The following is a 57199-nucleotide window of genomic DNA, read 5'->3' as shown; positions in this document are numbered from 1 at the left end:
TGCTGGTCGCGCTTGTGCACGTAACGCCCCGACGCATTCGCCTGCCAGATCTCGACGAGCTGGTTCCGCACCGGGCGACCGTCTCCGTCCATCACACGGCCGGTCACAATGATGCGTTCGCCGAGCGGTTCGCCCGGGTGCTGGATCGTGAGGTCGTTCTCCTCCGCGGCCACATCCGTGTGGCCGAAGGCGGGTGACACCAGTTCGATTTCCTCCGGGTCCGCTCGCACGAGTTCGTGGGTCGGATGCCGAAGAACGGTGCTGCGATACGGTGCGAAGTTGCGCGGCGGGTGCGGCGCGAGCGGACGTCCGGCGCTGTGCGCCCGTGCAGCGTGCTCAGCATGCAGCGCCGCGATCTCGTCCGAAATCGTCGTCTGGGTTTCTGGCGTCTGATTCGTCATGACGTCCTTTCTCGTCGGAGGCGGACGGCTGTTGGAACCCGGCAGCGCCAATCTGACCAGTGACGCTCCTCGCGCATGGTGGAACCTCCCCCGGAATGGAAGGTTGCTGATAACCCTGCCCCGTCGGGCAGGGCAGGGCGGCGGACGTTTCATTCAGTGGGACAGGCCACCTCCCGCGCACCATCGGTTGGCTGTAGACCGTATTGCAATCGCAGAACGCGGTAGCACGGTCACGGGTGACCTCTAGCGTGCGTTAACGGTGAGATTTTGATGCGCGAGCCGACGGATCGCCGCCAAAATGGGCTCGTACAGAGCCGTGCCCAGTACCGCATACTGCAGAGCCGCCTCCGGGTCGCCGGTCGGCATCCCATCGATTTCCGCCCGCGCCATTGCCATGATGTGGTCGCCGTAGAGCCGCAATCGGGCCGGAGTAACCGGAATCCCGGCCTCTTCGGCGGCGAGCAGTGCCTCATCCAGTTGAGCGAACGCGGCCATGCGCTCGTTCGACGCGTTGTAGGTCGGCGGCAGAGCAGCCAGCGCCGCAGCGGCGCGCGGGTAGCGATCCGTCTCATCGCCAGCTGACTCGTCGCTCGGATTGCTACTCGCGAGAGCCTCGACCGCCCGCCCGAGCATGTCGTAGATGGTTCCTTCAGGGTGATCGATCACGGCGAGAATCTTCTTCGCCCGGTTCAGGGGAAGCCCAGCAACGATCGTGAGCGACCGGATCAGTCGCAACCTGTCGAGGTGCTTTTCGTCGTACTCCGCGCGGGTTGCGCTGGTGCTGCGACCGGGAGGCAGCATGCCCTCCCGGATGTAGAACTTGACCGTCGCCAGCGGCACATCGGCCCGGCGAACGAGTTCTGAAATTTGCATCTTGCCCCCATTGGATATTAGGAGTATCTTATCATTAGATAGTCAAGTATCCAATCGAGTTCCACCAAACGAAGGAAGTCGCACAATGTCCAATTCCACTGATCTCTACCAGGCCGCCCGTCAACGCGTGATCGCGAAGACGACATACAAATGGGTGTTCGCAGCGCTGGCGGCCATCGCCGCCGTCCAGGTGATCATCTGGTACCTCACGACTCCCGAAGGCTACTTCTGGCCCGTCTGGCCCATCATCGGAATGCTGATCGCCGCGCTCGCCTGGGGCATTCCCCTCTTTGGACGGCACGGTGGCGTCTCGGAGGAACGGGTCCAGGCAGAGGTTGCCCGGATGCGTGCACATCACTAGCCAGAGGCGGGAACGACCCTTGTCTGGCCTGTTCCATGAGGCCGAACCAACGGCCCATGCATACCAACGAAACAGCCCCGGAGAGACGGCCGTGATCGGCGTCGCCCGGGGCTGCATCACGGATGCCGCCTGTCCCCTTCGCCTGCCTAGACTCGACGCTCGTGACGCCGCGGCTTCAACCGATCGGGGGCGTCAGAGGCTGGAACATAGTCGCAGGTGAACTCACCGTCGTAGCCGAAGAGGAATCCAAAGACACGATTCCTCACCTCGAGGCGGATCCGGTAGACGTTCGCCTCATCATCGAATGACTCATGCAATTCGGCTCTCCCACTGAACAGCATGGGAAATCGGAACGCGACAGGTCCCTCGTAAAAGCGTTGGGCATCAGAACGCAGACGCAAGGATCCGTCTGGTCCGACGGACAGGTCCAGGTCAACCGCGAGGTGTTGATGCGTCCCCAGGTAGTCGACCACCTTCCCGTCGCTCAGGATCATCGTCGCGTCGAATCTGCTGGGTGTGCGGCGCACGCGGTACTCGCGCACGAAGGTGACGGTCTCGCGCCCATACGGATCGCGGTAGGGGTAATTTTCGATGGTGAACGGCACGTTGGCCCCGAGGTCGGGAATCAGAATGTTGCGAAACTTACCCAAACGAAGGAACGGGACTGTCCACCACGGCCCTCGCTTGATGTGGGCCATCGTGCCGCGGCCGACACATCCGTAGCCCGCATCAAGTCCGACCCCAAACCGCCGTTGCAGCATCGGGTGCAGCCGCTGAAAGTCGGGGCCGAGGGCCTGTTCGAAGATCGATGTCACGGGTTCTCCAGAGCGCCCCTGGTGGCCGGAGCCTGAGTCATTCCGCTTCCGCGTCGCGGAGCTCCCACACATCCCGTCGGCTTCAGGTTGTGTTCACCATCACATCAGCTTGCAGCACCATCGGGCGCCACGGCCGCAACCCGAAGCGTGTCTCGGGCCGAACGTCGCACGCAGGCCTCGCCCGAGTATTTGGCTTGATCGTTTCCTCAAACCAATTTCCTACGAGCCGATCTGAGGCGCGTCATCAAGAGAATTTTCGTCTCAGGCCCCGTCGCCATACCGAACGCTTGTGAGCTCAGCCCGATACGGTGGATTCGAACCCGTCCGGGACGTTGTGATGCCCGCTACAGTGGCGGCCCAAGCTCCTAGACGGCCAAGCGCAGACGGTGTGAGGTCTTCGAGCCCGTATCGTCGAACGTCGTCGATGATTGCCCCCATTGCGGAGTCCCCTGACCCGATGGTGTCAGCGACGGTGATCCGAGCCGCCGGGACGAGGACGCTCGCGTGTCGTGAAGCGAGAACCATTCCGTCGCTTCCCTGCGTGATGACGGCCAGTCGGACGCCGAGATCGAGCAGTCGTTCGATCACATTCTCCGGAGGTAGGTCGGAGTAGAGCCATTGTGCGTCTTCGTCACTCATCTTTACGACATCGGCGAGGGAAGCCAGCGTTTCAAACCGTTCGAGAGCGTCATCTTTTGCTCCGATAATCGAGGGTCGTATGTTCGGGTCGAGACTGCTTGTGACCCCGGCCGGAAGCGATCGCAGAAGTTCACGGACTTGATCAGCGCCCGGGAGGAGAAATGCGGCGATGGAACCGATGTGGACGTGACCCGCTTGTCCGAGTTCTGGCACGACCGGTTCCCAGATGATGTCGAATGTGTACTGCGCGGAGCCGTCTGCTTGTATACGCGCAAGCGCCGTCGGTGTTCGCTTGGCGTCACTCGAAATCACATCCACGTGTGACTCGCTGAGGTGTGCCCTGGCCTGCCGCCCGCGCTCGTCGTCGGCGATGTAGGTCACGAGTCGCACCTCGTGGCCGAGTCGGCCAAGGCTGAGGGCGACGTTCGCCGGTGACCCGCCGACGTGCTCGGTACGAGTTCCGTCGCGTTCGACGATGTCTATGATCGTCTCCCCCACCACGAGCACCTCGCGTTCCGCTGATGAGTAGTTTCTGTTGGCCACTTTTCCTCCGACGCTCTGCTCGTTGTCGCTAGGGCGTGAGCTGTTCAACGTGGAGCTCGGTTAACGGCGCTGACGGGTAGACCTGCTCGGTGAAAGCGACGAGACCTCCGGCGGCGTAGACCTCGACGATCGAGGAATCAACGATGACGAGTAGGTCAATCTCGCTCATGTACCCAGCAGGGATCGGCGCCCAGTCCACAGATGGGAACTCAGGGTGGAACGTCACGTTTCCGCTCTGGGTGCGGTCGAATGTGATGCTCTTGTCATCTCCGTCGATCGTGATGACGACGCGATCGGTGCCGGTCTCCCCGGTAAGGACCACGGCCGTTCTGTCATCCGCCCCGCACGGGACGGACAGGTCGAAGACGGTGACGCCAGAAGTGCCGGCGGGTAGCACGGGCTGTTGTCGGACTCGGTACCGGCCGCTGTGGTCGCGGACGAGTGTGACTTCGCGCACCAAGGACATGGCGGAACGCCACGGGTGCGTTGGCGTTTGACCAGCGTATTGCCAGTTGCTGGCCCAACCGATCATCAGGCGACGTCCGTCCGGAGCGTCGTTGAATGAGACCGGCGCGTAGTAGTCACGGCCGTAGTCCAGCCAGTCGTAGTCGGCCAGATCGACAGAATTGGAGAGCCGTTCCGGGGTGAAGGTCGTCCCATCGAAGTCGCCGACAAAGTACTGAGAACCGGACCCACCGGCGATGCCGCCGGGGTTAAGGCTGACGACGAGCACCCAACGGGTCTCGTCCGTGCCGTCCACGCGGAGGGGGAACAGGTCCGGGCACTCCCAGACGCCCTCTACGGCGTGAGCGGGGCCGAAGCGTGATCGCAGGGTCCAGTTTCGGAGGTTGGCGGAGGTATAGATAACGACCTGGCGGGCGACTGCTTCTACCGCGACCATGACCCAGTGTCCGTAGATGCCGCCGTGCCAAAACACCTTGGGGTCGCGGAACTCGTCAGATCCGATGTCCAACACCGGGTTACCGGAGTAGCGGGTCCACGTTGCTCCGCTGTCAACGCTGTATGCGAGTGACTGGGCCTGGTTTCCGGGAAGGTCGTCGCGGGGTGGACGAGCGCTGGTGTAGATCGCGACGAGCGCGGTCTCGCCCTCCTTCGCGAAACCAGCAGTGTTGTGAACATCGGCCACGGCGCTACCGGAGAACACCATTTCGTCTGCCGTGTACGAAATCGCAATGTCCTGCTCGACCCAGGTGACGAGATCAGTGGACGTTGCATGCCCCCACGACAGGTTCCCCCACACATTCGCGTGTGGGTTGGTCTGGAAGAACAGGTGATAGATACCGGCGTAATAGAGGAGTCCGTTGGGATCATTGAGCCACGACGTGGCAGCGGTGAAATGTGCGGCCGGGCGCGCCGGGGCGCCGTTGGTTTGGTCGGCGACTGTCGCTACTTCGGGGCGGGGGGCGGTCACAAAGAACTCCTGATGGATCGGTGGGGTCAATACTCGGGCGAAACGGTTGTGACGCCGGTGCGGGAGAGTGTCTCCCGCACCGGCGAACGGTTACTTCCCGCCTTGCTGGAAACGGTCATAGGCGCTCTGATAGGTCGCGATGACGTCGTCGACGCCCATGGACTCGAGCTGGGAGACGTATCCCTTCCATTCGTCATCGACGGTGCCGTTGACGATCCAGGATGCGAACTTCTCTTTGACGAAAGTGTTGATATCGGTGGCAGCGAAGGACACCTGCTTCAGCTCGTCGTTCGACAACATCACGGGCGGGTAAGCATCGTTCGCCTTGTATGGCGAGTAGTACTCTGCGACGAGGTCCTGTCGTTCCTTGGCGCGGGGCTCGGGCGCGACGACGCTTTCGAAGTCCTCTTTGGTTGTGACCTTAGGTCCACCGGGGGCGACCTTTTGGCGGCGTTCACCTTCGGATTCTCCTGCTGCTGCGGGGATCTGCTGAAGGACGCCGTTCTCGTCTTCTTCAAGAGTGACGCCGATCGGCCCCCAGTTGGCCTGCGCAGACATCACCGGGTCGAACAGCCGGTCAGCCCAACGCATCGTGGCCGCGGGGTATTCGTTCGCACGGGTGATCACCATTGCGCCGCGGCCAATTTCTTGGTTGTTGGCAACGCTTGCCAGCTTCTCGCCGTTGACGCCTTCGAGAATGCCGACCATTTCGTAGTCGCCCACCCGGTCGTCGCCGACCATCTCTTTCAGCTCCCACCAGAAGAAGGAACCGAGCACCGGGGTCGCTGACTTGCCTTTGGACAGGTATGCGACATCGTCCTGGGAGAAGGACTCGGGGTCGATCAGGCCGTCGGCGTACCAGTCGGCCAGCGCTTCGACGCCGGCTTTGTAACCATCGGTGTTCGCGGTGAATTCGACTTTGTCGTCCCGGACGATCCGGTGGTCGTTGTTCTCCGGCTGCCCGCCGAGGGCAGCGATCAGGTCATTAGGGTTTGCACAGAAAGAATCTGTTCGGAATGACAGCGGGATCTCATCTGCTTTCCCGTTACCGTTTGGGTCCTGGGTCTTGAAAGCTTCAAGGGCCACCCGGTAGTCCTCAATGGTGGAGGGCATGGGTAATCCGAGCGCGTCGAGCCAGGACTTGTTGATGTAGAGGAAGTTCGGGTACTGCAGAACGCCAAGCTCTTCCACCGACGGGAGGGTGTAGATGTGGCCGTCGGAAGCTGTGATGGCAGCTCGAATGTCGGGCCGATCCTTGAGTATCCCGGAAAGCGTTGGTGCATGTTCCTTGATGAGGTCCTCGAGCGGCAACAGAGTCCCGTTGTCGCCATTCTCAACGATCTCTGCGTCCGTGAGCCCTGAGTTGTAGAGGACATCGGGCAGCTCATCGCTGGCTAACATGAGGTTCTTCTTCTCGGCATACACCTGCTCGGGGAGGTTCTTCCACGTGATTGCGATGTTGGTGTCTTTCTCCCACTGTTTGACGAGTTCCATCTCGGAGTAGTCGGGAGCGAGAGCTGATTTGGTGCCGCCGAAGGTGAGAGCGAGAGTTTTGTCGACAATCGGGAGACCTTCTTCGTTGAAGCCGAAGTCAGCTGACTTGTCTTCGATTTTCTTGGCGTCCCCTCCGCCTGCGCAGCCGGCGAGGAGGACGCTGCCCGCGATAGCGATCGCGGTAGCAGTGTAGAAACGGCGATGTCTCATGTTCTTTCCTTTTGTTCGAGGTGTGGTGGAGGGAGGAAGGTGGTTAGCTCTTGACGGCGCCAAGCAGTGCGCCCTTGGTGAAGTGCTTCTGCATGAAAGGAAGGACGATCAGCAGCGGGATCGTGGAGATGACGATCATTCCGTACTTGATCAGTTCTCCCAGGCGTTGTGCGGCAGCGTAGGAATCCAGTGCCCCGGTGCCTCCTGCGGAAGTCACTTCGGACTGTATGAGCACGTTGCGGAGCACTAGCTGAAGGGGGTATTTGCTGTCGTCGTCGAGGAAGATCAAGGCGTCGAAGAACGCGTTCCAGTTGGCCACGAGGTGGATCATGATCATAAGGAAAATCAGTGGTTTGGACAGCGGCAGCACGATGCTGAAGAAGAATCGAAAGTCGTTGGCTCCGTCCATCTGCGCGGCGTCGCGGAGCTCCCCAGGAACGTTGTTCTCGAAGAAGGCCCTGGCGATGATGAGGTTCCACACTCCGACCGCTCCCGGCAGCACAACAGCCCAGATGGTGTCCAGCATGCCGAGGTCGCGAACGACCAGGTAGCGGGCGATGAGACCACCGTCGATGAACATCGTGATGATGAACAGCAGCATGAAGAACGTGCGCCCGTAGAGATCTTTCCGGGACAACGCATATGCGGCACAGAGAATCGTCGTGACGCTGATGATCGTTCCCAGCACGGTATACAGGACGGAGTTGCCGAACCCGCGGAGAATGGTTGGGTCGGAGAAGATCCGCGTATAGCCCTCGATCGTGAACCCTTGTGGCCATAACCACACGTTTCCGTTGAGGATCTCGGTCGGCTCGCTAACGGAGGCGATGACGATGAAGTACATCGGGTAGATGATGGCGACCATGGCCAGAACGAGAGTGCCAATCGCGATCGTGTTGAAAACCGGGTCTGCAAAACGATTGCCGACGCTGCCCCGTTTTTTCGGCCGCGGGTACTCCAGGCCGTCAGCGGAGGGCGACGACTTCACAAGTCGTTCAGGTGCACTGGGAAGTGTGTGGGTCATGGCGTCATCACCAAAGGCTCGATTGGCCCGAACGGCGGGCGACCCAGTTGAAGGTCAGCAGCAGAACGAGGTTGATTAGGGAGTTGAACAGCCCAATTGCGGCTGAGTAGCTGAACTGTGCTTGTTGCAAGCCCGCTTTGTAGACATAGGTTTGGATGACTTCGGACGTGGGCAGGTTGAGATCGGTTTGCATCAGCAGGACCTTCTCGAAGCCGAGGTTGAACAGGTTGCCGATCGCGAGGATAAATAGGATCGTGATTACCGGCATGATGCCGGGGATGTCGATGTGCCGGATCCGCTGCCACTTATTCGCTCCGTCGACTCGAGCGGCTTCGTGCAGCGCAGGGTCGATCGCAGTGAGCGCCGCGAGGTAAACGATCATCGAGAAACCGGCGTTCTGCCAGATGTCCGACCCGATGTACAACGGCCGGAACCAGTCCGGAGACCCCATAAAGAAAATCGGGTCGCCCCCAAAGGTCACGATCGCGTTGTTGACGATTCCTGATCGCGGAGAGAACAGCAGGTGGATCATCCCGACCACAACGACGACCGAAATGAAGGACGGCGAGTACAGCACAGTCTGAGTGAGCTTCTTGAATCGGTCGCTCTGCAGCTGGTTCACGATGAGCGCGAGGATTATCGGCACCGGGAACGCGAGCAGCAAACCCAGCGCGTTCACGGTCAGAGTGTTCACCAGAAGTCGCTCGAATTGGAACGACTCGACAAATCGGATGAAGTGCTCCAACCCGACCCACGGACTGCCGGCGAACCCGTCAGCGGGGTTGTAGTCGCGGAAGGCGATCTGGGCTCCATACATCGGCCAGTACTTAAACAGCACAATGTAGACAACTGCCGGGGTTAGTAATACGTATAACTGCCATGACTGAAGTGCGCGCCGTAGGCGCGAACGCGCTCGACTGCGTTTGAGTTCTGGCCTTGCTCGGGAGATTATCTGCGGCGATGTTTCTGTGGTCATGCGGGCACCTTTGCACTCGCCACTGATCCACGACGGACCAATGAACATTCGATGGGATTTTGGGTCGGCTCCTCAGCGGCGAGAAGCAGTTCGACGGCCCGGCGGGCCATCTCCTCATAGGGCAGCGCAACGGTGGTCAGCCCAGGGTCAAGGTAGGGCGCGAGGGTGTCTTGATTATCAAAGCCGACGATCGAGCAGTCGTCCGGCACGCGAAGGTCAAGCGACTCCAGGGCGCGGTATGCGCCCCACGCGGTCCGGTCGTTGCCACAAAAGATCGCAGTCGGTCGCTCAGTCTCCTTCATGAGAGCTCGCGTCAGGTCGAAGCCGTCTTCAACGATTCCGGAACCATACCGGACGAAACGCGGGTCCTCCCCGATGCCAGCTTCATTAAGGGCTCGGCGGTAACCCGCGAGTCGACCGATCCCTGCGGGCAAATCGCTATCAGATGACTGAATGTTGATCATCCCGATCCGCGTATGGCCCGCTTCGATTAGATGCTTCGCGGCAGTGTATCCGCCCAGCTCCTCATCGGGGAAGACGCTGGGCACCAGGCGAGCGCGATCCTGCGCATTGACGACCACGGTAGGTATTCCCGCCAAGGCTGCTGGCACATCGAGAACGCGGTGGTACATCGAGGCGTAAACGACGCCTTGAACGCGGTAGGACAGCATCATTTCGATCGCGGCCGCTTCGAGCTCGGGTTCGTTGAACGTATCGACGCTGAGGATAACGTTTCCCGATTCCCAGGCGCAGAGCTGGCTTCCTTTGAGGAGTTTGCCGGCGAAGGGGGCGCTTGCGACTTCGTCTGAGATGAAACCGATCATTCCCGACTTGCCGCTTCGAAGGGACCTGGCGAAAGCGTTTGTGCGGAAACCAAGTTCCTCGACCGCGTCGAGGACACGGGCCTTGGTCGCGTCAGCTACTCGACTTCCGCCAACGTTATTGAGCACGAGGGAGACCGTCGCCTGAGACACTCCGGCGCGCTCGGCCACTTCCCACATTGTCGGGCTATTGCGTTTGGGTACCATGTCTCACCTCCTCGTAAGCCAGTTATTCGTATAACTCACACAGAGTAACCCGCTCGCACCCCCGGCGTCAACAAAGACATTTGCGTTCAGCTGAAGTAAGCAATTGCTGCCACTCCAACCTGCGCGCCCCGTGAACGGCCATCCCAAATCGCCTGCGCCTTGAGCATCCGTAATCTCGGAGTTCAATCAACTCAGGCTGGCGACGACCATGGCAGTGCAGCGACACAGCGCTGAGTCGAGATCCCGCTGCCAGGCCAGCGGCGAGCCAGACCGGCGCAGGGCGCCAACAAAAAAGCCCGGAGAGACAGCCGTAATCGACGTCTTTCCGGGGCATACCGTGCGCCCGAAGGGATTCGAACCCCCAGCCCTTTTGATCCGTAGAGAGAGCGGACGAACGTGACGAAGCAAGCGGGACCATCTCGAACCGTCCCACAGCCGACCGGGCCGCCCAGCACTTGGGCAGTTGCTGGGTTCGGATCACGGTCGGCGCCGAAGCGGTTCGGCGACGTGAGTAATGACTCAGCGAGGCACGGCCGGAGGGGTTCCGGCGGGCATTGCAGATGCGATCAGTACCGGTTTGAGCGCATCAAAGCTCAGCGGCATCGTCGGTGTCCTTGCCCTTGTACGTGAGGAGCGGCACGCACACCATCGTCGAGCAGATCCAGCATTTCGGTACCGGCCCTCGAGCTGGTCAACGACCTGCACACGGTGAAACACATCTGGGTGCTTCTCGACGTATGCGGCAAGGCCCCTGAGCTTGCCGACGGCTTCGTAATGAACGCACCGTGCAGGTCAACAATCGAAGGCCTTAGCACTCCCGCGGATGCGTGGACGAAGAGGAAGTCGATGTACAGACTGTGCCAGCCGTCCCGCTTCTGCCAGGGAATGACGAGAGCGATCTTGGCCCGATTCGATGGGTTGCGGTACCAAACGACAGCTGCATGGCAGAGCTCCGTCTCGAGCACGTACTGCTCGAGTGACTGCAGGTCAGCTCGGTAGTTGCCGAACTCATCGGAGAGGACATGCCACTTATGGGTCGCCCCTCGCCGGTCACCGTTCGCGCCCGGCGGGATTGTGAAATTAGTTCGTTCGGGCGAGCTGGACTGACGTCGGACGCGGTCGAACTCCTCCCGGGCCGCCTCTGAGAGCCGGGTGGTGGCGGAGTGGTAGCGCTGCAGCCAGGACGGCACCAGCTCAGCTGCGCGCGCCTCAACCCGCTGCGGAGCTCGGGATCTTGAGCGAGAGCGATCGCCAGGATCCTTGTGTCGGTGACATCATCGCCGTCCGGCGCGTGAAGCGAGACTACCTCCGCGGCTGGTTTGACTAACTGGTTGGTTGACTTTCGGACGGGCAGGCCTTACGTTATTGACAAATCAGTAACCGACTAGTTTGTTAGTAGAACTGACCATGTTCCTCTCTCTTCGCCTCGACCCTGGGACGCGTCCGGGACCGGTCTTCATCGCCGGTGTCGCGAACCAGCTCTTCGTCAGTGGCTTCTGGGTGCCCGCCGCGTCCGGGGGCGCGCTCCACACGATCGACCCCAACCCCAAGACGCACGAGAAGAACACCGTCGTCATCGGACTCCGACCAGCAGGGTGCGGCGCAGAGGCGTCACCGTCACAGCTCCGCACCGGCCTCCCCGAAACGCATCCGTCCGCTCCTCATCACCAACCGCACTCCACTACGAAAGAAGAGATCCCATGCGAGAAACCACTGCACTCGTCGCTGTCACGGACGGCCAGCCCCTCACTGCTCAGACCATTCAGAGGCGCGATCTGCGTGGAGACGATGTCGCCATCGACGTGACTTTCTGTGGAGTCTGCCACTCCGACCTCAACGAGATCCACCGCCACGGGAACAAGCCCCTCGTCCCAGGGCACGAATTCGTCGGCCTCGTCACGGCGATAGGAACCGATGTCACTCGATTCCGGCTGGGAGACCCCGTCGCGGTCGGAACCCTCGCCGATTCGTGCGGCGCCTGCTACATGTGTCTTGCCAACCAAGAGAATTACTGCTTGGAATACCCCACCCTCACCTACGGCAGCACCGACCGCATCGACGGAACCGTGACTCAAGGCGGGTACTCGACTGAATACGTAGCGAAGGAGAAGTTCGTCTACGCCCTCCCCGACAAGCTCGACCCCGCCGGCGTCGCTCCCCTCATGTGCGCGGGAGTCACGGTCTGGGAGCCCCTCATCGCCTGGGGCGCCGGACCGGGCAAGACCGTCGGAATCGTGGGACTCGGCGGCCTCGGACACCTCGCCGTGAAGTTCGCCCATGCACTCGGCGCCCACGTCGTCCTGTTCACCACATCCGCGCAGAAGGCCGCCGGTGCGGAACTCTTGGGAGCGGACGAAGTGATCATGTCAAGAGATGAGGCGGCCATGCAGGAGCAAGCGAACCGGTTCGACCTCATCGTCGACACCGCCTCGGCGCCACACGACCTCACCCCGTACCTTCACACCCTCGCGCTCGACGGGACACTGTGCGCTCTCGGCGCGCTCGGTTCCCTGCAATTCGACCCCTTCGCGTTGCTCTTCGGGAGAAGGAGCATCGCCTCAGCAGGCGGCGGAGGAACCACGGGAACACAGGCGATGTTGGACTTCTGCAATGAGCACGGCATCACCGCCGACGTCGAGGTCCTGCCCGCGCGCGACGTCAACACAGCACTCGAGCGACTCGAACGCAACGACGTCCGGTTCCGATTCGTCCTCGACATGAAGGAGCTGTGAAACGCCTCTGGCTCGCGTCGGTTGCCGTGCCGCTCCGTGTGTCCCTGCTCGTCGTTTTCACGCTCAACGTCTCTTCATGCGAGCTTTCGGCGCGCCCACCCGCTGCTTCTCACCGGGATGCTCGGGGCGATCGCACTGTCGATCGTCGTCGTCGAGGCCGGCGGGAGCATAGGGTCGGGCCTGCTCGTTCGTCCGTCTGGCAGTTCGTAACCCCGGCACATGACGCGTGCCGCCACCAACGATGCCGGCCAGCTCTGCCACAGGGTATGCACCGAGTGGATTGATGGACTCGCTCACGAGACCCTCGGTAGTCAGTTGCTCAGATCTGCTGAGTCGACGGCGCGAATCCTCGCGCGACGATTGTTCGCAAGGCATCCCGGCGGCGCTCGTGCTCAGCGGCAGGATCCGTCGGACTAGCGGCGAATACAGTGCTCGTTGGCGACCAGGCCATCGAGATGGCGACAACGCTCGCGATGATGTCGAAGGGATCGAACTTTTCGTCGACGAGACCGGCATCCTGCGCCGCCGCGATAGCGATTTCCTTGTTGCCATATTCGGTCGATAGCTCACTACTGAGATGCCCCGTGGGCCGCCGCTCGAGCCGAGACCACGTCGCCAGCCGCACCAACTCCGGGTGCTCGAGGTGGTCGTCGTAGAGCGCGACCGCGTACCCGGGCAGGTCCTCCGGAGTGAAGGGGACGGCGTCCATGATCGAGTTGATTGCCTCAGCGAAGACAGCGTCAAACAGCAATTCCTTGCTGACGAAGTAGGCATACAACTGTGCTTTGTTGACCCCTGCGTTGTCCGCGATTCGAGCCACGCGAGCTCCGGCAATACCGTACTGCGCGAACTCGGTCTTCGCCGCCTCAAGGATCTTGGCTCGGCTCGCTTCCCCACTTTTTCTCATGGTGACCATGATAGAACCAACTAGTTGGTGCCTGCTTGGTGTCGCGCACTGACGCGCCCGTCCGAGATGCCGGAGTGGGCGAGGCGGGGCCTTCGATGGCTTCAATCCCGAACTGCGCGAACTCAGCGGTCACTGCATCGAGTATCCGTTCGCGCGTGGCGTTTCCAAGTTTCATGAATCCGCCATGGGCGTGTGCGGCCTGCCCCTTACCCCTGATCTCCAACCCGTTCGTGTTCGTGCTCGGCCTGCCCGCTTTGGCAAGTCCGCACCGGTTCGTCGCAAGGCGGCGGAAGTTTTGGCCTCGTTAGCCTCCAGCTCATGCTGGGCGACCTCGGCTGTGGCGCTCGATCCTCGTCGTCGGTTCACCCCTTCGGCGCCGTCATGCGCATCAATAACTAACTAGCTAGTTGACATTCACACACGGCGCCCTTACCTTAAATACCAACCAGTTAGTTACCAACGAAAGAAGGCCGACATGAATACCGTTCTTATTACCGGCGCAGGTACTGGCTTCGGCCGACTCGCCGCCTTCGATTTGGCCCGTCTCGGGTATCGGGTTATCGCGGGGGTGCAGATCTGGCCGCAGGCGACGCAGTTGCGCCAAGAGATCGCGGCCGCCGGCTTGGAGAACATCGAGGTCATCAAGCTCGACCTTTTCGACGAGGTCGACGTTGCGCACGCGCTCCGCTATGACGTCGACGTGCTGTTCAATAACGCGGCCGTGGCTTACATCGGAAATCTGACCGACATGCCGATGTCGCTCATTCGGGCGAACTTCGAGTCGGACGTGTTTGCTCCCCTGGAGTTGACGAAGAGCTTCATCCGTCAGATGGCCGCTCGCGGCAGCGGCAAGATCGTGTTCAACTCTTCCATTGCCGGCCTGCTGGCTCAGCCCTTCGGCGGCGCATACACCGCGGTGAAGTACGCGATCGAGGCGATCGCCGCCACGTTGCGGGAGGAGCTGAAGCCCCTCGGCGTCACCGTGGCGACTGTGGAGCCCGGGCCCTTCCAAACCGGCTTCAACGACACCGCGATCGAAGCGTCGTCCTATTGGTACGACCCGGAGACGGCGGTCCTGCCGGGTTGGCAGCTACCAACGTTTACCTACCCGGGGCAGGGCGACCCGCAGGAAATGGTGGACGTGATCGTCAAGGTCATCACCGGTGAGATTTCCAGCTACCGCAACGTTTTCCCGCCGTCGACGGAACGCGAGGCCCGAGAAGCGCAAGCCGCCGAGTGGGAGATCACCGTCTAGGTGGCACGCACCCGTGCTCTTGTAACGGACCGACAGACCCGAACCCGCGGTATACCGCGCTCCCAGAACAAGCCCAGGGAACGCGGGCACAGAACCCGGTCAGCAATTCAAAGTGTGGGGATAGTGTGGGGCACCAACGAAAAAGCCCCGGAGAGACAGCCGTAATCGGCGTCTTTCCGGGGCATACCGTGCGCCCGAAGGGATTCGAACCCCCAACCTTCTGATCCGTAGTCAGATGCTCTATCCGTTGAGCTACGGGCGCATGGGCTTGGCCGGGAGACAATCTCTCGCTCCGCAGGCCGTATTAGAGACTACATGACCCGGCGGCTCCGCGCCAATCGAGGCAGCGACGGTCACGTGACAGAACCCTTAGCGTGGGTTATAATTGATGTTTGTCAATGTTATAGTTGACATTTGTCAATAAAGCTTCCCCGCGTCATCAGGAGTCACATGCCTCGAGCTTCACGGTCATCCGCACCGATAAAACCACAACGGACCGCTTCCGCCGACGGCACCATGACCCACCGTCAGGTGCTCGAAGCCCTCTCGGGTCTGCTTCTCGGCATGTTCGTGTCGATCCTCGCCGGAACCGTCGTCGCGACATCCCTCCCCCTCATCATCTCCGAGCTCGAGGGCGACCAGTCCGCATACACCTGGGTCGTGACCTCGACCCTCCTGGCAACAACCGTCTCCACCCCGCTGTGGGGAAAGTTCGCTGACCTCTTCAACCGCAAGCTGCTCATCCAGCTTGCGCTCGGCCTCTTCGTCATCGGCTCGGCTGCCGCCGGTTTCTCGCAGAACACCGACACCCTGATCCTCTTCCGCGTGCTTCAGGGCCTCGGTGGCGGCGGGCTCGCCGCGCTCAGCCAGATCATCATGGCGGACATCATCAGCCCCCGCGACCGTGGCAAGTACGCCGGCCTCTTCGGCGGCGTCATGGCCGTCGGGACCGTGGGTGGACCGCTCCTCGGTGGCCTGGTGACGGATTCCCTCGGCTGGCGCTGGAACTTCTTCATCGCGTTGCCGATTGCGATCATCGCGATCGTCCTGCTGCAGCGCACGCTCCACCTGCCCAAACAGCCGAAGCGCAAGGTTCACATCGATTACCTCGGCGCGATCCTCATCGCCGCCGGTGTTTCGCTCCTCCTGATCTGGGTGTCGCTCGCCGGCACGCAGTTCGACTGGATTTCACTACCGAGCCTCCTGATGGTGCTCGGGTCTGTCATCCTTCTGGTCGGCGCTGTCGTCGTTGAACTCAAGTCGCCTGAACCGATCATCCCTCTCGGCATGTTCAAGAACCGCACGTTCACGCTCTCCGTGATCGCCAGCATCTCAGTCGGTGTCTCCATGTTCGGCACGTCAGTCTTCCTCGCGCAGTACATGCAGCTCGCCCGCGGAGCCACGCCGACAGAGTCCGGGCTGCTCACCATTCCGATGATGGCCGGTCTGCTCATCTCCTCGACGATCTTCGGTGGCATGATCAGCCGTCGCGGCAAGTGGAAGGCAATCATGGTGACCGGCGCAGTCCTCACGGTCATCGGCTCTGTCCTCCTCGGCACTCTCCACTACGACACCAACCTCGTCCTCGTGGGCATCTACATGGCCGTCCTGGGTGCGGGTCTCGGCATGCTGATGCAGAACCTCGTGCTGGTGGTTCAGAACACGATCGAGGTGCGCAACCTCGGCGTCGCCACCAGCGCCGTCACCTTCTTCCGGAGCCTCGGCGGCACCATCGGCGTCTCCGTACTCGGATCGGTGCTCGGCACCGTCGTCGCGCAGAGCATCAAGGAGAACGTCGGTGCCCTCGCGCCGACGGACCAGGCCCTCGCTGGGAAGTACCTCGGCAGCGGAACGATCCCGCAGATCCACGAGCTGCCCGAGGTGTTGCAGAGCGTCGTCGAGAGTGCGTACGGCAGTGGGGTTGGCTTCGTCTTCCTTTGCGCCGTTCCGCTCACCCTCGTCACTCTCATCGCGACGATCTTCATTCCGAACGCACCGCTCGGTAAGCTCAACGCCGTGCAGTTGAAGAAGCAGCCCGTCGACACGTCGCACGACCGCGACGCCAGCGACATCCTCATCGATGTCTCGACGGCGAGTGTTGCGCTCCCCCCGGTCGGCCTCGCAAATCCAACCGGTCAGATCCCGACCGTGAAGCCGGAAGATGATGGCGCGACATCGAATCCGACGAGGATGCCATGACCACGGATGCGACGAACGTCTCTCCCGACTCCGACCGGCATTCAGCGGCCATCGTGGGCGTCGAGGTCAACATGGGTGCCCTGTCGCGCAAGCTTCAGCTCATCCTGAAGAACGCGGCAGCGGCGATCGACCCCACCCTTCCGCCTGCTGGCTTTCAGTTGCTCCGGCTGATCCAGCGATGCGGTTCGGTGCAGGCCAGTGTCGCGGCCGAACGCCTGGTGGTCGATCGGAGCGTTGTGAGCAGGCATATCCGGCAGCTCGAAGAGCTCGGCCTGGTCGAGACGCGCACAGACCCGTCCGACGGCAGGGCCCGTTTCCTCGTGCTGACCGAGGAAGGCACCCGTCGTATGCGCTCGGTCAATCCGTCGGGCAGGTCCGTTATGTATCCGCTGCTGACCGACTGGGAGGTCGACGAACTCGAGAGCTTCGCGGCACAGCTCGAGCGCCTCACCGAGGCGATCGACCGGCGTAACGACGAGTTCACCGCAACCGACTGACCCGCGGCGCTCCGAACGCCACCATTTTTCACACGGATGCCGTCCCGCACGCACGCGGGACGGCATCCGTTTCGTTAATCCCCTAACGCAATCCGCGCGCATCGAGCGCTGCGATCTGGCGCTTGAGCGCGATCTGCCGATACGACTCGTCAATGAGTTCCGCCAGAATTTCCCAATCGACATCAGCCTCGACGAGGTCGACGCCGAGCCAGCCACCCGGCCCGAAATAGGGAGGCACGAAGAACCGCGGGTCTTCGAGAAGAGCCGGCCGCTCGTCGGGATCAGGTTTGAACACCAGGGTATGCGGGCGATCCATCGACGACCCCATCACCGCGAAGAGCTTCTTGCCCGCACGGAATGTGGGTCGGCCCCACGCCTCGACCTCAGCGAACTCCGGATACTCGGCACAGATCTGCCGCACGCGGTCGACGACCGCGTCACCCGGTTCGAACAGTCGCGGATGCTCCACGCGGGTGATCCTACGCGCTGGCCGCCGTGTCGTCACCGGTCGGGCAGTACAGCTGGGTGCGCTCACCACTGCGGTCGACGATGTGCAGAGACATGAGCTGACCGCAGAGGGGGCACGCCGACGCCGAGGCGGGCGGCAACGGCTCCTCGTTGTATGGCCCGAGCGGAGGTGGGCCAATGTACGGCCGCAGCGAGTTGTTGAGCCAGTTGGTGAAGCCACCTGACTCCCTGATGCTCGGCCGCTTCTTATTGCTTCGTGCCATACCTATGAGCGTACGTTGAAAGTGCGCTCAGGTGATGCCCGGCCAACCCCGATCCAGCAGAACTCGCTGGGGTAGACTCTCTCCCAGCGAAGGGGAGTAGTTCCCACCGCCGCTTCACTCCAGAAACGGCGACGCGGTCTGTCGACACACTGGTCTTTCGACCCGGCAGCCCACCCGCGCACTGCGGGCGAGCGAGACCTTCGGCCACATCTCAACGATGGCCGAAGTTTCCGCACCCCGGAATCGTCGGTCACCCGATTCAGGAGCAGTACCGTGACCGAACCCCGCACATCGCCGACGGCATCCGACATCAAACGCTGGCGACAGTACCTTGCCGACGAACGCGCCGAAGCATCCGTCTACAGCGAACTCGCCCGTCGGCGTACCGGCGAGGAACGCGCGATCCTTCTCGGCCTCGTCGAGGCGGAACGCCGCCACGAAGCTCACTGGATCGACCTGCTCGGCGAGCACGCGAACGAGCCCACCCGTACGGCGCTGCGCACCCGACTGCTCGGCTTCTTCGCGAAACGCTTCGGCTCGGTCTTCGTACTCGCCTTGATGCAGCGGACTGAATCGCGATCTCCGTACGAAGCGGATGCCGACGCGACAGACGCGATGGCGGCCGACGAACGCCTGCACACCGAGATCGTGCGCGGCTTGGCAGCACGCGGCCGCAACAACATGTCGGGAACGTTCCGCGCCGCTGTCTTCGGAGCCAACGACGGCCTGGTCTCCAACCTCGCGCTCGTGCTCGGCATGAGTGCGACCGGCGTCGGCACCGGTGTTGTCCTCGCCGCGGGTGTTGCCGGGTTGCTCGCCGGTGCCCTGTCGATGGCCGCGGGTGAGTATGTGTCCGTCCGCTCGCAGCGCGAACTGCTCGACTCGACCACGCCAGACCCAACCGCCAGGCAGGTGCTCCCCCAGCTCGACGTCAACGCGAACGAACTGCAGTACGTCTATCGGGTGCGCGGGATGGCGCCCCAGCAGGCCGCCGAGCATGCCCGCGAGGTGCTCAACAACCTCGACTGCGTGCACGTCGGGCTCGACACCGGCACCCTGTCTGCCCAGACAGGCGATTCGATCGGCTCCGCACGGGGCGCCGCGCTCTCAAGCTTCCTGTTCTTCGCGTCCGGCGCGATCATCCCCGTGCTGCCGTACCTGTTCGGCATGAGCGGGCTCGGTGCCGTTGCGGTCGCCGCCATCCTCGTTGGCATCGCCCTGCTGATGACCGGCGCTGTCGTTGGTGTGCTGTCGGGAGCGTCACCGCTCAAACGTGCGCTGCGTCAACTCGCGATCGGCTACGGCGCTGCCGCCATCACCTATCTGCTCGGGCTCGCATTCGGCACGACCATTGCGTAGCGCTGGCTAGGAGCGCCCGCGACCCCGGTTGCGGCCCTTGCCCAGCTTCTTCGGGGCGCGGCCCTGGCGCGGAGTGAACGGCTTCGCCTTCGGCTTCTGCTGGGGTTTGCGCTCCTTCGGTGGCGCCTTCTCCGGCTCTTCCTGTGGAGCACGGGACGACCGCGCGGTCCTCCCCCGCACCACACCGACGAAGTCCTCGATATCCGGAGTCGTCTCCTCGGCGACCCAGGCCAGCCCGATCCGGGTCTCGGCGACGTCTGTGACGGGCCGAGCGACGACATCCTTACGCCCATACAACCGCGCAACGGACTGCGGCACAATGACGATTCCCACTCCGGCCGCAACGAGCTCGATCGCGTCCTCGACCGACCGCAGTTCGGGCAACGGCCGACGCGATCCATCGCGCACCTCGGCCGCGACGTCGCGCCACTCGGGCACCTCGTCAGGGTCCTGCAGCAGGTGTTCGTCGGCGAGCTCAGCAACCGTCACCGATTCGAGTTTTGCGATGTCGTGGTCCTTGGGCACAACAACGACGGCGATCTCGCTGTACAGCGGGATCAAACTGAGGTCAGTGTCGTCGACGGGAAGCCGCACGAAACTGACGTCAGCGGTTCCTTCGTGAAGCACGCTCACGGCATCCGTTTCGGTGGTCGGCGCGAAGGCCAGCGGCAGATCCTTGCGGCGTTCCTGCCAGACGGTTGCCCACTTGGCGAGCGTCACCCCGGGCACAAAAGCTATGGTGAACGACGGTCCTGGCGTCTCGGCAGTATCCATCGGTCCTCTTCCATCCCCACCGCATCGGTGTGCGGCGGTCTGTTCAGGGTATTACGGATGCCTCCTCCCGCGCTCCACGGTGCCGGTTGGCAGTTAAGCTGGGAACATGGCAACGAACAAGACCCCCCAAACGATGAAGCCGGAGACGGCCGCTAAGAAGCTGGGCGTCTACCTGCCGGCAACTCCCGAAGAATTCCGCTCGAACCCGGTCACCCGCGAACAGCTCAATGAGCTGCTGAGCTCGCCGCCGGAATGGCTGGTCGAGTTGCGCAAGAACGGCCCGCACCCCCGCATCGAGGTTGCCCGCAAGCTCGGCGTCTCTGTGTCCGGTCTCGCACGCGCCGAGATGAACGACGCCGCGCTCACGACGGCCGAGATCACCGCACTCCTCGAGGCTCCCCCGGCGTGGCTCGTGGCCGAGCGCGCCACCCAGGCCGAGGTGCGTGCCGAGAACAGCCGCATCAACGACAAGAAGGCCGGGCAGCGCGCCCTCGCCGACGAGAAGGCACGTCAGCAGAAGTAACGTTTCACCGACAGCACGGCCCGGGCAGCTCTCGCTTCCCGGGCCGTGCTGCGTTCGGCACCTACCCCGTGACGGACGCCGCAGGAGCGAGCGGCGCCGAGAGCCAGGCGGCACCCGCGACAGAAGAACGGCCCGGAGAATTCTCCGGGCCGTTCCTGTGTTCAGCTGTGTGCTTAAGCGCGGCGTGTACGACGCACGAGCATCAGTGCGCCACCAGCGAGGAGCAGGGCACCCGCGAGCGGGAGCGCCCAGGCGGCATCCGCACCCGTTGACGGCAGGGCATCAGCAACCGGAGTGGTGTCGGCAACCGGAGGAGTGGTCGACGCAGGCGCCGGAGGGGTGACCGGAGGCGTAACGGCCGTCGGAGGCGTGTCGGTGACCGGCGGTGTTACCTTCGTCGGAGGAGTCTCGACAGGGCACTCACCGGCTGTGGCGTCCCGTACGGTTTCCTTCACCGTGGTCTTCGGTGCGTCCTTGACCCAGGTGTTGGACTTCTCATCGAGCGTCCAACCGGTGGTTACGGTCGTGGTGGTGGTCTTGACCGTCTTGCTCTCGCAATTGACATCCTCAACCGACTTGGCGCTCTCGAGCGGCTTGGGCTTCTCCGGAACAACAACCGGCGGTTCCTCGACCGGCGGTGTGACTACCGGAGGTGTAACGACTGGAGGCTTTACCGGAGGCTTAACCACCGGAGGCTTGACTACCGGAGGCTTCGCTGGCGCTGGACACGGCTCGCTTTTCTTCGATTCGGTGACGTCGTAAGTGGTGCCAGGTGCGTCCACGACGACGGTGTAGCTGTGGGCAACTGTCCGGTCGTCGAACTTGTATGCCTTGACGAATTCCTTACCGAAGGTTGCGTTCTCGACGGTCTTGCCGTCGATGGTCACCTTGGCGGAGTTTTTGGCGGTCGCGCCATAGTTCTTGAGTGTCACGGTCAGGCTGTCGCACGTCGCAACTACCTTCGGTGTGTGCGCGGACGCCGGTGCTGCTCCCGCGAAGAGCACTAGGGCGGCTCCCACGAGAACGCTGGCATTGAAGCCGGCGAGTAGTTTGGTGTGAGTCTTCACAATAACCTTCCTGAACGCACGCCCGGCTTATCTTCGGGAGTGCGTCATCATTCCGGTCTGAGCTGCGCGATCGGGTAAGCGCAGCAGCGCAGAACGGTCGCTCCGCGTGCCGACCTCGGGCGGCCTGGCAACACGACAAGGGGTTTCTCCCCTTGCAAGGACTACCCTCCGGCAGCTGCGTCAGGATTGACCCCGGAACGGGGTAAGAAAACCGCAATATTTGCGCAGGATGCAAAAAGCCCGCGCCGATCTTCGGTCAGGAACGCACGCATCACTCAGGAACGAGGATTTGCCCCCGCGGTTGCCACGGCATCCGTGCCTGCTGCATCCGTGCCCGCTGCACCCGGACCGGCCGCAGACGGCCCGCCGACGACGCTGAACCGAGAACGGCGCTTCTTCGTGCCGGCAGAGCGGCCATACACGAGATACATCGTGAGGCCCATGATGATCATGAGCAGCACCGTGTAGACGAAGGTGATCGACATCGAGTCGAGGTTGTTCTCACCCTCGGTGCTCGCCTTGATGGCGATGCCGAGCGGTTCGTACAGCGGGTGATACAGGAAGACGGCGGCGTCGTAATCGTCGAGCAGGCTGTTGAAGTTGAGCGCGGTGATCGCGGCGGCCGTCGGAATCACGAGCGGGAACAACACCTTGCGGAAGGTGAACAGTGACTTCGCACCGAGGATGCGAGCGGCATCCTCGAGTGAATCGGGAATCGACGCGAACGCCGCCTTGAGCAGCCGCAGCGTGAACGGGATCTTCACGATGATGTACGCGACGAGCAGCAGCACGGCGGTGCCCGTGAGCACCTGGCCACCGATGAGCGGGTTGGGCCGGTCGAACGTCATCACGAGTGCGAGTGCAATGAGAATCGTCGGCAGAATCCACGGAATGTGCAGGAGATATTCGAGAACGGATGTCACAGGGTTCCGATATTTCTGGATCACCCGCGAGACGAACAGCAGCCCACCGACGACGATGAGTGCTGCGAGCGCGCTGTAGACGACGCTGACGACGAACGGCCGGAGCACGGCAGGAGTACCGAAGACCGTCGCGTAATTGTCGAGGGTGAACGAACCGAGCGTGATCGACCCGGTGAGCACCGCGGTCGAATCGACGAAGGAGAACAGGACGATGAGCAGCACCGGCGCCGCGTAGATGACGAAGAGGACATAGGCGATGATGTGGACGATCACGTTCGCCGCGCGGTTCGGGATTCGCTGTTTTTGCAGCGGGGTCGCGACCTTCGCGACGGAGAAGTAGACGCCCGACTTCTCGACGCGGTTCATGACCGCGAGAAGGATGATCGTAGCGACGCCGAGGATGATCGCCAGGAGCGCGGCGAGGTCACGGGAACTGGTGCTCTTCGAGAACGTGACGATCATCGGTGCGATGGTCTGGAAGTCAGGACCACCGAGCACGATCGGTGCGGTGAGCGCGCCGAGACCGGTGAGGAAGGTCAGCACCGTGACGGCGAAAATCATCGGACGGAGGGCGGGCAAAACGATCTTCCACAGGATGCGCCAGGTCGACGCTCCCATGTTCCGTGCCGCTTCGATGGTCTGGTAGTCGACCTTCGCGAGTGCCGAGGACAGGAACAGCATGTGGTTCGTTGTCGTCGCGAACGTCATCACGAGCACAACGGCAAAGAAGCCGGAGAACCAGTTCGGATCGACCTCTGGCCAGACGTTGCGAACGGCGTTGGTGATGAACCCGTACCGGCCGTAGATGAAGTTGTAGCCGGCGGCGAGCACGATGCCGCCGTAAATCAGTGTGGTGGCGTAGCCAAGCCAGAGCACGCGGGCGCCCCGGATCTGGAAGTACTTCGTGACGAGCACGATGAAGATGCCGACAACGTTGACCGTCACCGAAAGAGTGATCGCGAGCAGGAAGCTGTGCCACAGGCTCTTCATGGCGCGCTCGGAGCTGACGAGCTTTTCCACCGCGCGGGCGCTGAACTCGCCGCCCGGGAAGAACGTCGACACCAGCAGGTTGATGTTCGGGAACAGCAGGAAGGTGACGATGAACCACACGAGCACCACCGAGACAACGATCACGAGCGGCGAGCGGAGCATGGCCCCGAGCGATGAGTTCCGCATGTCGACTCCTCAGTACTGCAGGATCGAGGTCGGGTCGACGTAGAGGTCGGCCGTCGAACCCGGCTCCAACACAGCGTCGCCGTTCTCCGTCACCATCGCGAGCAGCGTTGTTGCACCCGACTCGATCGCGTAGGTGCTGTACGCACCGTGGTAGGTACGCGCTGCGACAACGCCATCCAGACGGATGCTGTTTTCCCCTGTTCGCGGCGGGTACAGAGACACCTTCTCCCGGCGAAGGTACGACGGCTTCGCTGGGTCGAGCCCAGAGGCGCCGGCTGAGACGAGCCGCTGGACGAAGTCAGGTGACAGCGCATTGATGGCCCCGACGAAGGTGCACACGAATTCTGTTCGGGACCGGTCGTAGATCTCCTCCGGGGTGCCCACCTGCTCGACGACGCCCTTGTTGAAAACGGCGATCCGATCGCTCATCGTCAGGGCCTCTTCCTGGTCATGGGTGACGTAGACCGTGGTGATCCCGAGTTCGCTCTGGAGGTTCTTCAGTTGTTCGCGCAACTGCACACGCAGTTTGGCGTCGAGGTTGGACAGCGGCTCGTCGAGCAGCAGGATGCGCGGCTTGAGCACGAGCGCTCGTGCGATGGCCACTCGCTGCTGCTGACCACCCGAGAGCTCGGCGACGTTCTTGTCGAGCTGCTCACGCGTGAGTTCGACCTGGTCGGCGATCTCAGCGACGAGCCGATCGGCTTCTGCCCTCTTGGTCTTACGAACGGCCAGTCCGAAGGCGATATTCTCACCGACGCTCATGCTGGGGAAGAGTGCGTAGTTCTGGAACACCATACCGACGCGGCGTTTCTCACTCGGCAGCCGAGTGGCATCCTTACCGTCGATAAAAATCCTGCCGCGTGACGGCTCGATGAAGCCCGCGAGCGTTCGGAGTGCCGTTGTCTTGCCGCAGCCCGATGGGCCAAGGAGAGTGAAGAACTCGCCCTCGGCGATTTCGAGGTTGAGGTCGGGAATGGCGACGTGCTCACCGAACCGGACTTCGACGTTGTCGTACGTGATCATCTGGGCTCCAGCAGACCGTTCCACGATGAACGGCGGTTGAGGGGGAAAGGCGGCCGCGGACTACCCGCGGCCGCCTCACCCCAGAGACGGGAAGGACGAGCGGTTAGGGCAGGTACTCGAGTTCGGTCTTCTCGACCCACGCGCTGATGTTCTCGCGCACGAATCCGTAGTCAATGTCCTGCTTCTCGAGGGAGTCGATCAGCTCGATGACCTCGGGGAGAGCCGAGGCACGGGCCTTCTCATTGACCGGGTAGGCCGAGAACTCGGCGGCGAACTCGCCCTGGACTTCGGCGCTGCCGAACCAGTCGATGAACTCCTCTGCCTGTGCTTCCTTCGACGTACCGGCGATGACGGAGATCTGCTCGGTGACGTACGGCACGCCGATCTTGGGCGAGATGACGCCGGTCTTCGTTCCATACTCGGCGTCACGCGCCGTGATTCCGCTCGAGGGAATGACACCGTAGTCAACCTCGCCGCGAGTCAGGCGAGCGTAGAGATCGGTTCCCTCGACAGCGGGCGAACCGTTGGCGAAGTACTTCTCGACCTCTTCCCAGCCCTCGTCAGAAATTCCAAGATCTCCGTCCTCGTCGACGTACTGCGTCAGCAGACCAGCGAGGATCAGCTGCGGTGTCGCCTGGCCGAGGACCGTGTTGACCTCGTAGCGCCCCTCATAGGAGCTGTCGCTCCACAGGTCGCTGGTTTCGGTCGGTGCGTCAGATTCGCTCACGGTGTTCGTGTCATAGACCGTGACGATCGCCTGCTCAACGAGCGGCCAGAATGCGCCATCGTCGGGGTCACCGGACTCCTGGTCGACCTCTGCTGCCCAGGCCGGCTCGTAGGCGGTGATCGCCTCTTCTTCCTTGAGTGTCTCGAAGTACATGTTGTTGAGCCCGTAGACAACATCGCCGACCGGGTTGTTCTTCTCCGCGACGATCCGGTTGGCGAGGTCGGCTCCACCGAGACCAACGATCTCGATTTCGATGCCCGCCTCTGCCGCCTTCTCTGTGACCCATTCGCCGCGACCGTCCGAGTTGGAGTTCGTGTAGACAATGAGCGTTCCGCCGGATTCCGCCGGAGCTTCCGATGAGGATGCTTCCGGATCCGCGGAGCAGCCGGTGAGGGCGACGGCGCCGATGAGAAGTGCGGCAATCGACGTCGATCGCACGGTGCGGTTGTTCACGTTCAGTCCTTTCGAGCAGGACAGACCCCGGGTCGCGTCCTGCTGGCATGTGGTTGACCACTCCAACCTAGGGGACAGCGCGCCCCAAAGGGGTGCTCAGCGAGAAATGTTCACCAGAGGTTAGCCGCGCACGGAGGACGAGGACTCTATCGCTGCTGCGTTTGGTCCAGATCAGGCGCTGGCATCTCCTCGGGCTGTTCGGCGAGTGCTGCCCGGCGCGCACGGTATCGCAGGACGGTGCGCACGACCCACCAGGCAACGAGGCAGGCAACACCCGCAACGACGAGGTACTTGAGGATGTCTGCGTACTGCAGGACCGCGCTCCAGTTCTCACCGAGCAGGAATCCGGCGATCACGAAAATACTGTTCCAGATCAATGATCCCGCGAGCGTGAGAACCGCGAACACGGCGAGGTTCATCCTCTCGATGCCCGCGGGAATGGAGATCAGGCTCCGAAAGATGGGCAGCATCCGTCCGAAGAACACGGCTTTCTTTCCGTGCCGCCCGAACCACTCGACGGTTCTCGTGATGTCGTCCGGGTCGACGAACGGGATGCGGGCAGCGAGCCACATCGTGCGGTCATGGCCGAGCAATCGGCCGAGCCCGTAGAGCAGGAAAGCACCGAGAACCGAGCCGACGGTCGTCCACACGATCGCCTCGACAATGCTGAAGTTTCCCTGGCTCGCGGTGAAACCGGCCAGCGGAAGAATGATCTCGCTGGGGATCGGAGGGAACACACTCTCGAGGAAAACGATGATTCCCGCGCCGATCGGGCCGAGGGCCTCCATGACCGAGATCGCCCATCCGGCGATTCCGTCTGCGACGCCAGCCGACGACGAATCAGCCGAGGCCGCGATGACACTGGCGGCGTGGGAAAGCGAATGCATAGAGTCTCCACAGTGGTTTGGACTGCGGCAACGACCACGTCGGCGATGCCAAAGGTTCCCGCCCAGTCTGTCACAGCGGCCGTGGGGGGTTCCTGAGCGCGAGCCGGACAACACAAAACCCCCACTCGAAGAGTGGGGGTGGTGGCGGAGACGGCGGGATTTGAACCCGCGGTCCCCTTACGAGGACTCCACCTTAGCAGGGTGGTGCACTAGGCCGAACTATGCGACGTCTCCATGTGCATGCCGACGGGCGGATGCACAGGCTCAATCATAACGGGTGATCTGCCGTGTTCCGAATCGCGGGCGAAAACGACAGCTGACCGCTATCGATTCGCGACGGAACAGGTCTGTTCGAGGGCTGTCTGACCCGAAAGCCCTTCGATCACGTTCGAGGTCGGCGTCGGCGTCGGTGTAGCACCCGTGCCCGGAGCCGATGGGGTGGACGTCGGCGGCTGAGGAGCCGGCGATTCTGTCGCGGGCGGACCTGCTACAGGAGGCGGCACCGGCGCGTTCGGGTCAGCCTCAACACCGTTCCTTTCCACGGTGGGGTCCGGCACGAACGAGGCGTCAGAGGCGATCGCCTCGACCAGTGTTTTGGCGACGGTTTTGTCCGGAACGACCCAGTTGGGGTTGTCGGGATCAGCCTGAACGGGATACTGCACAAGCGCGAGCTTGTCGAGGTCGATGGTCTGGAAGGTTCGGGCCATAGCGACCATCTGCGTCACGTTCGTGAGCGACGTGGACAGCTTTACATGCTTGGCCGCCACCTGGGCGAGCCCGTACAGCTTGGTGATGTCGGTGAGCGTGTCATCGCTCTTGATCGTGCGCAGAAGCGACGAGATGTACTGCTGCTGCGAGGCGATGCGCGCAAGGTCACTACCGTCGCCGACGCCATGCCGGGTGCGCAGGAATGCAAGCGCCGTCGCTCCGGAGATAGTGGTGGTGCCAGCGGGCAGATCGAGACCGGAATACTTGTCGCGCACCCGCTCAGAAAGGCACACCGGTACCCCGCCGACGGCATTGGTCATCTGCACGACAGCGTCGAATGACATCAAGGCGGCGTACTCGATTTCGAGACCCGTCAGCTCCGAGATCGTGGCGACGACACAGGACAACCCGCCCCGCTCGAAGGAAACGTTAAGCGGCTGAGCCGAAACGGCGCGCTCGGTCTCCTCCGTCTCCGGATCAACACATTTGGGCTGCGCGATAACGAGGTCGCGAGGGAAACTGACCACGACCGCCGTGGAGTGGTCCTCGGAGACATGCAGCAGCATGTTGACGTCATTGAGAGTGACGTCGCGCTTCCCGTATGCGTTCTTATCCTGACTCTCGTCATTGTCAGCCCCAACGACGAGCATGTTGAACCCGCCCTCGAAGGCGTCGATGTTGGGCACCGCTGGGGCAGAGCCGCCGGCACCACCCGGCTGCGTGATGTCAACTGCGTTGGACGAAACGTTGGTTGCCAGGTCATAGACGACCCAGGCCGCGACGGACGCGCCACTGACGAGAAGCACAGCGAGGGCGATGGCCGTCGTCTTGAAAAACGTCGCCGTCGCACCTCGTCGAGATTGCTGCCCATGCTTCATCGTGGGTGCGGGTCGTGGGCTCACAGCACCACTCTAAACCGCCGTCAACTCGAGCCGACAGCGTCCGGAGCCGGTGGGTCAGTTATTTCCCTTGGAGCATGTGTAATCGCCAGCGGTCTGACCCTGCACAGTCTCGGGGAGCTCGACGACATCGGGCGCGGCCGGGGTCTCCGGGGATGCCGACTGAGTGGCATCCGGAGCAGGCGCGTCGGGAACCGGCGCCTCCGCAGGCGGAGCTTCGGCGACCGGTGCATTCGGGTCGAGAACAGAGCCCGCCCCGGTGTCACCCGTCAGCGTGATCGGCTGATCGGAGGCAAGCGCATCGAACAACTGCTTCGCTGGAGCTTTAAGCGGGAGCACCCCACTCTGGCCGCCGCTCGTGCCCTCCGCATTCGGGTACTGAACGAACACGACCTGCTCGAGCGGGATGTTCTTGAGAGCCATGGCAATCGACACCATCGTGTTGACGTTGGAGAGGCTGTTCGAGAGGGTCATGTTGCCGGCGGCTGCCTTGGCGATGCTGAAGAGCTTCGTCGGGTCAGTGAGCGTCTCGCTGCTCTTCAACTGGCGCACGAGCGAGGAGAGGAACACCTGCTGGTTGCTGATCCGTCCAAGGTCCGATCCATCGCCAACGCCGTGGCGCGTTCGAAGGAACTGAAGCGCCGCCATGCCCTGAAGCGTGTGGGTACCCTCGTCGAGGTAGGTCTGGGTGTAGTCGTCGTCGATCGGTTCGGCGACACAGACATCGACTCCCCCGACGGCGTTCGACAGCTCGATAACGCCGTTGAACTGAACTTCGGCGGCGAATGGAATGCTCATGCCCGTCAGCTTTTCAACGGTGAGCACGGTGCAGGCGAGTCCGCCGTACTGCAGGGTGGAGTTGATCTTCTGCGAGGCTCTGGCGTCATACGTGCCGCCGCCCTCTTTCGGGCACGCGGGGATGGGGACGAACATATCCCGCGGGAAACTGATGACGGTCGCCGCCGTGTGATCCTCCGAGATGTGCATGAGCATCGTGACGTCGTTGAGAACACTGGTTTCCTTGTTCGGATCACCGAACACGCCGTCCTGGCCAGCCCTGCTGTCGCTGCCGACAAGAAGCAGATTGACGCCGCCCTCGATCGCGTCGATGTTCGGGAGCGTCACTCCCGGCGTCTCGTTCGCGAGCGTCACGGACGGCTGAACGTCTTTCGCGATGTCCCAGAGCGCATACGCCGAAACGGCGGTACCGCTGACGAGCAGAACGGCAAGCGCGCCGGAGAGAACCTTGATGATGGTCCGGATCGGGTGTGACTTCTTCAGCCGGCCGTGCCTGGCGATCGTTGAGACCGGTTCGGTCCGCCGGGTACGGCGTGAAGGCTCACTCACTCGACGGTCCTTTCGGGTCGGCAGGGCTTTGGCGGAGGGCGTGGGATTCGAACCCACGAGACATTTCTGCCCACCAGTTTTCAAGACTGGCTCCATCGGCCGCTCGGACAGCCCTCCATGCCGCACTGTCGGGACAGCACGCAACACTCGATCCTAGCGGATCAGGGCAAGTCCATACTCACAGGGCATTCTGGACGGTCCCTGAGTGAGAACCGAGTACCCGCAGCCCTAATCCGGGCTTCAGAGCGACTCAAGAACGGCCACGAGTCCGTCATCGGCAACCGACCCGGTCGCCTCGGTTGCCGCCGCTTTGACCTCGTCCGGCGCCTGCCCCATGGCGATCGCTCGCCCCTGGGCTCCCGCCCACTCGAACATTTCGACGTCGTTGCGGCCGTCACCAACGGCGACGACGCGATCCCGCGGCACGTCGAGCCATCCACGTACCCTCTCGAGGGCGGTCGACTTGTTGACGCCAAGCGGAGCGATGTCAAGCCACGCGGTCCAGCCGATGGCATACGCGACCTGGTGCAGGCCCATGCTCTCCACGATCTTGAGGAACTCGAGTTCATCATGCTCTGGAGAGACGACCACCACTCGCGTCACCGGCTCGCTCAACAGCCCCTCGAACTCGACCTCTTCGGCGTTCTCGAGATTCCAGTCGGTCATTCCGACCGTGTATCTGCGGTATCCGCTCGGGTACTCGACCATGTATCGGCCGTCGGCGAGGTGGGATCGGATGGTCTTCAGCACGTCGCTCGGATCGAAGGTTTCGATGAGATGCCGGTGGTATCCACCGACCGCTCCCTGGTCACGTTTCATGACGAGTGCGCCGTTCGCGCAGACGACGTACTCCGGGTCGATTCCCAGCTGCTCGACGACAGGCAGGGTTGTTTCCCAGCTGCGCCCCGTTGCGAGCATCAGCCGGTGACCGCGGGCGGATGCCGCGCGAGCGGCCTCGATGACGGCATCCGACATCGATCCATCTTCGTGGAGCAGGGTGCCGTCAACGTCGAGCGCGACGAGGAGACCGGCTTCGCTCACAGCGGCCGGATCACATCGAGCCCGCCGAGGTACTGGCGGAGCGCTTCGGGAACAACGACCGAGCCGTCGGCCTGCTGGTGGGTCTCAAGGAGCGCGACGAGCCAGCGGGTCGTTGCAAGGGTGCCGTTGAGGGTCGCGACGGGACTGGTCTTGCCGCTCTCACCGCGGTAACGGATGTTGAGGCGGCGCGCCTGGTACGTCGTGCAGTTGGAGGTCGAGGTCAGTTCGCGGAACGCGTCCTGCGTCGGAACCCAGGCTTCCACGTCGTACTTGCGTGCCGCGCTCGAGCCGAGGTCGCCGGCGGCGGTGTCGATCACGCGGTAGCTCAGGCCAAGAGCCTGAAGCATGCCTTCCTGCCAGCCGAGCAGACGGAGGTGCTCTGCCTCTGCCTCTTCCGGTGTCGTGTACACGAACATCTCGAGCTTGTTGAACTGGTGCACGCGGATGATTCCGCGGGTGTCCCGACCGTACGAGCCGGCCTCGCGGCGGTAGCAGGTGGACCAGCCCGCATAGCGGATCGGGGCATCCGCCACGTCGATGATCTCGTCGGAGTGGTATCCGGCGAGCGCCGCCTCGCTCGTACCGGTGAGGTAGAGGTCGTCGGCGGGAAGGTAGTAAACCTCGTCGGCGTGGGCACCGAGGAACCCGGTTCCGGCCATGATCTCGGGCTTCACGAGCGTCGGCGTGATGAGCGGGATGAACCCCTCGGTCAGCGCGCGATCGAGTGCCATGTTCATGATGGCGAGTTCGAGGCGGGCACCGATGCCGCGGAGGTAGTAGAAGCGCGCGCCGGAGACCTTGGTGCCACGCTGCATGTCGATGGCGCCGAGGAGTTCGCCGAGTTCGAGGTGGTCTTTCGGCTCGAAGTCGAACGTCGGCTTCTCACCGACCTCGCGGAGCGTGACGAAGTCGTCTTCTCCGCCGGCGGGCACGCCGTCGATAATCGGGTTCTGAATCGCGCCGACGATCTCGTTAAAGCGAGTCTCGGCATCCGTCACCTGCTGCTGCGCGAGCTTGACCCGCTCGGACAGGCCCTTGACCTGGGCGACGAGCGCCGCCTTCTCGTCTTTGGGCGCCTGCGCCACGGTCTTGCCAAACGCATTCTGCTCGGCGCGCAGCTCCTCGAAGGTGGTGATCGCCGTGCGGCGTTCACGGTCGGCATCGAGGGCCTGGTCGACGAGGTCGACGGGCGATCGCCTCGCCTCCTGCGAACGCCGGATGAGGTCTGGGTTTTCGCGGAGGAGCACTGGATCAATCACGCTGGCAAGTCTAGCCGCGCGGGGTACCGTTGAAGATATGACGAGCACAGAGTCCCCTCGCGCCGCTGTGATCTTCAACCCGACCAAGGGCCGCATCCAGGAGTTGCGTCGCCAGATCGACGCGGCAGCCACCGCCGCCGGGTGGGGCGAGTCGCTGTGGTTCGAGACGAGCATCGAAGACCCGGGGCGCGGCATCGCCCAGCAGGCGGTCGACGCCGGCGCGGCCATGGTGCTCGCTGCAGGCGGAGACGGCACAGTGCGAAGCGTTGCAGAGGGCCTCCGCGATTCCGGCGTTCCGCTCGCGCTCCTCCCCCGCGGCACTGGCAACGTCCTCGCGCGCAACATCGGCGTGCCGATCACCAACACAGCGGATGCCATCCGCATCGCTTTCGAGGGAAACACACGTCACATAGACCTCGGCATAGCGACGCTCAGCCGCACCGACGGCAGTATCGAAGAGCACGGCTTCCTCGTGATGGCTGGCATGGGAATCGACGCCGACATCATGGCGAACACGAGCGACGCGCTCAAGAAATCGTTTGGCTGGCTTGCCTACGTCGACGCCGGCATCCGGGTGCTGCCGGGGGCAAAGCCGTTCCGTATTCGGTACCAGCTCGAGGGCAAGCCCGTGCACAGCGCCCACGTCTCGACGATCCTGTTCGGCAACTGCGGAACGCTGACCGGCGGGCTCGAGATGATGCCGGACGCCGTCGTCGATGACGGACTGCTCGACGTCGCCGTGTTGCAGCCCCGCGGAACGGTGGGCTGGCTCGACGTGGCGCGCAGGCTGCGGGTCGACAATGGTCCGCTCCGCAAGTCGGTGATCGGCCGCCGCATCATCAAGGCGACGTCGGGAAACTCGTCGACGATCACCTACCTGCGGAGCGCCGGCATCACCGTGTCACTCGAGAAACCCCGCGCCATCGAGCTCGATGGCGACGGGTTCGGCATCGTGGCCGGGGTGCGCTTCGCGACCGACCCGGGGGCGCTGGCCGTCCGGGTGCGTTAGCCGCAGGCATCCGCCGCTAGATGACGCCCTGCGCGAGCATCGCGTCAGCGACCTTCACGAACGCCGCCGTGTTGGCGCCGACGACATAGTCGCCCGGGCGACCGTAACGGTCGGCAGCCTCGAAGGCCGCAGCGTGAACCCCGCGCATGATGTTGTGCAGGCGGTCCTCGCTGTCGCTGAAGTTCCAGCGCTGACGCGATGCGTTCTGGCTCATCTCGAGTGCGCTCGTGGCCACGCCGCCGGCGTTTGCCGCCTTACCGGGACCGAACAGCACACCGGCCTGCTGGAAGGCGTGCACGGCGTCTGGCAGGCACGGCATGTTTGCGCCCTCCGCGACAGCCTCGACGCCGTTGGCGATGAGCGCCTCGGCGTCTCGCAACGAGAGCTCGTTCTGCGTGGCGCACGGCAGGGCGATCTGGCAAGGCACATCCCACACGCTTCCACCCGAAATGAACCGTGCACTCGTGCGCCGCTCGGCGTACTCGGCGATGCGCAGCCGCTCGACTTCCTTGATCTGCTTGAGCAGGTCAACGTCGATTCCGGCCTCGTCCACGATGTAACCGGAAGAGTCGGATGCCGTGATCGCACGTCCGCCGAGCTGCTGCACTTTCTCGATGGCGTAGATCGCGACGTTGCCGGAGCCGGACACGACGGCGGTCTTGCCCTCGATGGATTCACCCCTGGTCGCGAGCATCTCCTCGGTGAAGAACACCGCGCCGTAGCCCGTGGCCTCCGTACGGACTTCGGCGCCGCCCCATCCGGTGCCCTTCCCGGTGAACATGCCGGACTCGTGGCGGTTGGTGATCTTGCGGTACTGGCCGAAGAGGTAGCCGATCTCGCGGCCGCCGACGCCGATGTCACCGGCCGGCACATCGGTGTGCTCGCCGAGGTGGCGGTAGAGCTCGTTCATGAAGCTCTGACAGAACCGCATGATTTCGGCGTCGCTCTTGCCCTGCGGGTTGAAGTCGCTTCCGCCCTTGGCACCGCCGATCCCCTGCGCGGTGAGCGCGTTCTTGAAGATCTGCTCGAAACCGAGGAATTTGATGATCGACAAGTTCACCGTCGGGTGGAACCGGAGACCGCCCTTGTACGGACCGAGCGCTGAGTTGAATTGCACCCGGAAACCCCGGTTGACCTGCACGCGATTCTGGTCGTCGGTCCACGGCACGCGGAACATGACCTGACGCTCGGGCTCGACGATCCGCTGGAGGATTCCCGCCTCGAGGAACTCGGGGTGATCGTCAAGCGCTGGCGCTATCGACTCGAGCACCTCGTGCATGGCCTGGTGGAATTCCGGCTCCCCTGCGTTGCGGGCGACGGCGGTCTCATACACCTCGGAAATGGCTTCTGAACTGGGTGAGGTTTGGAACAAGGGGAGAACTTTCTGATCAGGAAAACGGGCAACACCGCCCGGGCGACGCACGGCAGCCAGATTCCGGATGAGGAGGGGTGCGACGCGCGAGAAAGGTCGTTGTTCGACCGAGAACAGTTTGATCGCGCCGGGCGCGCCAGTCAATTTCACCGCTCAGCATCGGGCTGCGGTCGCCACCTGTCCGCTCGCTCGAAGAGCGCGACGACGAGCAACGCGATCCCGGCGATCACCGGGATCGCGGCAGGAGCGGCGTGCCAGCTCCCGTCGAAGACTGAGACCATCGACGATGACGACTGCATGATCGAGACCTCACGACCCTCGATTCCCGCCTCCGTCACCGTCACGTCGAACGTGGGCGTGCCAGAGCCAGACACCAGACTCTGAATGAGCGATGACACCACAAATGACCCGACCATCGCGTCCGCATCCTCGCCGAAAAATTCACGCTCTTCCGCGGTCAGCGAGATAACCCGCTCAGCAGCGTCCAGCCTTGACTGCGCGTCGCCAAGCAGCAGGCCAAGGCCGCTGATCACCAGCAGGGCTCCCGCGCCGGCGATCCAGCGGGCCCGATGACGTCGACGACGGTGCCGAACGGATGCCATGAGCGAGCTATCCGTCCAGCTCGCCGTCCGAACCGCTGGTTTTGTGTCTCACGGGCGTCCACCTGGTCGCCAGGAAGAAAACAACGCCGATCACGGTCAGGACTCCGGCGATACACAGGAGCGGGGCAATGCCCCACGCGACCTGGACCCAAATCCAGTCCAAGCGCGCTTCTTCAGTGGTTTGTCCCCCGCCGATCTGCCCGGAGTACATCTGGGTGACCGCCCAGCGATAGAGCGCCAGCCCTGCGATCGTCATCGCGGCCCCGATGACGGCGAGGCTGATCAGGTAGGGGTTTCGCCACGGGCGCGGTTCAGCGGGTGGGGCCACGTCCTCGGCATCGCCCGCAGCATCCGTGCCGCCGGAAAGCAACGTTTCGATCCGGTCCGGCCCGTCGGCTGGCCGAACAACCAGGTCGGGAACCGGGGCAACGGGCATCGGCGCTACCCGGGCTGGGGCCTGCGGCGACTCACCGGCCCGATCGCGTCGGCTGGGCTCGTAGCCACGCTGGAACTCCGGACTGTACCTGGGGTCGAACCCGCCTTCGTCGCTCATCCGATGCTCCTTCGCGCGGAATGCCTGACTCGGATTCTAGCCAGCGAACGAAGCCGCCGCCGCGGTTCCGTCGGACTCACCGGCGAGAAGTTCCCGCAACCATTCGCGTGCGTCGACGAAGACCTCGTCCGAGTACTTCTCATCGAAGACGATCGGGGACTTGTCCGCACGAGGGTACGAACCGAGGAACATGACACCGGGACTGAACCGCCTGACGCCGAGAAGAGCATCCGCAACCCGCTCGTCGCTGATGTGACCGTCGGCGTCGATGATGAATCGGTACCTGCCCAGCTCATCGCCGATCGGCCTCGATTCGATGAGGCTCATGTTTACACCGCGCGTCGAAAACTGCTGCAGCAGCTCGAGCAGGGCACCGGCACGGTCGACGGGAAGCTCGGCGACGAGGCTTGTCTTGTCTGCCCCGGTTGCGTCGGGAATCCGGGTTGTCCTGCTCACGTGGAGGAACCGCGTGACGGCGTTCGGGTTGTCACCGATCGCCTCGGCGAGCACGTCGACGTCGTACGAGTCCACGATTCCTGGCGGCGCAATGGCGGCGTCTGCCAGTTCGGTTTCGAACAGGGCGGATGCTGCGGCCACGTTGCTCGTGGCGGGAATGTGCCCGTGATCAGGGAGCGTTGCGTCCATCCACTGGTGACACTGCGCGTAAGCAACCGGGTGCGCATTGACAACCCTGACATCCTCGAGCCGCGTTCCGCGTCGGGCGACGAGGACGAAATTCACCGACACGAGGTACTCGCCGACGATGCGGAGCCCCGGCATTGTTGCGAGGGCGTCCTGGGCGACGGAAACACCACCCTCGATGGAGTTCTCGATGGCGATGACCGCTCCATCGCTTCGCCCGGCGATGACATCTCCGAGCGCTTCACCAACATTGTTGACCGACCGCCAGTTCTGGCCGACCGCCTCAGGCACCTGCGCGAGGGCGGCTTCGGTAAACGTTCCGCGGGGCCCCAGGTAGCTGTACGTGCGGAGCGAAACCGGGTCGCGGGTCTGTGCCATAGAATCGAGCCTACCGGCCAGTCTCTCCACCAACGGTGGAGTATCGGTGAAACGCCCCGAATGTGGGACTGTGCACGGCCTGCACGAATCGATATGCTTTCGACGCTGGCTACGCGCGCGTACCAGGGGGAGCGACATTCCGGTCGTTGTGCGGGGAGTAGTCGGTTGTATTCGTTGAGGGTGGTCGCATCCGCGGTCAACAGTGGTAAGTCGGCGCTTCGTGGCGCGTCCCGACTGTCCCGCCTCGGTGGTGCGACAACGGCACTCGCGCTGCTCATCACCGGCCCGGGGCTCGCCAGCCAGGTTCACCATTCGTTCACCGGTCAGGATGCCAGGTCACAGGCATCCGACTCCCCGTCCATGAGCGTCATCGGCTCCCTGTCCGGCCTCGGTTTCGCCACCGAGTTCTCCGGCGATCTCGACGCCGCCGTCGGTGCACTGCAGGCGCTCAAGCCGCGCCAGGTCGCAGCGCTCTGGACCGACCTGCCCGACGACTTCCGGAACCGCCTGGTCGAGGATCGGCCGGACGCCATCGGCAACCTCGGCGGGGTTTCGTATGTCGACCGCAGCAGCGCAAACGTGGCGCGGCTCGCCGATCTAAAAGACCAGGCGGAAGCGGACCTGCGGCTCGCGCTTGGGCACAGCCTTTCTTCGGGCGACGCCGAGAGCGCTCACAGCACCATGGAGGCGACCGACAGGCTGCGCGGCGTCGATCTCCTCGTTCAACGATTCGGGTCCGGGGCCGATCTGTCCGACTCGGTGCCGCACTACCTCATCGAGCTCGATGGAACGGTGGCCGGCCCCCCGCTCGCTGCCGTTGCGGTCGGAGATCTCGACAGTGCGAAGTTCGCGAGCTTCTTCGTGCCGGGCATGGACTCGAGCGTGCTCCAGCTGTCGGACTACCTGCGTGGCGTCGAACGGATGCAGGAGGCATCGGCCGACAGCGCCGCCGTGCTCTGGCTCGGTTACGCGAGCCCGGGACCCGTCGACACGGTTTCGACCGAACACGCCGAGGCGGGGTCTGTGCGGCTCGCCGCCGCCCTCGCCGGGTATGACGCCGTGCGGGACGAAGCCGACCCGCTTGCCGAGGTGACGGTCATCGGCCACTCCTACGGCTCGACGACCGCGGCCCTCGCTCTCGCTACGGGCAACTACGGGGTGAATTCGTTCGTCATCATCGGTTCCGCCGGCGTTCCTGCCGGGTTGACGATCACCGACCTCCACGTGCAGCCCGAACGGGTGTACGTCTCCCAGGCACGCGAGGACGCGCTCGCTGACACCGGGCGGTTCTGGTCAGGCCGAGCCAATCCAGCAGAACCGGGATGGGGCGCTCAGTTCTTCGGCAGCGACGGCACAACGCTCGCAGACGGAACCATCCTGGCAGCGGTGAAAGCGCACGACGCGGTTGGAGCATCCCACCACTTCGACCATGACAAGTACCTCGGCGACGGCACAGAGAGCCTCTACGACATCCGGAAGATCATCACCGGGGAGCGCCACGGCATCACGCCTGGCTCGGGAACTCTTGCGGCCGATACCACCCTCCTCGCCGAGGGCTCCGGCGCAAGGCCCTGACGAGCAGGGGGCGCTGATGCCACAATGGGCTCATGAATGAGCGAGCAGGCACCCCAGCAGCTGAATCCGATCTCGTCGACGTCACGGCGCTTCTCGAGGCGTACTTCGAGCTGCAGCCCGACGTGTCGATTCCGGAGCAACGCGTGGTCTTCGGAACCAGCGGGCACAGGGGGTCATCCCTCAACACGGCCTTCAACGAGCATCACATCGCCGCGACCACACAGGCGATCGTCGAATACCGGGCAGACCAGGGCATCACCGGTCCGCTGTTCATCGGGTCAGACACCCACGCGCTGAGCCACCCTGCGCAGACCACGGCACTCAAGGTGCTTGTGGGCAACGACGTGCGCGTCCTGGTCGACGAGTTCGACGACTTCGTCCCAACCCCGTCGCTCAGCCACGCGATCCTCAAGTACAACAACTCCGGCGCCGAGGAACAGGCGGACGGCATCGTCGTCACGCCGAGCCACAACCCTCCGGCAGACGGCGGCTTCAAGTACAACCCGCCGCACGGCGGGCCAGCCGACAGCGATGCGACGAGCTGGATCGCCAACCGTGCGAACGAAATCATCGCGAACGGAATGATCGATGTCCAGATGGCCGAACCGAGCGCCGTCGAAACCTACGACTTCCGCACAAACTACGTCGATGACCTCGCGACGATCATCAACATGGACGCGATTCGTGAGTCCGGAATCAAGATCGGCGCCGATCCGCTCGGCGGGGCGAGCGTGAGCTACTGGCAGGCGATCGCAGACAAGTACAACCTCAACCTCACAGTGGTGAACCCGCACGTCGACCCGACTTGGCGGTTCATGACTCTCGACTGGGACGGCAAGATCCGGATGGATCCGTCGAGTTCGTTCGCGATGGCATCCGTCCTTGCGCACAAGGATGAGTACGACATCCTCACCGGCAATGACGCGGATGCCGACAGGCACGGCATCGTGACGCCGGACGGCGGGCTGATGAACCCGAACCACTTCCTCGCGGTCGCCATCGACTACCTCTACCGCAACCGTTCCGGCTGGGATCAGGGCGCGAAGATCGGCAAGACCCTGGTCTCCAGCTCCATCATCGACCGGGTGGCCGACTCGCTCGGCCGCACCCTGTGGGAGGTGCCGGTCGGGTTCAAGTGGTTTGTCCCAGGACTCATCGACGGCTCTGTCGGCTTCGGCGGCGAGGAGAGTGCTGGCGCGAGCTTCCTGCGGATGGACGGCACCGTGTGGACCACAGACAAGGACGGCATCCTGCTGTGCCTGCTCGCAGCGGAGATCCTCGCGGTGACCGGCAAGACCCCATCGGAGCTGTACCGGGAACTCACCGACAAGTACGGCGACCCGGTGTACGAGCGCGTCGATGCCGCTGCCACGAAAGCCCAGAAAGCGGCACTCGGCAAGCTGGATGGAGCGGCGATCACGGCGACCGAGCTGGCCGGCGATCCCATCGTCGCGAAGCTCAGCACAGCGCCAGGCAACGGCGCGCCCGTTGGCGGGGTGAAGGTCGTGACCGAGAACGCCTGGTTCGCCGCGAGGCCGAGCGGGACCGAAGATGTCTACAAGATCTACGCTGAGTCGTTCCGGGGTGCCGAGCACCTGAAGCAGGTCCAGGCCGAGGCGAAGCTCATCGTCGACGCGGCGCTCGGCGGATAGCTCCTACCCCGAGAGCATCAGTTGCGGTCGAGAACACCCGGCGCAACTGATGCTTTGGGCCGGAACTGATGCTCTCGGCAACTGACTACAGACCGAGTGCGGTCAGTTCCTCGTCCATGCGCTCGGCGATCTCGGCGTATCCCGCGTCGTTGGGGTGGATGCCGTCGGCCGACATCCATTCCGGGTGGCCTTCCAGCCACCGCGAGGCTCCCTCGATGTAGTCCGCGTCGACGGCGGTGGCGGCATCCCGCACCCAGCCGATGATGGCGTCGACCGTTTCGGGCCTCTCATCGGTGTACCAGAACGGCTCGACGACCACGAGGCGGGCGTCGGGAAGCTCCTCGGCGAAGGTTTCCAGGTCGTCCCCGATGGCCTGCCTGAGGCCGTCGGCCGCACTCGGCGGAGCAAAGTTGTCGTTGAGCCCCATCGTGACGATGACGATGTCGGGTTTCTCATCGACGATGAGCCCGACGAGGTCGTCGGCCAGAGCGTCGCGATTGTTCACGAAGCCAAGCCCGCTCACGCTGGGGTTGAACTCGGTCCAGTTCCGGTCGGCAGCGATAAGTGTCGACCATCGGAGTGACGGATCGCTGGCGCCCACCCCTTGCGTGTACGAATCGCCGTAAAAGGCAGCCACCGGCTGATCGGGATCCGGGGACCGCTGCCCTGGACCTGCCGCAGAACACGCGACGAGCCCTGCTCCAACGCCCAGAAGCGCGAGCGCGAGGAGGACGTGAGGCGTCCGGTTCGTGCGGTGCATGCGCGGTCCGATCCAGAGGGGGCGGTTAGGCGGGAATACTCCAGAACCACGCGGTTCCGCCCGGGTGCTCGACGGTGATGGTGGTGTCGAGGTCCCTGTAGTCGAAGTCCTTGTTGTGGCCGACGAGCTGAATCACGGTCTTATCCCCCTCGACGAACACCTTCGACACGATCATCACGTGGTCCGGAGTGTCGTTGAGGTTCCAGTCGAACATGGCAACGTCGCCGACCTTGACCTTGTCGCGCTCATCGAGGGACAGCCGGGTGGCCTCGGGCGCGTCGGAACTAGCGAACCAGTCGTTCATGGCGGGCACATACCCCCAGGCCGGCGTCCAGTCGGCACCGGCCCGCTTGTTGTGCCAGGCATCCGTCTGCTCCCAGCCGCGTTCGATCAGCGTCTGGCTGACGAAGTTGGCACAGTCACCGCCGACCGGGTTGAGGTTGCCCCACTCGGCCTCGTTGTACGTGCTCCAGTGAGTCATCGCGTATGACATCTGGGCGTCGATGCCGGTCTCCACCGCATACGTCAGCGGCACGGGTGATCCGATCGGCGTCTCCCCGTCGAGAACGACGACATCAGCGGCAACAGGCTGGAAGTTGACGGCCGCGGGAGCCACGAAACTCAGCGACGTGTCATCCTTCACCGTCACATCCGAGGCGGGAACTCCTCCCACCGTCACGGCCGTTGCGCTCTTGAGGCCGGTGCCGGAGACGGAAACCGTCGTGCCGCCAGTGACCGATCCGGTCGCCGGCTCCACTGCGCTCACCTGGCTGACCACGTCGGGGGTCGCGGAGACAGACGGTTGCGGGCGATCTCCCGTTGCTCCGGTTGAGCCCGCCTCTGTTGCGCATCCGGCAACGACAGTTCCCATCGCCACGATGCCCGCCAGCACCGCGATGCGGCGCTTCCTGACGCGGGGGCTGACGGACTGGAACGGGTTTTGCACGAAAAATCCTTTGGTTGAGAGCTGATTCCCATGGTAATCGACGCGGTCGAAAGAAGACCGTGACACTCCCCCGTACGTCGGCCGACCGTGCTCCCGAAAGAAAGGCTTGACACGTGCGCGCAGGGTCGCGTAGCTTGTCCACTAATCCGTGAGAGCGCTCTCAGCACTGCAAATGAGAGCGCTCTCAGATGCACCAGTCCACACACACAAAGGAGTGATCGTGAACCTCTCACGCCGCACCAGGCTCGCGTCCGGCATCGCCGGCGCCGCAGCCTTTGCACTCATCGCCACCGGCTGCGCCTCAGGAGGCGCCGACTCCGCTGACGGCAAGATCGAACTGTCCATCACCACGTTCGGCACCTTCGGGTACGACGAGCTCTACAAGGAGTACGAGAAAGCCAACCCGAACATCACGATCAAGGCCGACAACATCGACACCGGCGGAAACGCCCGCACGGACGCCTTCACCAAGATCTCCGCCGGTTCCGGCCTCACCGACATTGTCGCGATCGAGGAAGGCTGGCTCGGACAGATCATGGGGGTCTCCGACCAGTTCGTCGACCTCAACGAGTACGGCGCAGCCGACATCAAGGACAACTGGGTGCCCTGGAAGTTCGATCAGGGCACAGACCCCGATGGCCGTGTCATCGGCTACGGCACCGACATCGGCCCGCAGGGTCTCTGCTACAACGGCAAGCTCTTCGAAGCCGCCGGACTGCCGAGCGACCGTGAAGCCGTCGCGGAACTCTTCGGAGGCGACGAAGCGACCTGGGAACGGTACTTCGAACTCGGTGAGCAGTACAAGGCTGCAACCGGCAAAGCCTGGTACGACCACTCGGGCTTCGTCTGGAACTCCATGGTGAACCAGATGGATGAGGGTTACTACACCAGGGACGGTGACCTCAACATCGAGGACAACGCCGAAATGCGCGAGCGTTTCGACCAGCTCGCTGCCGGCACGGCGAACGGCCTCTCGGCCAACCAGACCGCGTGGGACTGGGGCAAGGGCAAGGCATTCGTTGATGGCTCCTTCGCCACGTTCGTCTGCCCGGGCTGGATGCTCGGCACCATCAAGGGATCACTCGAGTCCGGTGGCGGCGACGCCTCGACCGGCTGGGACTTCGCCGACGTCTTCCCCGGCGGAGCGTCCAACTGGGGCGGCGCCTTCCTCTCGGTCCCAACCTCATCGGAACACCCCAAGGAAGCGGCGGCCCTCGCCGAATGGCTGACCGCACCCGAGCAGCAGGTGAAGCAGTCCGCAGCAGCCGGTAACTTCCCCAGCACCATCGAGGCCCAGAAGAAGCTCGCAGAAGAGGCCACTCCGAACGAGCTGTTCAACAACGCCCCGACCGGAGCGATCCTCGCGTCACGCGCCGAGGGAGTTGAAGCCCAGTTCAAGGGACCTGACGACTCGCTCATCCAGGAGAACGTCTTCGGCCCCGCACTGAAGTTGCTCGACACGGGCAAGACCACGAGCGCCGACGAGGCATGGGATGAAGCCATCTCGCTCCTCAACGACCTGGTAGTCAACAACTAGCAAGCACCCGACCAAGAGGCCCCCGGATCCGTCCGGGGGCCTCCACCTGGACGCGAGAACATGACAAGCACACTGAACCGGCCGCCGGTCGAGAGTCCATCTCCCCGCGCGTCGCGCACCCCCAAGAAGGCGCCCATGTCGATGAAGCACCGGTTGAGTGCCCTCGATGTGAAGGCCTCCCCCTACCTGTACGTCGCCCCCTTCTTCATCCTCTTCGCCATCGTCGGTCTCTTCCCTCTGGTCTATACGTTCGTTGTATCGCTGTACGACTGGCACCTGCTCAAGGGGCAGGGCGAGTTCGTGGGGCTGGGAAACTTCACGGCGGTCCTCGGAGACCGTTTCTTCTGGAACTCGCTGTTCAACACGGTGAGCATCTTCTTCCTCTCCTCGATTCCGCAGCTCACCGCCGCCGTCATCATCGCCGCGGTGCTGGATCAGAACCTGCGGGGTAAGACGTTCTGGCGGATGAGCGTGCTCCTGCCGTACGTCGTCACTCCGGTCGCCGTCGCCATGATCTTCTCGAACGTCTTCGGCGAGGAATACGGACTGATCAACAACATCCTCGAGAGCTTCGGCATTGACCCGATCATGTGGCGCAACGAGACGCTGCCAAGCCACATCGCAATAGCGACGATGGTCAACTGGCGGTGGACGGGATACAACGCGTTGATCCTGCTCGCAGCGATGCAGTCGGTACCCCGCGACATCCACGAATCTGCCGCTCTCGACGGCGCCGGGGCTCTCCGCCGGTTCTTCAGCATCACCCTTCCCTCCATTCGCCCGACGATGATCTTCGTCATCATCACGGCGACAATCGGCGGCCTGCAGATCTTCACGGAACCCCGCCTCTTCGACCCGGTCACCGCCGGCGGATCACAGCGGCAGTTCCAGACCACGGTGCTCTACCTCTGGGAAATGGCCTTCTTCCGCCAGAACTTCGGCAAGGCCTCGGCCATTGCCTGGCTGCTGTTCCTGCTCATCGTGATCTTCGGCCTGATCAACTTCCTCCTGTCCCGCAGCATCGCGACGGCAGAGGGTAGAGGTGCGAAAGCACGAGCACAGCGCCGGCTGCTCAAGGTCCGCCAGCGCGAAGCGCGGGACGCCGTGAAGCGCGGCGCTGCGACCTCGGTCGTGGCGGAGACGCTCCCCGCGCCTGGCCCCGCCAATCCGACAGACCCACCAGCACCGACAGAAGAGAGGGGTAACCGATGAGCGCGAACACCCTCACCCGCCAGACGGAGACTCCTCCGAGCCTGCCAACGCGACGCAAAGCGAAGTTCTTCGGAATCGACAAGCGTCCCGGGTGGCTGACCTACACCCTGCTCGGGGTGTTCTTCCTCTCCTCGGCCTACCCCCTGTGGTGGTCGTTCGTCATGGGCACTCGGAGCAACGCCGCGTTCGGCTCGACCTGGCCCCCGCTCCTGCCAGGAGGAAACTTCTGGAAGAACGTCGGTGAGGTCTTCGACACGGTGCCGTTCTGGCTCGCGCTCGGCAACAGCGTGCTCATCTCGAGCATCATCACGGTGTCCGTCGTCACCTTCTCGACGCTCGCCGGTTATGCGTTCGCCAAACTCCGTTTCAAGGGCCGCGATGGCTTGATGCTCTTCGTCATCGCGACGATGGCGATTCCCACCCAGCTCGGCATCATCCCCCTGTTCATGGTGATGAGGACGCTCGGCTGGACCGGAGAGATCGGTGCGGTGATCATCCCGACCCTCGTCACGGCGTTCGGCGTCTTCTTCATGCGCCAGTATCTGGTGGACGTGATCCCGGATGAACTCATCGAAGCGGCCCGCATGGATGGCGCGAGCATGATCTCGACCTTCTGGCACGTCGCCGTCCCCGCGGCCAGGCCTGCAATGGCGATCCTTGGCCTGTTCACCTTCATGACGGCGTGGACCGACTTCCTCTGGCCGCTCCTCGTCCTCAACGCGAGCAACCCCACACTGCAGACGGCACTCAGCCAGCTACAGTCGGCGCGGTACGTCGATTACTCGATAGTGCTCGCTGGGGCCATTATGGCTACAGTCCCATTGCTCATCCTCTTTATCGTGGCGGGCAAACAACTCATTTCAGGCATCATGCAAGGAGCAGTGAAAGGTTAATGGCACTCAACTTTCCCCCCACCTTTATCTGGGGGTCGGCAACAGCTGCGGCCCAGGTCGAAGGGGCAGGCCACGAGGACGGCAAGGAAGACTCGATCTGGGATGCTTTCGCTCGCGTTCCGGGAGCGATCGCCGGTGGCGATGACCTCGAGGTCGCCGTCGACCACTACCACCGCTATGCCGGTGACGTCGCAATCATGAAAAAGCTCGGCCTCGACTCGTACAGGTTCTCCACCAGCTGGGCGCGCGTTGTGCCGGGCGACCGCGAGCCGAACCAGGCCGGCCTCGACTTCTACTCCAGGCTCGTCGATGAACTGCTCGGCGCCGGCATCCTGCCCTGGCTGACCCTCTACCACTGGGACCTGCCGCAGGCCCTCGAAGAAAAGGGCGGATGGGCAAACCGCGACACAGCCGAGCGCTTCGCCGACTACGCCGAGACCGTCTATGGCACCCTGGGCGACCGGGTGAAGAACTGGACGACGTTCAACGAGCCGTTCTGCTCCTCCCTGCTCGGGTACGCCTCGGGCGTGCACGCACCCGGCCGACAGAACCCGACGGACGCCGTTTCAGCGATTCACCACCAGCACCTGGCCCACGGTCTCGCCGTGAACCGGCTGCGTGAACTCGGTGCAGAGCAGATCGGCATCACGCTCAACCTGTCGAACGCGATCCCCCTCGACGCCAACGACCCGGTCGATGTCGAAGCAGCTCGCCGGTTCGACGTACTCCAGAACCGGGTGTTCCTCGACCCCATCGTCACCGGCGCATACGCCGATGACACGCTCAACGACCTCGAGCAGTTCGGTCTTCGCGACATCATCCAGCCGGGCGACATGGAGATCATCGGAACGAAGATCGACTTCCTCGGCGTCAACCACTACCACGACGATCAGGTCTCGGGCCACCCGGACGATTCAGGAACAGACGGTCACTCCGGCGCGACCGAGCGCGACATCAAGTCGTGCTGGATCGGCTCCGAGTACATCACGTTCCCGAGCCGCGGCCTGCCGCGTACGGCCATGAACTGGGAGGTGAACCCCTCCGGGCTGCACAAGCTGCTGGTTCGGCTGGGCCGCGAATACCCGAACATGCCACCGCTCTTCGTCACCGAGAACGGCTCGGCATACCAGGACGTTCTCGAGGGCGGGCGCGTGCACGACACCGAGCGTACGCAATACATCGTTGACCACGTGCAGGCCGTGTCGGACGCCATCGCCGACGGCGCGGATGTTCGCGGGTACTTCGTCTGGTCCCTCCTCGACAACTTCGAGTGGTCATGGGGATACGACAAGCGATTCGGGATCGTCCGCGTCGATTATGCAAGCCAGGAGCGGACGATCAAGGACTCGGGACTGGCCTACGCAGAGATGATCGCTACTGCCAAGACGGCGGAGCTCGCGCACTAGAGTAGGACGACCGAGGGGGTGACGCGGATGACAACGCAAGACATCGAACCGACACGCGCGCCGGCATCCGCCGGGCAGTCACCGACGCTCGAAATGGTTGCCGCCCGCGCCGGGGTGTCGCGCGCGACGGTGTCACGCGTCGTCAACTCATCCCCCAAGGTGACAGCGGAGGTGGTCGCGCTCGTCCAGAACGCGATTGCCGAGCTCAATTACGTGCCGAACCGGGCCGCGAGGTCGCTGGCCAGTCGAAAGACCCAGGTCATCGCCCTCGTGGTTCCGGAGTCGGCCGCGAAGGTCTTCGACGACCCGTTCTTTGCATCGGTGGTTCAGGGCGTTGCGCTGTACCTCGCCGACACCGACTACACGCTCAACCTGCTGATCGCGTCGGAGACCAAGTCAGACAAGACGAGACGCTACCTTCTCGGCGGAAACGTCGATGGCGCCCTCGTGGTTTCGCACCACTCAGGTGACCACTCGTACACCCGCCTTGGGCAGCAGTTGCCGATCGTTTTCGGTGGCCGGCCGATCAACCCCGAGACCGCGGAGGGGCACTACGTCGACGTCGACAACGTCGCCGGTGCCCGTGTCGCCACCCAACGGCTCATCGATCGGGGATGTCGCTCGATCGCGACGATCGCCGGTCCGCAGGACATGCCGCCCGGCATCGACCGGCTTGCCGGGTGGCGCGAGGCTCTCACCTCCGCCGGCCTTGATGACTCGCTCATCGAGTACGGCGACTACTCGCCGGATGACGGCGCCGAAGCGATGCGACGGCTGCTCGCACGGGGCGTGCCGATCGACGGGCTCTTCTCATTCAGCGACCAGCTCGCCGCAGGAGCGTACTCGGTGATCCGCGAGGCAGGGCTGACGATCCCCGGCGATATCGCGGTCGTCGGTTATGACGACGACCGCTACGCAAGCACCATCGACCCGCCGCTCACGACGGTAAACCAGGCGCCTGCCGCGATGGGAGCAAAGATGGCGGAAATCGTCGTGCGACTGATCGACGGCGAAAACATCGACACCGCGACGACCATGCCGACGAAGCTCGTCGTGCGCGACTCCGCCTGACGGGTACCGCCAGCACCCAGCGGGATCACGTCTCTCGTGCTGTGGCTGTTCCGAGCGCGGGGGAGCACAATAGAAGGAATAGCCCGGCGCCGTTTGCGCTTGACCGAAAGAGGCCTCGAGGCACCGCGTTGCCTCGCCTCTTTCGTAATCCGACCCCAAGATCGTGAGTTCCGCATGTCCCACCCTCTCGCAGCGACGACGGAGCTCACCGGCTCTCTGACCGACGATGAGGTGCTCGTTCTCCGCCGCGATTTCCCCGCGCTGAACCAGAAGGTCAACGGCAACGACCTCGTCTACCTCGACTCGGGGGCCACCTCACAGAAGCCGGCGAGCGTGCTCGACGCCGAACGCTCCTTCTACGAGCACGACAACTCAGCGGTGCACCGCGGTGCGCACACCCTCGCCGCGAACGCCACCGAGCTGTTCGAGAACGCCCGTGCCACAGTCGCCCGCTTCGTCGGCGCGCGCGATAACGAAATCATCTGGACCTCCAACGCGACGGAGGGCATCAACCTCCTCGCCTACGCTTTCTCCAACGCCAGCCTCGGTCGTGGCGGTGCGGATGCCGCGCGCTTTGTTCTGAAGGCCGGCGACCAAATCCTGACCACAGAGGGTGAACACCACGCCAACCTCGTGCCGTGGCAGGAACTCGCCGCCCGCACCGGTGCCACGCTGCGCTACATCCCGGTGAACGATGACGGCACACTCAGGATGGAGGAGGCGGAGCGCCTGATCACCGACCGCACGAAGATCGTCACGTTCACCCACGTCTCCAACGTCACCGGCGTGATCAACCCGGTCGACGCCCTGGTCCGGCTGGCGCACACCGTCGGCGCGCTGGTCGTACTCGACGCCTGCCAGTCCGCGCCGCATCGCGCTCTCGATCTTGCCGCTCTCGACGTGGACTTCGCCGTGTTCTCCGGACACAAGATGCTCGCTCCGACGGGGATCGGTGTGCTTTACGGCCGGGCAGAGTTGCTCGATGCGATGCCACCGTTCCTCACCGGCGGATCGATGATCACGACGGTGACCATGGAGGCATCCGGTTACCTGCCCGCTCCCCAGCGGTTCGAGGCAGGCACGCAGAAAGTCTCACAGGCCATCGCACTCGCCGCCGCCGCCGACTACCTCACGGCGGTGGGCATGGACCGGATCGAGCGGTGGGAATCATCCCTCGGAGCACGACTCGTCGAGGGGTTCAGCGCGCTGCCCGGCGTTCGCGTGCTCGGGCCCGCCGCCGGCGTACACCGCGCCGGCCTCGCGAGCGTTGACGTCGAAGGGGTCCACGCCCACGACGTCGGCCAGTTCCTCGATGACCGCGGCATCGCCGTTCGGGTCGGGCACCACTGCGCCCAGCCGCTGCACCGCCGGTTCGGTGTTACAGCGTCAACCCGTGCGAGCGCGTATCTCTACAACACGACCGCCGATGTCGACGCGGCCATCGACGCCATGGCATCCGTCCGCGCATTCTTCGGAGTGAAGTAATGGCATCCGGAGATCTGGCCGGGATGTACCAGCAGGTCATTCTCGAGCACTCGCGCGAGAAGCACGGCTTCGGCCTGGAGCCAGAAGCGGATGCCTCGAGCCACCAGTTGAACCCCACCTGCGGTGACGAACTGACGATGCAGCTTCACCTCGACGGCGACGTGGTTCGTTCGCTCAGCTGGGAGGGTGCCGGCTGCTCCATCTCAATGGCATCGGCCTCGCTGCTGCACGACCTGGCGCCGGGGCTCACCGTCGATGAGATGCGATCACGGATCGAGCTGTTCCGTGAACTCATGCACTCGAAGGGCGCTGGAGTGGACGACGATGAGCCGCTCGGCGACGCCGTCGTGCTCGAGGGCGTCTCCAAGTACATGGCGCGAGTCAAGTGCGCCATGCTCGCGTGGGTTGCCCTCGAGGCCGACCTCGCCCAGCTCCAGAACTAGAACCGGGCGAGGTACTCAGGGCTTACGCGAAGTGCGGCGTGACCTCGGCGGCGATCAGCTCGAGGTGATCGAGGTCCGACAGATCGAGAATCTGCAGGTACACGGTTTCGACGCCGTCGTCCTGCAGCGCGCCGAGCCGGTCGATGACCTCGGACGGGGTTCCGGCCAGGCCGTTCTCGCGCAGCTCACCGGTCTCCCGGCCGATTGCGGCAGCCCGCCTCGCGTACCCTGCCTCGTCTGACGCGACGGCGGCGACAAACGCCGCGGAGTAGGTGAGCTCGTCGGGGTCCCGTTCGATGGCTTCGCAGGCCCCGCGAACACCGGCAAACGTGGCGGCGATCTTGTCGAATGGCACAAACGGCGCGTTGAACTCTGTAGCGAATCGAGCGGCCATCGCCGGGGTGCGCTTGGGCCCTCCACCGCCGACGATCACGGGCACGCGGTCCTGCACGGGTTTCGGCAGGGCCGGCGAGTTCTCGAGTGAGTAGTGCTCGCCGCTGAACGAATAGCTCTCGCCGACCGGCGTGCCGAACAGCCCCGTCACGATCTCGAGTTGCTCCTCGAGCATGCCGAACCGCTTCGGCGGGAAGGGTATTCCGTACGCAGCATGCTCTTCCTTGTACCAGCCCGTTCCGAGGCCGAGCTCGACCCTGCCGCCTGACATCTGGTCGACCTGGGCCACCTGGATGGCGAGGATGCCCGGCGGTCGGTACGTCACGCTCGACACGAGGGTGCCGAGGCGAATCCGCGAGGTCTCGCGAGCCAGTCCGGCGAGAGTGGTCCAGGCGTCGGTGGGTCCGGGAAGCCCCGAAAAGTGGTCGCCCATCTTCAGGTAGTGGTCGCTGCGGAAGTACGCGTCGAAACCGAGGCGCTCAGCGGCCTGTGCCACCGCGAGCTGGTCGTCGTAGGTTGCTCCCTGTTGCGGTTCGGTGAAAATCCTGAACTTCACAAATCGCCTTTCTTGTCGTTGAGTGTGCGCCAGTCGACGTCAGCGGCCGCGAGCCGGGCTCGCATGACGGCGATCGCTTCGGGGTTCTGGTCGATCATGATGAAGCGCCGGCCCAGGGTCGACGCAACCGCACCCGTCGTGCCGCTGCCGGCGAAGAAGTCGAGGACGACGTCGCCTTCCCTGCTGGATGCCTGGATGATGCGGCGCAGTATCCCGACGGGCTTTTGGGTCGGATACCCGGTCTTCTCCCTGCCGGTGGGCGAGACGATCGTGTGCCACCAAACGTCAGTGGGGAGCTTGCCGCGCTCCACCTTCTCTGGCGTGACGAGTCCTGGAGCCATGTACGGTTCGCGATCGACGGCATCCGAGTTGAAATAGTACGCTTTCGGATTCTTCACGTAGACGAGGATCGTGTCGTGTTTCGTCGGCCACTTGCTCTTGGACTTGGCTCCGTAGTCGTAAGCCCAGATCAGCTCGTTGAGGAAACAGTCGCGGCCGAAGATGGCGTCGAGCAGCACCTTTGCGTAGTGCGCCTCACGATAGTCGAGGTGCAGGTACAGGGTGCCGTCGTCGGCGAGCAGTCGCCATGCCTCGAGGAGCCTTGGCTCGAGGAAGGTCCAGTAGTCGTCGAACGTGTCGTCGTAACGGCGCAGTTCTCCGCGGATGCGTTCGTAGCTCTTGCCCTTGAACCCCGTGCTGCCACCGTTCTCCACGCGAACGCTCGAGGTCACGTGGCGCTGTTGCTCCCGCCCTGTGTTGAATGGCGGGTCGATGTAGACGAGGGTGACGGATGCGTCAGGCAGGGTGGGCAGGATCTGGAGGTTGTCGCCCTCGATGACCATGTTCGCCACTGGAGCGGGGTCGTTCACGACGGACGGGTCGTTCACGAGGCACGGGTCGTTCACGACGGAGACGTCAGCCGTCTCGTCGGCGGTCACGGTCACGGCACCCGATTCAGCCACGCGTCAGTGGCGAACTTGGACTCGACGAGAGCCTCGGCCTCGGCATATTCCTCGGGCGTTATGTCGCCGGGAACCGCGTCGGTGAGACTGACGAAGGTGGCCTTCATGCGCTCGATGATCTCGGCGCGGCTGAGTCCGGTCTGGCTGCGCAGCGGGTCGACCCGCTTCGCGGCCGACTTCGTGCCCTTGTCGCTGAGCTTCTCGCGCCCGATGCGGAGCACCTTCGCCATGAGTTCACCGTCCATGTCGTAGCTCATGGTGACGTGGTGGAGTACAGCTCCGTTGCCGAGTCGCTTCTGGGCGGCCCCGCCGATCTTGCCGCTCGGGCTCGTGATGTCATTCAGCGGCTGGTATGTCGCCTCGATGCCGAGGGAGCGGAGTGCGCTGAGCACCCAGTCGTCGAGATAGGCATAACTGTCCGCGAACGTCATCCCCTTGACCAGTTCCGCAGGCACGTAGAGCGAGTATGTGATGATCTGGCCCTTGCCCATGAGCATCGCGCCGCCGCCGGAGATGCGACGAACCACGTCGAATCCGTTGGCCCTGGCCTGTTCCAGGTCGACCTCGTTCCTGACCGACTGGAAGCTGCCAAGAACAACGGCCGACTCCTCCCACTCCCAGATCCGGAGTGTCGGGCCGCGGCGCCCGGCGCCAACCTCGGCGGTGAGCACCTCGTCCAGGGCGAGGTGCATCCGTGGCGAAACCGGTTTCGAGTGGATCAGCTCCCACGGGAAGTCACGCCAATCTGCGGCCCCGGAGAGTGAGCGGCGAATCGCTGTCGCTACGGCTTCAGGACTGAAGCCGAGGAGCGTCGCCCCTTCCGGAAGGCCGCGGCGGATCGCGGATGCCAGCGCCGTGGCATCCGTCTCGACCGGAAGGCCGTTGACGGCCCTGTTAATGTCTTCGAGAGCACTGTCCGGCTCGAGAAAGAAGTCGCCGGCGAGACGGAAATTGGCGATCCGGCCCTCGTCGACATCGAGGTCGACAACGACGAGCTTGCCGCCGGGAACCTTGTACTCACCATGCATGTGTCCAGCCTAGCCGTGGCAGGCGCACGAGGAGAGGGCGCCGAATCGCGCACCGTGGGTGACAATGGGGCTATGACTACTCTGTTTTTGGCCCGCCACGGCGAGACGGTCTGGCATGCTGACCACCGATACGCCGGCACCGCCGATGTGCAGCTCAACGAAAACGGGTTGCGCGAGGCCGAGACCCTCGCGGACTGGGCGAAGGATGCCCGCCTCGACGCGATTTACTCGTCGCCGCTGAGCCGCGCGATCCTCACGGCCGAGCCGAGCGCCCGGGTTACCGGACAGATCGTCGAGACAGACCCGGATCTCCTCGAGGTCGGGTTCGGCGTCGGCGAGGGACGCACGCTCGACGAGTTGCGACCGACGTATGCCACGGAGGTGGACGCTTTCGTTGCCAGGCCCGCCGAGGCGGTGCTGCCGGGCGGCGAGCAGGGCCTTCACGGCATCACCCGGTACCTTCGCGCGTTCGACCGGATCGAGGCCGCGTTCCCCCAGGGCCGCGTGCTCGTCAGCTGCCACGGCACGGCGCTCCGGCTGACACTGTGTTCACTGATGGGGATCGACCCGAACCGCTACCGCGAGCTCATGCCTGTCGTTCAGAATGGCGCGGTCACCACGCTCGAATACACAGCGGGGAAGGCGCGGCTCTATGCGTTCAACGTCCCCGCGAGCGCTGCTGCCCACCGCTACTGAGGTCCGGACAAGACGTCAGCGGTGTGCGCGTTGAGCCAGCCCACGAGGTCTGCAATGATCTCGTCCCGGTTCGTCTCGTTGTAGATCTCGTGCCTGGCACCCTGGTAGATCTTCAGCGTGACGTCGCTGAGTTTCGCCCGTTTGACGTACGCGTCGCGCAACAGGGTCAGTCCCCGCGTGCCGCCGAGGGGATCATCCGAACCGCCCTGGATCAGCATCGGGATGTCACGGGGCATCTTTTTCGGCGGGAGTCCGACAAGTACAAAAAAGGCCTGCGCCGGCGTCCACACCGGGGTCACGGCAATGTCGAAGTTGAACTCGTCGGCAGAGAACCCCTCCCACACGGACTCGTCCCGACTGAGCCACTCCAGCCCGGTCGCCGTCGGTGATTTCCACCTGCGGTTGTAGTTGCCGGCTCCGACGACGCCAGGGATGGCGAGCGACGATCCGGAGAGAACAACAGCGTCGTAAACGCTCGCACGATTGATGATCTTTTGCGCCATCATCGAGCCCCAGCTGTGCGCGAGCAGCACCAGGGGCAACTCTGAGTGCTCATCCCGAATCCGCTCGCCGACGAACTGTGCGGTGTCGATTGCGGCTCGTATGTTGCGATCGCCGAGTTTGCCCATTCCGAGGTGATGAATTCCGGTCTGGCCGTGTCCCCGCTGATCGTGAGCGATGACTGTGTAGCCGGCCGCGTTGAGTTCCCTGGCGAGCGGCGCATAGCGGCGGGCGTGCTCACCCACTCCATGGCTCAGGTGAATGACGCCCTTCGGATTCGGTACTGACCAGGTGTAGTAGTAAATGGTGACGCCGTCGGCGTCGACCAGCGTCCTTGACTCGGGCGCCGTGGCATCCGTTCGCGTTTTATCCTCATCGGTCATTTCCATACTGTAACCGTCGCGAACCGCACCAGGGGGTTATTAGCAGTACTAACGAGGTCTTTACCTTGGCTAACTACTTTGCTATCATGGACTCTCGTGGCAAAAACTATCGCTGAGCAGGCCTCCGACCTGCGAATGGCAACCTTCCGACTGGCGCGTCGACTTCGCGCCGAACGTGCAGAGAACGAGCTGAGCGACGGGCAACTGTCTGTTCTCTTCGGCTTGCGCGCGGCGGGCACCCACACCCTCGGCGAGCTGGCCGAACGTGAGCACGTGTCTGCGCCGTCGATGAACCGCACGGTGAATTGCCTCGAAGAGTCGGGCTACCTGACGAGGGTTCCCGACGCCACCGATAAACGTAAAGCCAACATCCAATTGACGGATGCCGGCGTCGCGATCGTCAAAGCAACAGTCACCAAGAGGGATGCCTGGCTTAACCACCAGATGCGCGCCCTCGATCCCGCCGACAGAGAAACCCTGGCCAAGGCCGCAGACCTGATGAGGAGACTCGCCACCCAGTGAGTGCAATGTTCCGATCGCTTTCGAGCTATAACTACCGCCTGTGGTTCATTGGCGCCCTCGTGTCCAACATCGGTGCGTGGATGCAGTCCACCACCCAGAGCTGGGTCGTTCTCACGGTACTGACCGACAACGACGCCGTGGCCGTCGGAATCACCATGGCACTCCAGTTCGGCCCGCAGCTCCTGCTCGTGCCCATCACCGGGCTCATCGCTGACCGGTTCGACCGGCGCAAGATCCTCATGATCACGCAGAGCGCACTGATGATGCTCGGTGTTGCTCTCGGGCTCTTACTCATCCTCGGTCACGCCGAGCTCTGGCACCTCTACGTCTTCGCACTCCTCCTCGGCATCGTGAACGCCGTCGACGGGCCCGCGCGCCAGACCTTCGTCTCCGACCTCGTCGACGAGCACAACATGTCGAACGCCGTCGCCCTCAACTCCGCGTCATTCAATGCCGCGCGCATGATCGGCCCCGCCCTCGCCGGTCTCCTTATCGTCGTGATCGGCTCCGGCTGGGTGTTCATCGTCAACGGCGCCACGTTCCTCGCTGTGCTCTTCGCGCTCTACAAGCTGCGCTCGAGCCAGCTGCGCGCCCGCCCGCGCGCACCGCGCCAGCGGGGACAGCTCGTCGAGGGCTTCCGCTACGTTCTGAGCCGACCCGACCTCGGCGTCATCTTCGTCATCGTGTTCATCATGGGTGCGTTCGGCATGAACTTCCCGATCTTCGCGTCAACGATGGCGGTCGAGCTCGGCGGCGGCGCCGGCGACTACGGTTTGCTGTCGTCGATCCTCGCTATCGGCTCGCTCACCGGGGCGCTGCTCGCCGCGCGCCGCGACCGCGCCCGGATGCGTGTCATCATCGCCGCCGTCGGGTTGTTCTCGGTCGCCGCGTTTACGGCATCCGTCATGCCCACGTTCTGGACCTTCGCGTTCGCCCTCATCCTCATCGGCTTCGCGACGGTCACCATGCTGACGACGGCAAACGCATTCGTACAGACCACGACGAATGCCGCGGTGCGCGGCCGCGTGATGGCGCTGTACATGGCGGTCCTGATGGGTGGCACTCCGCTCGGAGCCCCGATCGTCGGCGGCATCGCCAACGCGTGGGGTCCTCGATGGGCACTTGCCGCAGCCGGAGTTGCGGCGCTGATCGCCTGCACGTTCGCGCTGACCTGGGCGGTGGCGGCACGGCAGCTGAGGTTGCGCGTGCACCCCGACTCTCGCTGGCGCCTCGTCGTCACGCACGCCGGTCGCCCACTCCCCGTGTCGTCGATCGTGCCAGAGGACTTCTCCGAGGAGGTCGCCCTCACGTCGCCGATCTCGCTGCCCGATCTCGCACGAGGAGCACGCCGTGATGCGAAGCGCCCGGCTGACACGAGCGTGCCCGCAGAAAGCCACGCACCCGCGCCAACCCATTCGCGCTAACTCGGCGTCAGCCTGTAACCCGGGTCGGCGGCGTCCGACGCGAGTCGCTTCCTGATCGACTGATTGCCTCGTCGGCTGAACGGCGGGGCCCAAACGGCCCATCGGCAGATCGGGACACGCGGCAGGGCCCGCGCTCCCCGGCCAGTAATGGCGAGCGTTCGATCGTTAGAGCACCCTTTTCTGTCGGACCAGCGCGCGAACGACCGTTTCTGGCCGAGCGCGGAACGCCGCATTGGCGCCCGCAGCCGGGCCGACCGAAACCACGCGCGGCAGAGTCCACGTCGCGGAGCGTCCAGCTCACGCGCAGCGTCGCCAGAAACGGCGCGACTTCTCTCGAACGAGCAACCGCTTGTAGCCGAGGCACCGGTGTACAGCCGTTGGTGGCCGAGCATTGGGGCGGGGGCGACTGGGATGCGGCGCCGCGGATGCCGCGACCGCGCGTTAACGAAGAAAAGCCACCCGGCTGGGTGGCTTGGTTGTCGAGAGCTGCGGGGGTGCGGGGTGCGCCTGGCGTCTTGCTGGTGCCGCTGTTGTGGTGCTGCGGTGCCGTGGGTTAAAGACGGTGCGGTAAAGATGGTGGGTTAAAGACGAAGAGCCCACCCCGAGGGGTGGGCTCTTCTAAGTTAAGTCCGGCGGTGTCCTACTCTCCCACAGGGTCCCCCCTGCAGTACCATCGGCGCAAAGAGTCTTAGCTTCCGGGTTCGGAATGTGACCGGGCGTTTCCCTCTTGCTATGGCCGCCGAAACATCTTGTGACGTTAGTCAAAAGTTGAATCGAACAAACATGTTTGCTTGTTCGGTTCTCGACCGTACATCGAGAACCACATAGTGGACGCTACGCATCGTGAATTTTATCGATCACGAAATTCGATTTACCTCAAAACTCATGCTCCACCACAAGGGTGGGATGATTGGT

53 protein-coding genes, 3 tRNA genes and 1 rRNA gene (1 of these 57 cut by a window edge) are annotated in these 57199 nt (G+C 63.6%); 20 read left to right on the top strand and 37 right to left on the bottom strand.

What is annotated here, in order from left to right; genetic code table 11:
• Both pcaH and AC1C2N_RS00280 read right to left on the bottom strand, forming a co-directional pair.
• A protein-coding gene (pcaH, locus tag AC1C2N_RS00285; RefSeq protein ID WP_495432424.1) for a protocatechuate 3,4-dioxygenase subunit beta crosses the window boundary here: on the bottom strand, positions 1 to 401 show its 5' portion. Its footprint begins 388 nt before the window's first position; the window shows 401 of its 789 coding nt (coding positions 1–401); the start codon lies at positions 399 to 401; the stop codon falls past the left edge of the window.
• Positions 402 to 644: 243 nt separating this feature from the next.
• Positions 645 to 1274, bottom strand: coding sequence for a MerR family transcriptional regulator (locus AC1C2N_RS00280; protein ID WP_495432422.1), 630 nt, complete (start codon positions 1272 to 1274; stop codon positions 645 to 647).
• Between the two features lie 85 nt (positions 1275 to 1359).
• Here AC1C2N_RS00280 and AC1C2N_RS00275 point away from each other — a divergent pair, with 85 nt between their 5' ends.
• Positions 1360 to 1635 carry a hypothetical protein gene (locus tag AC1C2N_RS00275; protein ID WP_483405037.1) on the top strand — a complete coding sequence of 92 codons (276 nt, stop codon included), beginning with the start codon at positions 1360 to 1362 and terminating at the stop codon, positions 1633 to 1635.
• A gap of 146 nt (positions 1636 to 1781) precedes the next feature.
• On the opposite strand, the gene AC1C2N_RS00270 is transcribed toward AC1C2N_RS00275, so the two are convergent.
• From AC1C2N_RS00270 to AC1C2N_RS00235, 8 genes are all read right to left on the bottom strand, one after another.
• The gene (locus AC1C2N_RS00270) at positions 1782 to 2450 is read right to left on the bottom strand and encodes a DUF4166 domain-containing protein (RefSeq protein ID WP_483405036.1); all 669 of its coding nucleotides are present in this window, start codon (positions 2448 to 2450) and stop codon (positions 1782 to 1784) included.
• A gap of 261 nt (positions 2451 to 2711) precedes the next feature.
• On the bottom strand, positions 2712 to 3632 hold the full coding sequence (locus AC1C2N_RS00265; RefSeq protein WP_483405035.1) for a carbohydrate kinase family protein: 921 nt from the start codon (positions 3630 to 3632) through the stop codon (positions 2712 to 2714).
• 28 nt (positions 3633 to 3660) lie between these two features.
• Positions 3661 to 5064: a glycoside hydrolase family 32 protein gene (locus AC1C2N_RS00260; protein ID WP_483405034.1), complete on the bottom strand. Its 1404-nt coding sequence runs from the start codon at positions 5062 to 5064 to the stop codon at positions 3661 to 3663.
• Between the two features lie 90 nt (positions 5065 to 5154).
• Positions 5155 to 6768 carry an ABC transporter substrate-binding protein gene (locus AC1C2N_RS00255; RefSeq protein ID WP_483405033.1) on the bottom strand — a complete coding sequence of 538 codons (1614 nt, stop codon included), beginning with the start codon at positions 6766 to 6768 and terminating at the stop codon, positions 5155 to 5157.
• 43 nt (positions 6769 to 6811) lie between these two features.
• On the bottom strand, positions 6812 to 7792 hold the full coding sequence (locus AC1C2N_RS00250) for a carbohydrate ABC transporter permease (RefSeq protein ID WP_483405032.1): 981 nt from the start codon (positions 7790 to 7792) through the stop codon (positions 6812 to 6814).
• A gap of 7 nt (positions 7793 to 7799) precedes the next feature.
• Positions 7800 to 8609 carry an ABC transporter permease gene (locus tag AC1C2N_RS00245; protein ID WP_483405031.1) on the bottom strand — a complete coding sequence of 270 codons (810 nt, stop codon included), beginning with the start codon at positions 8607 to 8609 and terminating at the stop codon, positions 7800 to 7802.
• A gap of 155 nt (positions 8610 to 8764) precedes the next feature.
• Positions 8765 to 9769 (bottom strand): LacI family DNA-binding transcriptional regulator, encoded by a 1005-nt coding sequence (locus AC1C2N_RS00240; RefSeq protein WP_483405877.1) that lies wholly within the window; start codon positions 9767 to 9769, stop codon positions 8765 to 8767.
• Positions 9770 to 10389: 620 nt separating this feature from the next.
• A complete protein-coding gene (locus AC1C2N_RS00235; protein WP_495432421.1) occupies positions 10390 to 10986 on the bottom strand; it encodes a hypothetical protein in 597 nt (198 codons plus the stop codon).
• A 510-nt stretch (positions 10987 to 11496) separates the two neighbouring features.
• On the opposite strand from AC1C2N_RS00235, the gene AC1C2N_RS00230 reads away from it, so the two are divergent.
• Positions 11497 to 12528 carry an NAD(P)-dependent alcohol dehydrogenase gene (locus AC1C2N_RS00230; protein WP_483405030.1) on the top strand — a complete coding sequence of 344 codons (1032 nt, stop codon included), beginning with the start codon at positions 11497 to 11499 and terminating at the stop codon, positions 12526 to 12528.
• Between the two features lie 319 nt (positions 12529 to 12847).
• Here AC1C2N_RS00230 and AC1C2N_RS00225 read toward each other — a convergent pair whose 3' ends face one another.
• Positions 12848 to 13435: a TetR/AcrR family transcriptional regulator gene (locus tag AC1C2N_RS00225; RefSeq protein ID WP_483405029.1), complete on the bottom strand. Its 588-nt coding sequence runs from the start codon at positions 13433 to 13435 to the stop codon at positions 12848 to 12850.
• A gap of 475 nt (positions 13436 to 13910) precedes the next feature.
• Between AC1C2N_RS00225 and AC1C2N_RS00220 the strand changes: the two genes are divergently transcribed.
• Complete coding sequence (locus AC1C2N_RS00220; RefSeq protein ID WP_483405028.1) at positions 13911 to 14690, top strand: SDR family oxidoreductase; 780 nt, start codon at positions 13911 to 13913, stop codon at positions 14688 to 14690.
• Between the two features lie 189 nt (positions 14691 to 14879).
• On the opposite strand, the gene AC1C2N_RS00215 is transcribed toward AC1C2N_RS00220, so the two are convergent.
• Positions 14880 to 14952: transfer RNA gene (locus AC1C2N_RS00215), tRNA-Arg, on the bottom strand.
• Between the two features lie 254 nt (positions 14953 to 15206).
• On the opposite strand from AC1C2N_RS00215, the gene AC1C2N_RS00210 reads away from it, so the two are divergent.
• A complete protein-coding gene (locus tag AC1C2N_RS00210; protein WP_483405027.1) occupies positions 15207 to 16889 on the top strand; it encodes an MDR family MFS transporter in 1683 nt (560 codons plus the stop codon).
• On the top strand, positions 16886 to 17386 hold the full coding sequence (locus tag AC1C2N_RS00205) for a MarR family winged helix-turn-helix transcriptional regulator (RefSeq protein WP_483405026.1): 501 nt from the start codon (positions 16886 to 16888) through the stop codon (positions 17384 to 17386). The genes AC1C2N_RS00210 and AC1C2N_RS00205 overlap by 4 nt, the downstream gene beginning before the upstream one ends.
• Before the next feature lie 82 nt (positions 17387 to 17468).
• On the opposite strand, the gene AC1C2N_RS00200 is transcribed toward AC1C2N_RS00205, so the two are convergent.
• Both AC1C2N_RS00200 and AC1C2N_RS00195 read right to left on the bottom strand, forming a co-directional pair.
• A complete protein-coding gene (locus AC1C2N_RS00200) occupies positions 17469 to 17855 on the bottom strand; it encodes an MmcQ/YjbR family DNA-binding protein (RefSeq protein WP_483405025.1) in 387 nt (128 codons plus the stop codon).
• Positions 17856 to 17865: 10 nt separating this feature from the next.
• Positions 17866 to 18117, bottom strand: a complete 252-nt coding sequence (locus AC1C2N_RS00195; protein WP_483405024.1) for a hypothetical protein — start codon at positions 18115 to 18117, stop codon at positions 17866 to 17868.
• Between the two features lie 273 nt (positions 18118 to 18390).
• On the opposite strand from AC1C2N_RS00195, the gene AC1C2N_RS00190 reads away from it, so the two are divergent.
• On the top strand, positions 18391 to 19476 hold the full coding sequence (locus AC1C2N_RS00190) for a VIT1/CCC1 transporter family protein (protein WP_483405023.1): 1086 nt from the start codon (positions 18391 to 18393) through the stop codon (positions 19474 to 19476).
• A gap of 6 nt (positions 19477 to 19482) precedes the next feature.
• Here the strand turns inward: AC1C2N_RS00190 and AC1C2N_RS00185 are convergent, their stop codons facing one another.
• A complete protein-coding gene (locus AC1C2N_RS00185; RefSeq protein ID WP_483405022.1) occupies positions 19483 to 20250 on the bottom strand; it encodes a LysR family substrate-binding domain-containing protein in 768 nt (255 codons plus the stop codon).
• Positions 20251 to 20356: 106 nt separating this feature from the next.
• Here AC1C2N_RS00185 and AC1C2N_RS00180 point away from each other — a divergent pair, with 106 nt between their 5' ends.
• Positions 20357 to 20773, top strand: coding sequence for a DUF5997 family protein (locus AC1C2N_RS00180; protein ID WP_483405021.1), 417 nt, complete (start codon positions 20357 to 20359; stop codon positions 20771 to 20773).
• A 173-nt stretch (positions 20774 to 20946) separates the two neighbouring features.
• Here AC1C2N_RS00180 and AC1C2N_RS00175 read toward each other — a convergent pair whose 3' ends face one another.
• The 11 genes from AC1C2N_RS00175 to serS form a co-directional block, all read right to left on the bottom strand.
• Positions 20947 to 21840: an LPXTG cell wall anchor domain-containing protein gene (locus AC1C2N_RS00175; protein ID WP_483405020.1), complete on the bottom strand. Its 894-nt coding sequence runs from the start codon at positions 21838 to 21840 to the stop codon at positions 20947 to 20949.
• Between the two features lie 275 nt (positions 21841 to 22115).
• Positions 22116 to 23939: an ABC transporter permease gene (locus tag AC1C2N_RS00170; protein ID WP_495432420.1), complete on the bottom strand. Its 1824-nt coding sequence runs from the start codon at positions 23937 to 23939 to the stop codon at positions 22116 to 22118.
• A 9-nt stretch (positions 23940 to 23948) separates the two neighbouring features.
• Entirely contained in the window at positions 23949 to 24962 is a 1014-nt protein-coding gene (locus tag AC1C2N_RS00165; RefSeq protein WP_495432419.1) for an ABC transporter ATP-binding protein, read from the bottom strand.
• 103 nt (positions 24963 to 25065) lie between these two features.
• Positions 25066 to 26142, bottom strand: a complete 1077-nt coding sequence (locus AC1C2N_RS00160) for an extracellular solute-binding protein (RefSeq protein WP_483405017.1) — start codon at positions 26140 to 26142, stop codon at positions 25066 to 25068.
• A gap of 146 nt (positions 26143 to 26288) precedes the next feature.
• Positions 26289 to 27029, bottom strand: coding sequence for a DedA family protein (locus AC1C2N_RS00155; RefSeq protein ID WP_483405016.1), 741 nt, complete (start codon positions 27027 to 27029; stop codon positions 26289 to 26291).
• Between the two features lie 142 nt (positions 27030 to 27171).
• Positions 27172 to 27263, bottom strand: a tRNA-Ser gene (locus AC1C2N_RS00150).
• Between the two features lie 89 nt (positions 27264 to 27352).
• Entirely contained in the window at positions 27353 to 28639 is a 1287-nt protein-coding gene (locus tag AC1C2N_RS00145) for an LCP family protein (protein WP_483405015.1), read from the bottom strand.
• Between the two features lie 54 nt (positions 28640 to 28693).
• Positions 28694 to 29983, bottom strand: a complete 1290-nt coding sequence (locus AC1C2N_RS00140; RefSeq protein WP_483405014.1) for an LCP family protein — start codon at positions 29981 to 29983, stop codon at positions 28694 to 28696.
• Positions 29984 to 30012: 29 nt separating this feature from the next.
• Positions 30013 to 30100 (bottom strand) — tRNA-Ser (locus AC1C2N_RS00135).
• Between the two features lie 123 nt (positions 30101 to 30223).
• Positions 30224 to 31024: an HAD family hydrolase gene (locus AC1C2N_RS00130; protein WP_483405013.1), complete on the bottom strand. Its 801-nt coding sequence runs from the start codon at positions 31022 to 31024 to the stop codon at positions 30224 to 30226.
• Positions 31021 to 32283: a serine--tRNA ligase gene (gene serS, locus AC1C2N_RS00125; protein ID WP_495432418.1), complete on the bottom strand. Its 1263-nt coding sequence runs from the start codon at positions 32281 to 32283 to the stop codon at positions 31021 to 31023. Before serS ends, AC1C2N_RS00130 begins: the two co-directional genes overlap by 4 nt.
• A gap of 37 nt (positions 32284 to 32320) precedes the next feature.
• Here serS and AC1C2N_RS00120 point away from each other — a divergent pair, with 37 nt between their 5' ends.
• Positions 32321 to 33292, top strand: a complete 972-nt coding sequence (locus tag AC1C2N_RS00120) for a diacylglycerol/lipid kinase family protein (protein ID WP_483405011.1) — start codon at positions 32321 to 32323, stop codon at positions 33290 to 33292.
• 16 nt (positions 33293 to 33308) lie between these two features.
• On the opposite strand, the gene gdhA is transcribed toward AC1C2N_RS00120, so the two are convergent.
• From gdhA to pheA, 4 genes are all read right to left on the bottom strand, one after another.
• Entirely contained in the window at positions 33309 to 34634 is a 1326-nt protein-coding gene (gdhA, locus tag AC1C2N_RS00115; protein WP_495433061.1) for an NADP-specific glutamate dehydrogenase, read from the bottom strand.
• A gap of 176 nt (positions 34635 to 34810) precedes the next feature.
• A complete protein-coding gene (locus AC1C2N_RS00110) occupies positions 34811 to 35266 on the bottom strand; it encodes a hypothetical protein (protein WP_483405009.1) in 456 nt (151 codons plus the stop codon).
• Between the two features lie 7 nt (positions 35267 to 35273).
• Positions 35274 to 35819, bottom strand: a complete 546-nt coding sequence (locus AC1C2N_RS00105; RefSeq protein ID WP_483405008.1) for a hypothetical protein — start codon at positions 35817 to 35819, stop codon at positions 35274 to 35276.
• A 36-nt stretch (positions 35820 to 35855) separates the two neighbouring features.
• Positions 35856 to 36839 carry a prephenate dehydratase gene (gene pheA, locus AC1C2N_RS00100; RefSeq protein ID WP_483405007.1) on the bottom strand — a complete coding sequence of 328 codons (984 nt, stop codon included), beginning with the start codon at positions 36837 to 36839 and terminating at the stop codon, positions 35856 to 35858.
• A gap of 180 nt (positions 36840 to 37019) precedes the next feature.
• Between pheA and AC1C2N_RS00095 the strand changes: the two genes are divergently transcribed.
• Positions 37020 to 38414, top strand: coding sequence for an alpha/beta hydrolase (locus AC1C2N_RS00095; protein WP_483405006.1), 1395 nt, complete (start codon positions 37020 to 37022; stop codon positions 38412 to 38414).
• 32 nt (positions 38415 to 38446) lie between these two features.
• Positions 38447 to 40066, top strand: a complete 1620-nt coding sequence (gene pgm, locus AC1C2N_RS00090) for a phosphoglucomutase (alpha-D-glucose-1,6-bisphosphate-dependent) (protein ID WP_483405005.1) — start codon at positions 38447 to 38449, stop codon at positions 40064 to 40066.
• An 85-nt stretch (positions 40067 to 40151) separates the two neighbouring features.
• Here pgm and AC1C2N_RS00085 read toward each other — a convergent pair whose 3' ends face one another.
• Complete coding sequence (locus AC1C2N_RS00085; protein ID WP_495432417.1) at positions 40152 to 40826, bottom strand: SGNH/GDSL hydrolase family protein; 675 nt, start codon at positions 40824 to 40826, stop codon at positions 40152 to 40154.
• Between the two features lie 25 nt (positions 40827 to 40851).
• A complete protein-coding gene (locus AC1C2N_RS00080) occupies positions 40852 to 41772 on the bottom strand; it encodes an amidase domain-containing protein (RefSeq protein WP_495432416.1) in 921 nt (306 codons plus the stop codon).
• Positions 41773 to 41992: 220 nt separating this feature from the next.
• On the opposite strand from AC1C2N_RS00080, the gene AC1C2N_RS00075 reads away from it, so the two are divergent.
• From AC1C2N_RS00075 to sufU, 7 genes are all read left to right on the top strand, one after another.
• A complete protein-coding gene (locus AC1C2N_RS00075) occupies positions 41993 to 43309 on the top strand; it encodes an ABC transporter substrate-binding protein (protein ID WP_495432415.1) in 1317 nt (438 codons plus the stop codon).
• Between the two features lie 60 nt (positions 43310 to 43369).
• Entirely contained in the window at positions 43370 to 44521 is a 1152-nt protein-coding gene (locus AC1C2N_RS00070; RefSeq protein WP_483405001.1) for a carbohydrate ABC transporter permease, read from the top strand.
• Complete coding sequence (locus tag AC1C2N_RS00065; RefSeq protein ID WP_108389933.1) at positions 44518 to 45414, top strand: carbohydrate ABC transporter permease; 897 nt, start codon at positions 44518 to 44520, stop codon at positions 45412 to 45414. The genes AC1C2N_RS00070 and AC1C2N_RS00065 overlap by 4 nt, the downstream gene beginning before the upstream one ends.
• On the top strand, positions 45414 to 46820 hold the full coding sequence (locus AC1C2N_RS00060) for a GH1 family beta-glucosidase (RefSeq protein WP_495432414.1): 1407 nt from the start codon (positions 45414 to 45416) through the stop codon (positions 46818 to 46820). Before AC1C2N_RS00065 ends, AC1C2N_RS00060 begins: the two co-directional genes overlap by 1 nt.
• 27 nt (positions 46821 to 46847) lie before the next feature.
• The gene (locus tag AC1C2N_RS00055) at positions 46848 to 47891 is read left to right on the top strand and encodes a LacI family DNA-binding transcriptional regulator (RefSeq protein ID WP_495432413.1); all 1044 of its coding nucleotides are present in this window, start codon (positions 46848 to 46850) and stop codon (positions 47889 to 47891) included.
• 174 nt (positions 47892 to 48065) lie between these two features.
• Complete coding sequence (locus tag AC1C2N_RS00050; RefSeq protein WP_495432412.1) at positions 48066 to 49376, top strand: cysteine desulfurase; 1311 nt, start codon at positions 48066 to 48068, stop codon at positions 49374 to 49376.
• Positions 49376 to 49819, top strand: coding sequence for a Fe-S cluster assembly sulfur transfer protein SufU (gene sufU / locus AC1C2N_RS00045; protein WP_495432411.1), 444 nt, complete (start codon positions 49376 to 49378; stop codon positions 49817 to 49819). Before AC1C2N_RS00050 ends, sufU begins: the two co-directional genes overlap by 1 nt.
• 22 nt (positions 49820 to 49841) lie before the next feature.
• Here sufU and AC1C2N_RS00040 read toward each other — a convergent pair whose 3' ends face one another.
• The 3 genes from AC1C2N_RS00040 to lplAB all read right to left on the bottom strand — a co-directional run bounded on the left by AC1C2N_RS00040 (position 49842) and on the right by lplAB (position 52758).
• Complete coding sequence (locus AC1C2N_RS00040; RefSeq protein ID WP_495432410.1) at positions 49842 to 50768, bottom strand: LLM class F420-dependent oxidoreductase; 927 nt, start codon at positions 50766 to 50768, stop codon at positions 49842 to 49844.
• Complete coding sequence (locus tag AC1C2N_RS00035) at positions 50765 to 51610, bottom strand: DNA-methyltransferase (protein ID WP_495433059.1); 846 nt, start codon at positions 51608 to 51610, stop codon at positions 50765 to 50767. Before AC1C2N_RS00035 ends, AC1C2N_RS00040 begins: the two co-directional genes overlap by 4 nt.
• Before the next feature lie 98 nt (positions 51611 to 51708).
• The gene (gene lplAB, locus AC1C2N_RS00030) at positions 51709 to 52758 is read right to left on the bottom strand and encodes a lipoate-protein ligase LplAB (protein WP_495432409.1); all 1050 of its coding nucleotides are present in this window, start codon (positions 52756 to 52758) and stop codon (positions 51709 to 51711) included.
• Positions 52759 to 52830: 72 nt separating this feature from the next.
• Between lplAB and AC1C2N_RS00025 the strand changes: the two genes are divergently transcribed.
• Complete coding sequence (locus AC1C2N_RS00025) at positions 52831 to 53454, top strand: histidine phosphatase family protein (RefSeq protein ID WP_495432408.1); 624 nt, start codon at positions 52831 to 52833, stop codon at positions 53452 to 53454.
• On the opposite strand, the gene AC1C2N_RS00020 is transcribed toward AC1C2N_RS00025, so the two are convergent.
• Positions 53448 to 54338 carry an alpha/beta hydrolase gene (locus AC1C2N_RS00020; RefSeq protein ID WP_495432407.1) on the bottom strand — a complete coding sequence of 297 codons (891 nt, stop codon included), beginning with the start codon at positions 54336 to 54338 and terminating at the stop codon, positions 53448 to 53450. The two genes, AC1C2N_RS00025 and AC1C2N_RS00020, sit on opposite strands and share 7 nt — an antisense overlap.
• A 96-nt stretch (positions 54339 to 54434) precedes the next feature.
• Here AC1C2N_RS00020 and AC1C2N_RS00015 point away from each other — a divergent pair, with 96 nt between their 5' ends.
• Entirely contained in the window at positions 54435 to 54860 is a 426-nt protein-coding gene (locus tag AC1C2N_RS00015; protein WP_483404992.1) for a MarR family winged helix-turn-helix transcriptional regulator, read from the top strand.
• A gap of 5 nt (positions 54861 to 54865) precedes the next feature.
• The gene (locus AC1C2N_RS00010) at positions 54866 to 56284 is read left to right on the top strand and encodes an MFS transporter (protein WP_495432406.1); all 1419 of its coding nucleotides are present in this window, start codon (positions 54866 to 54868) and stop codon (positions 56282 to 56284) included.
• 627 nt (positions 56285 to 56911) lie between these two features.
• Here the strand turns inward: AC1C2N_RS00010 and rrf are convergent.
• Positions 56912 to 57028, bottom strand: a 5S ribosomal RNA gene (rrf, locus tag AC1C2N_RS00005).
• Between the last annotated feature and the right edge of the window lie 171 nt (positions 57029 to 57199).

This window comes from Mycetocola sp. Y791, from assembly GCF_059445325.1.
Note: the sequence above shows the minus strand (reverse complement) of the source record. Positions and strands in the feature narration are given on the sequence as shown.

Bases quoted from the DNA above. Each gene is read 5' to 3' on its own strand.
- AC1C2N_RS00155 (WP_483405016.1), bottom strand. From the start codon at position 27,029: ATGCATTCGCTTTCCCACGCCGCCAGTGTCATCGCGGCCTCGGCTGAT.
- AC1C2N_RS00070 (WP_483405001.1), top strand. From the start codon at position 43,370: ATGACAAGCACACTGAACCGGCCGCCGGTCGAGAGTCCATCTCCCCGC.
- AC1C2N_RS00240 (WP_483405877.1), bottom strand. From the start codon at position 9,769: ATGTGGGAAGTGGCCGAGCGCGCCGGAGTGTCTCAGGCGACGGTCTCC.
- AC1C2N_RS00225 (WP_483405029.1), bottom strand. From the start codon at position 13,435: ATGAGAAAAAGTGGGGAAGCGAGCCGAGCCAAGATCCTTGAGGCGGCG.
- pgm (WP_483405005.1), top strand. From the start codon at position 38,447: ATGAATGAGCGAGCAGGCACCCCAGCAGCTGAATCCGATCTCGTCGAC.
- AC1C2N_RS00020 (WP_495432407.1), bottom strand. From the start codon at position 54,338: ATGACCGATGAGGATAAAACGCGAACGGATGCCACGGCGCCCGAGTCA.
- AC1C2N_RS00085 (WP_495432417.1), bottom strand. From the start codon at position 40,826: ATGCACCGCACGAACCGGACGCCTCACGTCCTCCTCGCGCTCGCGCTT.
- AC1C2N_RS00230 (WP_483405030.1), top strand. From the start codon at position 11,497: ATGCGAGAAACCACTGCACTCGTCGCTGTCACGGACGGCCAGCCCCTC.
- lplAB (WP_495432409.1), bottom strand. From the start codon at position 52,758: ATGCATGGTGAGTACAAGGTTCCCGGCGGCAAGCTCGTCGTTGTCGAC.
- AC1C2N_RS00210 (WP_483405027.1), top strand. From the start codon at position 15,207: ATGACCCACCGTCAGGTGCTCGAAGCCCTCTCGGGTCTGCTTCTCGGC.
- AC1C2N_RS00110 (WP_483405009.1), bottom strand. From the start codon at position 35,266: ATGGCATCCGTTCGGCACCGTCGTCGACGTCATCGGGCCCGCTGGATC.
- AC1C2N_RS00060 (WP_495432414.1), top strand. From the start codon at position 45,414: ATGGCACTCAACTTTCCCCCCACCTTTATCTGGGGGTCGGCAACAGCT.
- AC1C2N_RS00275 (WP_483405037.1), top strand. From the start codon at position 1,360: ATGTCCAATTCCACTGATCTCTACCAGGCCGCCCGTCAACGCGTGATC.
- AC1C2N_RS00170 (WP_495432420.1), bottom strand. From the start codon at position 23,939: ATGCGGAACTCATCGCTCGGGGCCATGCTCCGCTCGCCGCTCGTGATC.
- AC1C2N_RS00205 (WP_483405026.1), top strand. From the start codon at position 16,886: ATGACCACGGATGCGACGAACGTCTCTCCCGACTCCGACCGGCATTCA.
- AC1C2N_RS00025 (WP_495432408.1), top strand. From the start codon at position 52,831: ATGACTACTCTGTTTTTGGCCCGCCACGGCGAGACGGTCTGGCATGCT.
- AC1C2N_RS00195 (WP_483405024.1), bottom strand. From the start codon at position 18,117: ATGGCACGAAGCAATAAGAAGCGGCCGAGCATCAGGGAGTCAGGTGGC.
- pheA (WP_483405007.1), bottom strand. From the start codon at position 36,839: ATGGCACAGACCCGCGACCCGGTTTCGCTCCGCACGTACAGCTACCTG.
- AC1C2N_RS00010 (WP_495432406.1), top strand. From the start codon at position 54,866: ATGTTCCGATCGCTTTCGAGCTATAACTACCGCCTGTGGTTCATTGGC.
- AC1C2N_RS00055 (WP_495432413.1), top strand. From the start codon at position 46,848: ATGACAACGCAAGACATCGAACCGACACGCGCGCCGGCATCCGCCGGG.
- AC1C2N_RS00250 (WP_483405032.1), bottom strand. From the start codon at position 7,792: ATGACCCACACACTTCCCAGTGCACCTGAACGACTTGTGAAGTCGTCG.
- AC1C2N_RS00105 (WP_483405008.1), bottom strand. From the start codon at position 35,819: ATGAGCGACGAAGGCGGGTTCGACCCCAGGTACAGTCCGGAGTTCCAG.
- AC1C2N_RS00035 (WP_495433059.1), bottom strand. From the start codon at position 51,610: ATGGTCATCGAGGGCGACAACCTCCAGATCCTGCCCACCCTGCCTGAC.
- AC1C2N_RS00050 (WP_495432412.1), top strand. From the start codon at position 48,066: ATGTCCCACCCTCTCGCAGCGACGACGGAGCTCACCGGCTCTCTGACC.
- AC1C2N_RS00280 (WP_495432422.1), bottom strand. From the start codon at position 1,274: ATGCAAATTTCAGAACTCGTTCGCCGGGCCGATGTGCCGCTGGCGACG.
- AC1C2N_RS00180 (WP_483405021.1), top strand. From the start codon at position 20,357: ATGGCAACGAACAAGACCCCCCAAACGATGAAGCCGGAGACGGCCGCT.
- AC1C2N_RS00065 (WP_108389933.1), top strand. From the start codon at position 44,518: ATGAGCGCGAACACCCTCACCCGCCAGACGGAGACTCCTCCGAGCCTG.
- AC1C2N_RS00255 (WP_483405033.1), bottom strand. From the start codon at position 6,768: ATGAGACATCGCCGTTTCTACACTGCTACCGCGATCGCTATCGCGGGC.
- AC1C2N_RS00120 (WP_483405011.1), top strand. From the start codon at position 32,321: ATGACGAGCACAGAGTCCCCTCGCGCCGCTGTGATCTTCAACCCGACC.
- AC1C2N_RS00220 (WP_483405028.1), top strand. From the start codon at position 13,911: ATGAATACCGTTCTTATTACCGGCGCAGGTACTGGCTTCGGCCGACTC.
- sufU (WP_495432411.1), top strand. From the start codon at position 49,376: ATGGCATCCGGAGATCTGGCCGGGATGTACCAGCAGGTCATTCTCGAG.
- AC1C2N_RS00185 (WP_483405022.1), bottom strand. From the start codon at position 20,250: ATGGATACTGCCGAGACGCCAGGACCGTCGTTCACCATAGCTTTTGTG.
- AC1C2N_RS00245 (WP_483405031.1), bottom strand. From the start codon at position 8,609: ATGTATGGAGCCCAGATCGCCTTCCGCGACTACAACCCCGCTGACGGG.
- AC1C2N_RS00165 (WP_495432419.1), bottom strand. From the start codon at position 24,962: ATGATCACGTACGACAACGTCGAAGTCCGGTTCGGTGAGCACGTCGCC.